At 70.1% G+C, this 57,671-nt stretch carries 8 protein-coding genes and 1 pseudogene (1 of these 9 running past the window's edge); 8 read left to right on the forward strand and 1 reads right to left on the reverse strand.

Features of this window, described 5'->3' with window-relative positions; genetic code table 11:
• The first annotated feature begins 327 nt into the window (after positions 1 to 327).
• From ACFWUP_RS14110 to ACFWUP_RS14140, 7 genes and pseudogenes are all read left to right on the forward strand, one after another.
• Positions 328 to 9,666, forward strand: a complete 9,339-nt coding sequence (locus ACFWUP_RS14110; protein ID WP_379234161.1) for an amino acid adenylation domain-containing protein — start codon at positions 328 to 330, stop codon at positions 9,664 to 9,666.
• Positions 9,667 to 9,852: 186 nt separating this feature from the next.
• Positions 9,853 to 15,651: an amino acid adenylation domain-containing protein gene (locus ACFWUP_RS14115; protein WP_379234163.1), complete on the forward strand. Its 5,799-nt coding sequence runs from the start codon at positions 9,853 to 9,855 to the stop codon at positions 15,649 to 15,651.
• 283 nt (positions 15,652 to 15,934) lie between these two features.
• A pseudogene (locus ACFWUP_RS14120) lies at positions 15,935 to 28,249 on the forward strand (amino acid adenylation domain-containing protein); the annotation flags it as partial.
• Positions 28,250 to 28,435: 186 nt separating this feature from the next.
• Complete coding sequence (locus ACFWUP_RS14125) at positions 28,436 to 35,926, forward strand: amino acid adenylation domain-containing protein (RefSeq protein WP_379234165.1); 7,491 nt, start codon at positions 28,436 to 28,438, stop codon at positions 35,924 to 35,926.
• Between the two features lie 3 nt (positions 35,927 to 35,929).
• Positions 35,930 to 53,089: an amino acid adenylation domain-containing protein gene (locus tag ACFWUP_RS14130; protein WP_379234167.1), complete on the forward strand. Its 17,160-nt coding sequence runs from the start codon at positions 35,930 to 35,932 to the stop codon at positions 53,087 to 53,089.
• 204 nt (positions 53,090 to 53,293) lie between these two features.
• On the forward strand, positions 53,294 to 54,316 hold the full coding sequence (locus ACFWUP_RS14135; protein WP_379234216.1) for an alpha/beta hydrolase: 1,023 nt from the start codon (positions 53,294 to 53,296) through the stop codon (positions 54,314 to 54,316).
• Between the two features lie 147 nt (positions 54,317 to 54,463).
• Positions 54,464 to 55,705 (forward strand): TetR/AcrR family transcriptional regulator, encoded by a 1,242-nt coding sequence (locus ACFWUP_RS14140; RefSeq protein WP_379234169.1) that lies wholly within the window; start codon positions 54,464 to 54,466, stop codon positions 55,703 to 55,705.
• Positions 55,706 to 55,793: 88 nt separating this feature from the next.
• Here ACFWUP_RS14140 and ACFWUP_RS14145 read toward each other — a convergent pair whose 3' ends face one another.
• Positions 55,794 to 57,299 (reverse strand): aldehyde dehydrogenase family protein, encoded by a 1,506-nt coding sequence (locus tag ACFWUP_RS14145; protein WP_379234171.1) that lies wholly within the window; start codon positions 57,297 to 57,299, stop codon positions 55,794 to 55,796.
• Between the two features lie 320 nt (positions 57,300 to 57,619).
• Here ACFWUP_RS14145 and ACFWUP_RS14150 point away from each other — a divergent pair, with 320 nt between their 5' ends.
• Positions 57,620 to 57,671, forward strand: partial view of an ATP-binding cassette domain-containing protein gene (locus tag ACFWUP_RS14150; RefSeq protein ID WP_379234173.1) — the beginning only. It continues 950 nt past the right edge of the window; only the first 52 of its 1,002 coding nucleotides appear in the window; its start codon is at positions 57,620 to 57,622; its stop codon lies off the right edge, out of view.

Raw genomic sequence — 57,671 nt, forward strand, 5'->3', positions numbered from 1 at the left:
GCGGTGGGTGGGCCCGCCCCGGCCCCCCCCCCCGCCCCCGGGCGCCGGGGGGCGGGCCGCCACCCGCCGCTGCGCGGCGCCGCTCCCCAGGGGTCGGGGTTCGTGGTGTGCTCATGGCAGGTAGCTAGTGACGGTGGTTCTTATGAGCCCCGTCACTTTGCTGTTTGTGGGGGCAACACGTTCTACGGCGGTGTCGATACTCCTGTGGGCCCTGGTTCCGGGGGCACGCTCGCTCGGACGCCGCGTCGCCGGTCTATATGATGGCTCGATCTGCAACGGTGCGGGATCGCCGCGCGTTCAGGCTCGATGAGAGGTGAATGATCCCGAATGGAAACTGCCCGTCGTTCTGCCCGCGGTCCCCGTCGTCGCCGGTCGAGCAGTCCGACATTCGGGCAGTTGCTGACGGGAGCCGTCGAGTCGGCGGCCGATCGGGTCGCGGTCCGGTTCAACCCGACCGGTGAGCCCGCCGACCAGCGTCAGCTCACCTATTCCGAGTTCGATCAGCAGTCCTCGCAGCTGGCCCGCGCGCTCATCGCCCGTGGCATCGGCCCCGGTGACGTTGTCGCCATCGGTATCGCCCGCTCGATCGAGTCCGTGCTCGCGGTGTGGGCCATCGCCAAGACCGGCGCCGCGTACGTGCCGGTCGACCCGAAGTACCCGGCCGACCGCATCGCCCACATCGTGTCCGATTCCGGCGCGGTGCTCGGGCTCACCACCGCCGCCCACCGCGAGCAGCTCGGCTCCGACCTGAGCTGGCTCGAGCTCGACGACGCCGCGACGGCCGCCGATATCGCCGCGCGACCCGCGCACCCGATCTCCTACACCGACCGCATCCGCACGCTCGACGAGCGGCACCCGGCCTACGTCATCTACACCTCCGGCTCCACGGGCAAGCCCAAGGGCGTCGTGGTGACCCATACCGGTCTGGCCGGGCTGGTCGCCGCCGAGCGCGCGCACTACCGCGTCGACGCCGATTCGCGCGTGCTGCACGTGTGTTCGCCGAACTTCGACGTGTCGGTGCTCGAACTGCTGCTCACCTTCTCGGCGGGCGCCACCCTGGTGATCTCCCCGCCCGCGGTGTTCGGCGGCATCGAGCTCGCGGATCTGCTGCGCCGCGAACAGGTTTCGCACATGCTCATCACCCCGGGCGCGCTCGAATCGGTCGATGCGACCGACCTCGACGACCTGCGGGTCGTGGTCGTCGCCGGTGACAAGTTCGGGCCGGAACTGGTGGGCCGCTGGGCCGTCGGCGAGCGCGAGTTCTACAACGGTTACGGCCCCACCGAGGCCACCATCCTTGCCACCAGCACCGCGCCGATGGATCCGGCCGCGCCGGTGACGATCGGTGCCGCGATCGCGGGAATCGGTGCGTTCGTGCTGGATTCGCGGTTGCGCCCGGTGCCGGCCGGGGTGATCGGTGAGCTGTATCTGTCGGGCCCCGCGCTCGCGCAGGGTTATCTGAACCGTCCCGCGCTCACCGCGGAGCGCTTCGTCGCCAGCCCCTTCGGTGCCGAGGCCGGTGACCCGACCGCGCGCCTGTACCGCACCGGAGACCTGGTGCGGCGCAGCGAATCCGGTGACGGCGTCATCGAGTACATGGGCCGTTCGGACTTCCAGGTGAAGATCCGTGGCTTCCGGATCGAGCTCGGTGAGATCGACAACGCGCTCACCACGCACCCCACCGTCGACTACGCGGCCACCCTCGGCAAGACGCTGCCGTCGGGCGCGACCGCCCTCGTGTCGTATGTGCTGGCGAGCCCCGGCTCGACGATCGATACCGCGGCGCTCGGCGATCATCTGCGGGAGGTGTTGCCCGCCTACATGGTTCCCGCCTCGATCATGGTGCTGGACAAGATCCCGCTGACCCCGGTCGGCAAGCTGGACCGAAACGCGTTGCCGGAACCGGTCTTCGATTCGAGCACCTCCCGCGCGCCGGAGGGTCCGGTGGAGACCGCTCTCGCCGCATTGTTCGCCGCGCTGCTCGGGCTCACCGAGGTCGGCGCCGACGACTCGTTCTTCGCCATCGGCGGCGACAGCATCCTGTCCATGCAGCTGGTGGCCAGGGCACGGGCCGCCGGTATCGCCTTCACCCCGCAGGATGTGTTCGAGCATCGCACTGTCGCCGCGCTGGCCAAGGTGGCCGCGGTCGGTGACGACACCGAGGTCGTGCGCCTGGACGAGCTGCCGGGCGGCGGCGTCGGCACCGCCCCCGCGACGCCGGTGCTCACCCAGTACCTCGATGAGGGCGTCTTCGGCCGCTTCTCGCAGAACATGACCCTCGCCCTCCCCGACGGCATCGACCGCGCCGGACTGGTGCGCACCTTGACCGCCGTGCTCGCCCATCACGACGTGCTGCGCGCCCGGGTGGTCGACCAGGACGGTGCCTGGCGGCTCGACATACCACCGGCCGACGGCTACGACGTCGAGGCGCTGCTCGCCGAGGTCGACGTCCCGGCAGGCGTCACCGCCGACGAGCTGACCGAAATCGGCAGCACCGCACTGGATTCCGCGCTCGACCGGCTCGACCCGGCCGCCGGACGGATGCTCGCCTTCACCTGGCTGCGCCGCCCCGACGCCACCGATGTGCTGATCGTGGCCGCGCACCACCTGGTCGTCGACGGTGTCTCCTGGCGCATCATCATCCCCGACCTCGTCACCGCCTGGGCCCAGCTGTCCGCCGGACAGCGCCCGCGCCTTGACCCGGTGGGCACCTCCTTCCGCCGCTGGGCGCACGCACTGGTCGACGCGGCCGCCGACAGCACAAGGGCCGACGAAATCGGTTACTGGCGTGAGGTTCTCGCCGCCGCCGACCCCCTGCTCGGCACGCGCGCACTCGACCCGGCCGCCGACACCTACGCGACCGTGCGGCGGTTCAGCGTCGAGGTGCCTGCCGAGGTCACCGAGGCGCTGCTCACCGAGGTTCCGGCGCTGTACCGCACCGGTGTGAACGATGGCCTGCTCGCCGCGCTCGCGCTGGCCGTGCGGCAGTGGCGAACCGACCGCGGCATCGCCGCACCGGTGACCCGGATCCGGATGGAGGGGCACGGTCGCGAGGAAGCGGTGGTGCCCGGTGTCGACCTCACCCGCACCGTCGGCTGGTTCACCAGCGTCTACCCGATCGCACTCGACCTGTCCGAGATCGACACCGCCGCCGCCCTCGACGGTGGCGCCGAAACCGCTGCCGCGCTGCGCTCAGTCAAGGAGCAACTGCTCGCGGTGCCCGACCGTGGTGTCGGCTTCGGTCTGCTGCGTCATCTGAACCCGGCCACCGCCGGAGAATTCACCGGTCCGATCGCTCAGATCGGCTTCAACTACCTGGGACGGGTCGGAAACGATTCGGCCGCAGCCGATTTCGTCGGCGCGGGCTTCCTGCCCACCGACGCGCTCGGTGAGATCAGTGCCGAACAGGATCCCGCGATGCCCGCGGGCATGGTGGTCGACATCAACGCGATCGTCACCGACAGCGAGGCCGGACCGCGCATGTCGGTCTCGTTCCAGTACGCCTCGGGCGTGGTCGACGAGTCCGATGTCCGTGAGCTGGCGCAGGGTTGGGTCGCGGCGCTGACCGCGGTGGCCCGCCACACCACCGATCCCGCGGCCGGTGGTCTCACCCCGGCCGACGTCGCGCTGGTGCGGGTGTCGCAGTCGGAGCTGGATCGCTGGCGCCTCGACTACCCGGGCGTGAGCGATGTGCTGCCGCTGTCGCCGCTGCAGGAAGGTCTCCTGTTCCACTCCCAGCTCACCGCCGGGGACGCCGACGACTACGTCATCCAGTTCGCCCTCGAACTGGGCGGCGACGTCGACCTCGAACGACTGCGCCGGGCCGCTCAGGCGGTGCTCGACCGCAATTCGAGCATTCGCTCGGCGTTCGTCACCGCCGCCGACGGCACCCCCACCCAGGTCGTGGTGGACGGTCTCGAGGTGCCGTGGCAGGTGATCGACGATGTCGCCGACGCGGACCTGCCCGCGCTGCTGGAACAGGATCAGCGCACGCGTTTCGACCCCGCACAGGCGCCGATGGTGCGATTCACGGTGTACCGCACCGTATCCGGGCAGATTCAGCTCGTGCTCACCTCGCACCACCTGCTCTTCGACGGTTGGTCGCTGCCGCTGCTGATGAAGGACCTGCTGGTCCTCTACGCCACCCATGGCGACGCGACCATGCTGCCCCGGGTGCGCCCGTACCGCGACTACCTGGCCTGGCTGGCCGCGCAGGACCGCGACGCGACGTTGCAGCGCTGGCAGTCGGCGCTCTCCGGCGCCCGCCCGACGGCCGTGGCCGAGGTGCTCGCACCGCCCGCGAAGCCCGAAATCGGTGTCGGGGAAATCGTTTTCGAGCTTTCCGCGGAGCAGTCGGCGGCGCTCGGTGCGTTCGCGAAGAAGTCCGAGGTCACCGTGAACACGGTGATGCAGGCGATCTGGGGCCTGATCGTGGCCGCGCTGACCGACCGCGACGACGTGGTGTTCGGCGCGGTGGTCGCGGGCCGTCCGCCGCAGCTCGACGGTGTCGACGACATCATCGGCCTGTTCGTCAACACGCTGCCCGTGCGGGTCCGCCTCGATCACGCGAGCTCGGTGCGCGATCTGCTGCGCACCCTGCAGGCCGAGCAGGCCGCCCTGATGGACCACCACTACCTCGGCCTCGCCGAGATCCAGAGTGCGGTGGGCACCGGTGGGCTGTTCGACTCGCTGGTGGCCTACGAGTCCTATCCGATCGACGAGGAGGGCCTGAAGAAGGCCGGTTCCTCGATCGACGGGCTGCAGGTGGCCGGAATCCAGTCGGTGACCTTCACCCACTATCCGATCGCGGTTGTGGTGGAATCCGGTGCGCGCCTGAAGGTTCGGGTCTGGAATCGCCGCGACACCGTCTCCGACGCCGGTGCTCGCGCGGTCGCCGATATCGTGCGCCTGCTGATCGACCGGTTCACCGGTCACGACGGCGCGGAAGCGCCACTGTCGCAGCAGGATTGGTGGCGGGTGCCCGCCGCGACGATCGATCACCTGGAACTGCCGGTCGATCGACCGCGTACGGCCGAGACGAAGTCCACTGTCGCCGAGGTGCGCACGGGCATCCCCGCGTCCGTACACACGGCACTGAATGATCTTGCGGCCCAACGCGGTATCTCCTTGTTCGCGGTGCTGCACGCCGCCTACGCCACCCTGCTGGCCAAGCTGGCCGACGAGCGGTCCGTCGCGATCGGCGCCTACCCGCCCGAGGGTATGGTGACCGAGCCGGTCGTCGTGACCACCGAGGTCACCCCTGGCGACACCTTCGCCGGACTGCTCGAGCAGCTGCGCCGCGCCGATGCGGCGGCATTCGTCCAGGCCGACACCGGTTCCCAGCCGCTGTCCCATGTGCGTGATCTGATCCGGGTGAGCGCGGGCATGCCGCCGTTCCGGGCCGCGCTGACCCTGGGCGACGACGCCGTCGGTACCGCACCGGTCGACCTGACCCTGCACGCGGCCGAGCAGCTCGACGGTGTCGGCGAACCGGTCGGCATGACGCTCGTCTTCACCTACGCCACCGAGCTTTTCGACGCCGACACCGTGGCCGGTTTCGCCGCGCGGTTCGGCCGGATCCTCGAGGCGGCCGCCGCCGACGCGGACGTCGTGCTCGGCGACATCGATGTGCTGGCCCCCGGCGAACGCGCATCCCTGCTCGAAGCCTGGACCACCCCCGGCGTGGCCGCCGACCCGGTCACCCTGGCCGACCTGGTCACCGACCGCGCCCTGCGCACTCCGGACGCACCCGCTGTCCGGTTCAACGCCACCACCCTGACCTACGGCGAGCTGCTGCGCCGCGCGAGTGCCGTCGCCCGCACGCTGATCGCGTCCGGCGCCGGTCCGGAATCGCTGGTGGCGGTCGCCGTCGCGCGCGACGAGCGCCTGCCGGTCGCACTGCTCGGCGTCCTGCTCTCCGGCGCGGCCTACCTGCCGATCGACACCGCCTACCCGACGCAGCGACTCGAGTTCATGCTCGCCGACGCGGCACCGGTCTGCGTATTGACCACCGCCGAGGAGTTGGCGGCAGTCCCCGCCGGGCAGACGCCGGTGCTGCTGCTCGACGAGATCGCCACCGGTGACGACGCCCCGGTCACCGACGCCGACCGCCGATCCCCGCTGCGCCCCGACCATCTCGCCTACGTCATCTACACGTCCGGCTCCACCGGCGTGCCGAAGGGCGTCGGCGTCGCACACCGCAACGTGGCCGAACTGTTCGCCAACAGCCAGGGCAAGTTCGAGTTCGACGAATCCGATGTGTGGACGATGTTCCACTCCTTCGCCTTCGACTTCTCGGTCTGGGAACTGTGGGGCGCACTCGCGAGCGGCGGCTCGGTCGTGGTGGTCGACCACCTCACCTCGCGTTCACCGGAGTTGTTCCGCGAGTTGCTGATTCGCGACGGCGTGACCGTGCTCAACCAGACCCCGTCGGCGTTCTATCAGCTCGCCGAAGCCGACCGGACCGCACCGGCGGGCAAGCTGGCGCTGCGGCACGTGATCTTCGGTGGTGAGGCACTGGACCTGCGTCAGCTGACGCGCTGGTACGAGCGCCACCCGGCCGACGCGCCGCGCTTGGTGAACATGTACGGCATCACCGAGACCACGGTGCACGTGTCGTACCTCGCGGTGGACCCGCAGCTCGCCCAGCGCCCGGCCAGTGTCATCGGCCGCGCACTGTCCGGCCTGTCCGCGCGAGTGCTCGACGAGCGCCTTCGCCCGGTCCCGATCGGGGTGCGCGGGGAGATCTACGTCGACGGCGATCAGCTCGCCCGCGGCTACCTCGGTCGCCAGGCCCTGACCGCCACCCGGTTCGTCGCCAACCCCTACGGCGCACCCGGTGCACGCATGTACCGCACCGGCGACGTCGGTCGCTGGGCCGAGGTGGACGGCGTCGTCGACCTCGAATACGCGGGCCGCAGCGATCAGCAGGTGCAGTTGCGCGGTTTCCGCATCGAACTCGGCGAGATCGAGTCCGCACTGCTGCGCTGCGAAGGCGTGAGCCAGGCGGTGGTGCTCGTCCGCACCGACGACGAAGTCGATCGCCTGCTCGGATACGTTGTGCCCGAGGCGGATTCGGTGCTCGACCCGGTCGCCCTGCGCGCCGAGGTCGGCGAATTCCTCACCGGCTACATGGTTCCCGACGCGCTGATGGTGCTCGACGCGTTGCCGCTCACCCCGAACGGCAAGCTCGACCGCAAGGCGCTGCCCGCCCCGACGATCGTCGGCGCGGGGGAGTACCGCGCCCCGGTCACCGAGGCCGAGCGGGCGGTCGCGGAGGTCTTCGCCGGGTTGCTCGGTGTGGAGCAGGTCGGCCTCGACGACGACTTCTTCACCCTCGGCGGCAACTCACTGCTGGCCACCAGGGCGGTGTCGCGGATCAACGAGGCCCTCGGCGCCGATGTGACCGTGCGCGATCTGTTCGAGCGACCCTCGGTGGTGGCACTGGCCGCTGTCGTCGTCGCAGGCGCGGCCGACCGGCGTCCGGCGCTGGTGTCCGCCGAGCGGCCGGACCGGGTGCCGCTGTCGCTGGCACAGCAGCGCATGTGGGTGCTCAACCAGTTCGACCCCGAATCGCCGTCGTACAACATCCCGCTCGCCCTGCGGCTGGCCGGTGCGCTCGACGTCACCGCCCTGCGCCAGGCCGTCGACGACGTGCTCGAACGGCACGAGGCGCTGCGCACCAGCTTCCCCGTCGACGGCCCCGGTGGCCTGCCGTTCCAGCGCATCGTGTCGGCGGCCGAGGCGCTGCCGGGCGGTCTGAACGTGCGTCCGCTGGCCGACGCCGCCGATCAGGCCGCGCAACTACTGGCGACCGGATTCGACGCCGCCAACGAGGTTCCCGTGCGGGCGACGCTGTTCACCGACAACACCGATGAGCACTATCTGGTGGTCGTCGTGCACCACATCTCCGCCGACGGAGTGTCGCTCGCACCGCTGGCGCGTGACCTGATCACCGCGTATGCCGCACGCTGCCAAGGTGTTGCGCCGCAGTGGACGCCGCTGGCGGTGCAGTACGCCGACTTCGCGCTCTGGCAGCGTTCGGTGCTCGGCGAGGTCACCGATCCCGAGTCCGCCGCCTCGCGTCAGCTCGCTTTCTGGCGCGAACGCCTGCACGGCGCGGGAACCGCGGTGCTGCCGCTGGATCGGTCGCGTCCGGCTGAGCGGAGCGGTGTCGGTGCCGAAACCGGGCTCGTCGTGCCCGCCGACGTACACGCAGGCCTGCTCCGTATCGCCAAGGCGCACAACGCATCCCTGTTCATGGTGGTGCACGCGGGCCTCGCGGCGCTGCTGAGCCGGATGACCGGAAGCGACGACGTGACGGTGGGCACCGCGATCGCCGGGCGCGGTGAGCGGGTGCTCGACGATCTCGTCGGCATGTTCGTCAACACCCTGGCACTGCGCACCCAGGTCGACAAGACCGCCAGCTTCGATGTGCTCGTCGATCGGGCGCGCGATACCGACCTGGCCGCGTTCGGCAACGCCGACATCCCGTTCGAGCAGGTGGCCGAGGCCGCAGGCGCGGGCGTCGACACCTTGCTGCCGGTGGTGCTGTCGTTCCAGAACACCGAACGGCCCTCGCTGGAACTGCCGGGTCTCACCGTCTCCGGGATGGAGAACGGGCTGGTCACCGCCAAGTTCGACCTGCAGGTGACGGTCGATCCGCGCGAAGGCGACGACGGCGCACCGGCGGGCCTCGGTGTCGCGCTGACCTACGCCACCGATGTCTTCGACGAGGCCACGGTGGCCGCGTTCGGTCGCAGGTTGCAGCGCGTGCTCGCGGCAGTGGCGGCCGATCCGCTCGTCGCCGTCGGCTCGGTCGACATCCTCGACGACGCCGAACGCGCGCAGGCGGTCGCGTCGGCGAGTGCGTCCTCGGCGCTGCGCGGCATCGCGCTGCCGCAGCTGCTGACCGCCGTGGTCGACGAGGATCCTGACGGCCCGGCGCTGGTGTGGGGCGAGGAGGCGCTGTCCTACGCCGACCTCGACGCACGCTCGTCGCGGCTGGCCCGGGTGCTGATCGATCGTGGGTGCGGACCGGGTGTCGGTGTCGCCGTGGGTGCGGAACGCGGTGTCGATGCCGCGGTCGCGACGTGGGCGGTACTCAAGGCGGGTGCCGCGGTCGTTGCGCCCGATGGGTCCGGTGTCCTGCCCGCCGGGATCACGGTCGAGGTCGGTGTGGGTGCGGGTGAACAGGGCCTGGACTGGCTGGTGCTCGACGACACGGCGGTAGCTGCGAAGTCGCCGGGACCGGTCACCTACGCGCACCGCGTGCGCGCGCTGGCCGGTGACGCCCCCGCGTTCGTCGGCGAGACCGTGCTGAGCTACGACGAACTCGCGGCTCTGGTGAGCACGGTCGGTGCTGCCGCGGATGTGACTTTCGAGTCACGTACGTTGTCCGACAACACAAGTCGGCCCAGCTCAGCGCTGATCGAGCTGCTTGTCGCCGGTGCGGCGGGTGCGTCGGTGGTGCTGGCGGACGGTACGCTGGCGCTGCATGACCAGTTGGTGGAGGAATGGGTCACTCACCTGTTCAGCGCCGGAGATCGGGTAGCCGAGCTCGGAGCGCAGCCGCTGGAGGATTTGCAGGCGGTCATTGTGGACCGCTCGGTTTCATCTGTGCCGGAGTGGGTACAGAACGTGGTGAGGCTCGACGATGTGAGATGACTGTGACGCGGGGGTGTCGCAGTGGCGTGCACCCCCGGCGATCCGGGTGTGGCCATCTCTATCGATATCGATGGTGAGATCCGGCGTACCACCGTGCACGCCGATGTGATGCGAAGGGTGCGATGGGGACGTGTTGTGGGTTGCTGAAAAACGGCAGGTTAGAGCACGTATCTCGGGAGCGGGGGCATGACCCGGCCGGTGCGCGAGCGGCCCGCCCGGCAGCGGCCGACCCGAACACGTCAATCGAGGGTGGTCACCCTGCCGCAGCTGCTGGCCGCGGCGGTGGAAGCCAATCCCGCCGGTACCGCCCTCACTGTCACTGACGGGTCAGGTGCGGTCTCGACCCTCGGCTACGCCGAGCTGGACGCGCGATCGACCCAGTTGGCCAGACTCCTGATCGACCTGGGCATCGGCCCGGAGAACCTGGTCGCGATCGGCGCACCCCGTTCGATCGAATCGGTCGTCGCGGTGTGGGCGGTCGCCAAAACCGGCGCGGGTTTCGTGCCGGTGGACCCCGAATACCCCGCCGACCGGGTCGCGCACATGGTGTCGGACTCCGGCGTGGTGCTCGGGCTGACCACGACCACCGTGCGCGCCGACCTGCCCGACGACGTCGACTGGCTGGCCCTCGACGACGCGGGTTTCGCGGCCAAACTCGACGCCTACCCCACCGATCCGGTCACCGGCGCCGACCGAACCCGGCGGATGGACCCGGCGCACCCGGCCTACGTGATCTACACCTCCGGCACCACCGGCCTGCCCAAGGGTGTGGTGATCTCGCACGGAGCGGTCGCGGCCTACGTGCCGGTGATGGCGACCCGCTACCGCGCCGCCGTCGACGCGCGCGTGCTGCACGTGGCGTCGCCGTCGTTCGACATCGCGGTGGCCGAACTGCTGCTGACCGTCGCGGCCGGCTCGACCATGGTCATCGCACCGGCTGGGGTGTTCGGCGGCGAGGAACTCGGTGAGCTGCTGCGCGCCGAGCGGGTGACCCACGTGATCATCACGCCGTCGGCGCTGGCCACCGTCGCCCCCGAAGTCCTCGACGCGCTGCGCGTGGTCGTCGTGGGCGGCGAGGCGTGCCCGCCGGAACTGGTCGCGCGCTGGACCGGCGCCGTCCCCGACCTGACCTTCCGCAACGCGTACGGCCCCACCGAGACGACCATCGTCACCACCATCAGCGAACCGCTGCGCGCCGGGGTGCCGGTCACCCTCGGCCCGCCGGTCGAGGGCGCGACGGCCCTGGTGCTCGATGATCGATTGCGCCCGGTACCCGATGGCGTCGTCGGCGAGCTCTACCTCGCCGGGCCGCAGCTGGCGCGCGGTTACCACCGTCGTCCCGCGCTGACCTCGGGCCGGTTCGTCACCAACCCCTTCGGTGCGGCAGGCGAGCGCATGTACCGCACCGGCGACACCGTCCGCTGGGTGCGTCGCGACGGTGTCTCGAACCTGGAATACCTGGGGCGCAACGACTTCCAGGTGAAGGTGCGCGGAGTGCGGATCGAGCTCGGCGAGATCGACGCCGTCCTCGCCGCGCACGACACCATCGATTTCGCGGTCACGATCGGCCACCAGCTCGACACCGGCGCGACCATCCTGGCCGCCTACGTCCACGCCGCCACCGGCGCGCAGATCGACGTGGCGGCCGTGACCGCCTTCGTCGAGCAGCGTTTGCCCACGCACATGGTGCCCTCCTCGATCACGGTGCTGCCGGCGATTCCGCTGACCCCCACGGGCAAACTCGACCGTGCCGCCCTGCCGAAACCGCAGCTGCGGGTCGCGGAATTCCGGGCGCCGACCGGCCGATTCGAGGAACTGGTCGCCGAGGTCTTCACCGAACTGCTCGCGCCTGGGGCCCCGATCGGTGCCGACGACAACTTCTTCGAACTCGGCGGCAACTCGCTGATCGCCACCAGGGTCGCCGCGCGCCTCGGCGCCGAGGTGGGGGCCAGGCTGCCCGCCCGGGCCCTGTTCAGCGCCGCCACGGTCGCCGACCTGGCGCGGGAGCTCGCCGCGATGGCGGGGCGCGAAACCGCGCAACCGGCACTGCGGCCGATGCCGCGTCCGCCGCACGTGCCGATGTCGCCCGCGCAGCAGCGCATGTGGTTCCTTTCCCAGTTCGACGCCACCTCGCCCGCCAACAACATCCCGTTCGCGCTGCGCCTGCGTGGTCCGCTCGACCCCGCTGTGCTGCGTGCGGCCGTCGCCGACCTCGTCGAACGCCACGAAACCCTGCGCACGGTCTACCCGGCGATCGACGGCACCGGCTACCAGGTGATCCTGCCCGCCGACCAGGCCGTACCCGAGCTGCGCCCGCAGTCGTTGCGCGAGGACGAGCTCACCGGCTGGCTGGCCCGGTCGGCCTCGGCGGGGTTCGACGTCGCCGCCGCCGTCCCGCTGCGGGTGGAGCTGGCCGAACTCGGCCCTGACGATCACGTGCTGGCCGTTGTCGTCCACCACATCGCCGCCGACGGTGCGTCCACGGCGCCGTTCGTGCGCGACCTACTCACCGCCTACCTGGCCCGCGCGGCCGGTAGCGCACCGCAATTCGCGCCGCTGGCCGTGCAGTACGCCGATTACGCGCTGTGGCAGCGGGAGCTGCTCGGCGACAGCGCCGATCCGGAATCGCTCGGCGCGCAACAGCACCGGTACTGGAGCGAGACCCTCGCCGGTATCCCTGACCGGCTCGACCTGCCCGCGGATCGTCAACGGCCGACCGAGGCGACAGGTCGTGGCGCGGTGTTGCTCTTCGACCTCGAGCAGAACCTGCACGAGCGCATCGAAACGCTCGGAAAGACAAGCGGTGCATCGCCTTTCATGGTAGTCCACGCGGCCTTCGCGATGTTGCTCGCGCACCTGTCCGGCACCGAGGACATCGTGATCGGCACCCCGGTCGCCGGTCGTGGTGAGGCCGCGCTCGACGATCTGGTCGGCATGTTCGTCAACACCTTGGTGCTGCGCACCCAGATCGACCAGGCGCGCTCGTTCGCCGAGCTGCTCGCCGAGGTGAAAGAGACCGATCTGGCGGCCTTCTCGCATACCGAGTTGCCGTTCGAGCAACTGGTCGAACTGCTCGATCCGGTGCGCACGCAGGCGCACCATCCGCTGTTCCAGGTCGCGTTGTTCTTCAACAACTTCGACACTCCGGCGATCGAACTGCCCGGCCTCGCAGTGGAAGCCGTCGAACCCGTCGGTGCGGTCGCGAAGTTCGATCTGCAGCTGTCCGTCACCCCGAAGGCGACCGGCGGTCTGAGCGCGGCGTTCACCTACGCCACCGACCTGTTCGACGAGGCCACCATCGCCGACTTCGCGCGGCGCCTGGTCCGGCTGCTCGATGTCGTGACCGGCGAACCGACAGCGGCGATCGGGTCCGCCGACCTCCTCGCCGACAGCGAACGCGAACGAATCCTGCACGGCTGGAACGACACTCGCCACCCCCTGGCGCCGGAACTGCTGCTCGACTCGTACCGGCGAGCCGTCGCCGAGTACCCCGATGCCGTCGCGGTGCACTTCGAAGGCGCTGAGCTTTCCTATCGCGAGTTCGATCAGCGAGTGAACCGCCTTGCCCGCCTGCTCATCGAGCGCGGGGTCGGCGCAGAGTCACTGGTCGGCCTCGCCGTCCGGCGCTCGCTGGACCTGGTCGTCGGCATGTACGCCGTCATCACCGCAGGTGGCGCGTACGTGCCGCTCGATCCCGACCACCCGGCCGAGCGCATCGCGCACATTCTCGATACCGCCCAGCCGACGTGCGTGCTGACCACGACCGCCGACGCGGTGTCCACCACCGCCGACACGGTGTATCTCGACACCGTCGACCTGGCCGGATTCGACGACAGCCCGGTGCGCGCGACCGAACTTCGCCGCCCGGTGCGCCCCGAGAACCCCGCGTACGTCATCTTCACCTCCGGTTCGACCGGCCGTCCCAAGGGTGTCGCCGTCTCGCACGCGGCGATCCACAACCAGATCTCCTGGATGCTGGCCGAGTACCCCCTCGGCCCCGACGACGTGTACCTGCAGAAGACCGCGACCACCTTCGACGTGTCGCTGTGGGGCTATTTCATGCCGTTGCGCGCGGGCGCGAAGCTGGTGGTCGCCACCCACGACGGCCACCGCGATCCGGTCTACGTCGCCGAAGCCATTGCCCGCCACCGGATTACGGTCACCGATTTCGTGCCGTCGATGCTGACGGTGTTCGCCACGCACACCTCCGCCGAGCTGCTGGACAGCCTGCGGGAGGTGTTCGTGATCGGTGAGGCGTTGCCGCCGGAGACGGTGACCGCCTTCGCCGAGGTCTCCGATGCGCGGGTACACAACCTCTATGGCCCGACCGAGGCCGCCGTGTCGGTGACGTATTGGCAGGCCGGTATCGATCGGACGTCGGTGCCGATCGGCGTGCCGCAGTGGAATGTCGAAGTGTTCGTGCTGGATTCGCGGTTGCGGCCGGTGCCCGCGGGTGTGCCCGGCGAGTTGTATCTGGCCGGTGACCAGCTGGCCCGTGGCTATGTGCGCCGCACCGATCTGACCTCGGATCGTTTCGTGGCGAGCCCGTTCGCGGCGGGTGCGCGGATGTATCGCACCGGCGACCTGGTGCGGTGGCTGGCGGAGCCGACGCCGCGCCTGGACTACCTCGGTCGCACCGACTTCCAGGTGAAGTTCCGTGGCCAGCGGATCGAGCTGGGCGAGATCGAGACGGCTCTGCTCGGCCAGGCCTCGGTGAGTCAGTCCGTCGCGGTGGTGTCCGATGCGCCGACCGGTGAGCAGCTGGTGGCGTATGTGGTGCCGACGCCGGGGGCGCGGATCGATGCCGAGACGCTGCGCCGAGCGGTGACCGAGGTGCTCCCGGCGTACATGGTCCCGTCGACGGTGGTGGTCTTGGACGCGCTGCCGCTGAACGCGAGCGGCAAGCTCGACCGCAAGGCGCTGCCCGCCCCGGTGTTCAGCGCCGGGGAGTTCCGGGCGCCCTCGACTCCGACGGAGGAGATCGTCGCCGAGGTGTTCGGCGCGGTGCTCGGGATCGACCGGGTCGGCGCCGACGACGACTTCTTCGCCCTTGGTGGCAATTCGCTGATCGCCACCAAGGTCGTGCACCGCCTGCGCGAACGCACCGGCGCCGAGGTGAGCGTGGCCACGTTCTTCGCCCACCCGACCGTGGCGGATCTCGGGGCGCGGATCGACGACGCGAGCCCCGATACCGACGATCTGGCGGCCGCGCTCGGCGTGGTGCTGCCGATCAGTCCGGACGGCAACCGCACTCCGCTGTTGTGCCTGCACCCCGTGTCCGGTCTGGCGTGGGCCTACGCGAGCCTCGCGCCGTATCTGCCCGCCGACCAGCCGATCATCGGTATCCAGTCGCCCGGTCTCTCCGACCCGGACTTCCACCCCGACTCGGCCGACGAACTGGTCGACCGCTACCTCGCCGAGATCCGCGCGGTCCAGCCGCACGGCCCCTACCAACTGCTCGGCTGGTCCCTCGGCGGTGTGCTGGCCCAAGCCGTGGCCACCCGTTTGCAGGCGGCAGGCGAGCAGGTCACCTCGCTGGTCATGCTCGACGCCGTACCCGGTGCCGAGATGACCGGTTTCACCGCCGAGCTGCGGCAGTCGTTCATCGACCTCGGCATCCCGGGGGATCAGCTGCCCGAAGCAGACCGGATGACCGATCTGGGCGACGACGCCATCGGCAACCTCCACAAGGCGTTGACCGGCGAACTCGACATCCCCCGCGAGCAGTTCATCGGCATGTACCGGAGTGCGCTGCGCTCGATGGACCTGGTCACCGAGCTGACACCCGTCCCCTACGACGGCGACCTCACCTATCTCACCGCGGCGCGCACCAACGGTGGCAGCGCCTCGCAGTGGCGACCCTTCATCAGCGGCGTCATCACCGATCACCCGGTCGACGCGACACACCACGAAATGCTCGGCTCGACGCCATCGGCCACGGTCGGACCGGTGCTGGCCGCCGCACTGGGGGACTCGCCGGGGTAGCGCACCGACCTCCCGCATCAGGCGGAGTGCGTCTCATCAGGGCCCGGCGATACGCTGTGCTCAGTTGAGTCGATCGATGCGAGAGGGACTGGTCTGTGAACATTCCCCGCTGCTCCCGATGTAACGGTACGCGTCGACTCACCGGTTTACAGACGGTCGCCAGGTGCCGATTCGCGCACCTCGACCGTGTCATCGGCACTGCCGGCGTTATCGGGATTCTCGAGGGAACACAAGCATGACTCGTCCGGCCAGGCAGCGCCCGACTCGCACTCGGCGGGCCCACGTCGTGACCCTCCCGCAGCTCATGTCAGCCGCGGTCGAGGCCAACTCGGGCGGCACCGCGGTGGTGTTCGCCGACGGCACCGCCACCGTGGCGAGCCTCGGTTACGCCGAACTCGACGAGCGCTCGACGCGGCTGGCCCGGTATCTGATCGACCTGGGCGTCGGCCCGGAGAGCCTGGTCGCGGTCGGAATTCCGCGGTCGATCGAGTCGGTACTCGCTGTCTGGGCGGTGGCCAAGACCGGCGCGGGGTTCGTCCCCGTCGACCCGAACTACCCCGCCGACCGCGTCGCGCACATGGTCACCGACTCCGGTGCGGTGCTCGGCCTCACCGTCGAGGCGGTACACGCCGACCTCCCCCTGGCCGTGCAGTGGCTGGTGCTCGACAACCCGGAATTCGCGGCACAGCTCGCCGAGTACCCGATCGAGACCATCACCGGCGCCGAGCGGACCCGCCCGATCCGCGCCGAGCACCCGGCCTACGTCATCTACACCTCGGGATCCACCGGCACCCCGAAGGGTGTGGTGGTCACCCAGGCCGGGCTGGCCGGATTCTGCGAAGAACAGCGCGAGCGCTACATGCTCACCCCGCAGGCGCGGACCCTGCACTTCGCTTCGCCCTCGTTCGACGCCTCGGTGCTCGAATTGCTGCTCGCCCTCGGCGGCGGCGCGACCATGGTCGTCGTCTCGCCCGAGGTCCTCGGCGGCGACGAACTGGTAGCGCTGCTGCGCCGGGAACGGGTGACGCACGGCTTCATCACCCCCGCCGTGCTCGCCTCGATCGACCCGGCCGACCTCGACGATTTCCGGGTCGTGGTCGCGGGTGGCGAGGCCTGCCCACCGGAGTTGGTGCGGCGCTGGGCTATTGACGGCCGCGAGTTCTTCAACGGCTACGGGCCCACCGAGACCACGATCATGACCAACATCAGTGACCCGCTGGTCGCCGGTGAACGGGTCACCATCGGCGCGCCGACCCGCGGTATCACCGAATTCGTTCTCGACGAACGACTTTCGGCGGTGCCGGACGGTGTGATGGGCGAGCTCTACATCACTGGTGCCCAGCTGGCGCGCGGGTACCACGATCGGTCCGGCCTCACCGCTTCCCGCTTCGTGGCGAACCCGTTCGACAGCTCGGGTTCACGGCTGTACCGCACCGGCGACCTGGTTCGTCGGCTCGCGACCGGCGAGCTGGAATACCTGGGGCGCAACGACTTCCAGGTCAAGATCCGTGGTTTCCGGATCGAACTCGGCGAGATCGACGCGGTGCTCGCCGCGCATGAACCAGTCGACTTCGCGGTCACCGTCGGCCACACCCTCGACACCGGCGCGACCATGCTCGCGGCCTACGTGCACGCCGCCACCGGCGCGCAGATCGACGTCGACGAACTCACCGCGCACGCCGCGCGCAGCCTGCCCGCGCACATGGTGCCGCAGTCGATCACCGTCCTCGACCGGGTGCCGCTGACCCCCGTCGGCAAGCTGGATCGCGCGGCACTGCCCGCACCGCAGTTGCGGCTCAAGGAGTTTCGCGCGCCGGAGGGCCGATTCGAGAAGCTGGTCGCGACGGTCTACGCCGAACTGCTCGAACCCACCGACCCGATCGGCGCCGACGACGACTTCTTCGAACTCGGTGGCAACTCGCTGGTCGCCACCAGGGTCGCGGCACGTCTCGGTGCCGAGATCGCCGCGCGGGTGCCCGCCCGGCTGCTGTTCACCGCGACGACCGTGGCCGAACTCGCGGCCGCGCTCGCCCCGCTGGCCGACCAGGACACGCCTCGACTGCCGTTGGCGCCGATGCCGCGTCCCGACTACATCCCACTGTCGCTGGCTCAGCAGCGCATGTGGTTCCTCTCTCAGTTCGACGCCGCCTCGGCGGCCAACAACATCCCGTTCGCGCTGCGGCTGACGGGCCCCCTCGACGTGGCGGCCCTGCGCGCGGCGTTCGCCGACCTGGTCGAACGACACGAGTCGCTGCGCACCGTCTACCCGGTGTTCGATGCGGGCACCACCGTCGACGCCGACCACCCCGCCGACGGCAGTGGCTACCAGCTGATCCTGACCGCTGAACAGGCTGTGCCGCAACTGCATTCGCAGCCGATGACCGCCGACGAGGTCCCCGGATGGTTGGCCGGATTGGCCTCCACCGGGTTCGATGTGGCGGCGCAGGTTCCGCTGCGGGTGGGCCTGGCCGAGCTCGGTCCAGAAGAGCACGTCCTCGCAGTCGTGGCCCACCACATCACCGCCGACGGCGCCTCGATCGGGCCGTTCGTGCGTGACCTGCTCACCGCCTTCCTCGCCCGGCGCGTCGGCGCGACACCGGTTTTCGCTCCGCTGGCCGTGCAGTACGCCGACTACACGCTGTGGCAGCGCGCGATGCTCGGCACCGAGCACGATCCTCGATCCTTGGCCACGGCCCAGATCCGGTACTGGCGTGACGCTCTCGCCGGCGTACCGGATCGGCTCGATCTTCCCGCTGATCGGCCACGTCCGACCGTCGCCTCCGGGCGGGGCGCGGTGTTCTTCTTCGACCTCGATCCCGCGCTGCAGGCCCGGATCGACCAACTCGCCCACGCGGGTGGTGCGTCACCGTTCATGGTGGTACACAGCGCATTCGCCGCACTGCTCGCCCGGCTGGCAGGCCAGGACGACATCGTCATCGGTTCACCGGTCGCTGGTCGCGGCGAGGCGGCACTCGACGATCTGGTCGGCATGTTCGTCAACACCCTGGTGCTGCGGACCAGGATCGATCCGGCGGCCTCGTTCACCGAACTCCTCGAACAGGTGAAAGAGACCGACCTGGCGGCGTTCTCGCACGCCGAGCTGCCGTTCGAGCGGCTCGTCGAGGTGCTCGACCCGGTGCGCACGCAGGCGCATCACCCGCTGTTCCAGGTCGCGCTGTTCTTCAACAACTTCGACACACCCCAGGTCGAACTGCCGGGACTGACCGCAGAGGCGGTCGAACTCGACGGTGCGGTAGCGAAATTCGATCTGCAGCTGTCGATCACGCCGAAGGGTGCGGGCAACGACGGCCTGACCGCCACCTTCACCTACGCCACCGAGCTGTTCGACGAAGCCACCGTCGCCGTGTTCGCCGAACGGCTGGTGCGGTTGCTGGAATCGGTGACCACCGCCCCCGATGCGGCCATCGGTACCGTCGAACTGCTCGGCGAGCCTGAGCGGGAACGAATCCTGCACGGCTGGAACGACACTCGTCGGATGCTGGCGCCGGAACTGCTTCTCGACGGCTACCGCCGCGCAGTCCTCGCCCATCCCGACGCGATCGCGGTGCACTACGAAGGCGCCGAGCTCGCCCACCCGTCGCCCGACCACCGCCCCTCATCGACTCGCTCCGCGAGCCTGACTTATCGCGAGTTCGATCAGCGGGTCAACCGCCTGGCGCGCTTGCTCATCGAGCGCGGGGTCGGCGCGGAATCCCTTGTCGGCCTGGCGGTTCGGCGCTCACTCGACCTGGTCGTCGGCATGTACGCCATCATCACCGCGGGTGGCGCCTACGTGCCGCTCGATCCCGATCATCCGGCCGAACGCATCGCCCACATCCTCGACACCGCCCAGCCCACCTGCGTGCTCTCCACCAGCACGGACGCGGTGACCATGCCCGCGGGAACCGAACTGGTGCTGCTGGATTCGGTCGAGCTGAGCGGATACGCCGACACCGAAGTCCGCCCGGCCGAACTGCGGCGCCCGGTGCGACCGGAGAACCCCGCGTACGTCATCTTCACCTCCGGCTCCACCGGCCGCCCCAAGGGTGTGGCCGTCTCACACGCCGCCATCCACAACCAGACCGCGTGGATGCTGGCCGAATACCCACTCGGCCCCGACGACGTGTACCTGCAGAAGACCGCCACCACCTTCGACGTGTCGCTGTGGGGCTATTTCATGCCGCTGCGCACCGGCGCGAAGCTGGTGGTCGCCACCCACGACGGGCACCGTGATCCGGCCTATGTCGCCGACATGGTTGCCCGGCACGGGGTTACGGTCACCGACTTCGTGCCCTCGATGCTCACCGTCTTCGCCACCCACACCGCACCCGGCCTGCTCGACAGCCTGCGCGAGGTGTTCGTCATCGGTGAGGCATTGCCGCCGGAGACCGTCGCCGCGTTCGCCGAGGTGTCGGCCGCGCGGGTGCACAACCTCTACGGGCCCACCGAGGCCGCGGTCTCGGTGACCTACTGGCAGGCCCGTGGCGACGAGCGCGGCTCGGTGCCGATCGGTCTGCCGGAGTGGAATGTCGAGGTCTATGTGCTGGACGGGCGGTTGCGTCCGGTTCCCGCCGGGGTGCCCGGTGAGCTGTATCTGGCAGGCGACCAGTTGGCCCGGGGCTATGTGCGCCGCCCCGATCTGACCTCGGATCGGTTCGTGGCCAGCCCGTTCGGCGACGGTGCGCGGATGTATCGCACCGGCGACCTCGTGCTGTGGCGGGCGGGCGTCGGCGAGCTGCCCGCGCGGCTCGACTACATCGGCCGCACCGACTTCCAGGTGAAGTTCCGTGGCCAGCGCATCGAACTCGGCGAGATCGAAACCGCGCTACTGGCACAGCCTTCCGTGAGTCAGGTCGTCGCGTTGGTGATGGGTTCGGCGCTGGGTGATCAGCTGGTGGCCTACGCCGTACCCACTCCGGGCCACGAGATCGAGCCCGACGTGTTGCGGGCTGCGATCACCGAAGTGCTTCCGGCATACATGATTCCGTCGGTCATCGTGGCACTGGAAGCGTTCCCGCTGAACCCCAGCGGCAAGCTCGACCGAAAAGCCTTGCCGGAACCGGTGTTCGGGGCGGGTGAGTTCCGTGCGCCGTCCACGCCGGTCGAGGAGATCGTGGCCAGTGTGTTCGCCGAGGTGCTCGGGATCGAGCGGGTCGGCGCCGACGACGACTTCTTCGCCCTCGGCGGCAACTCCCTGGTGGCCACCCAGGTGGTGGCCCGCCTCGGCGCCGCCCTCGGCGACCGGGTGCCGGTGCGCGCACTGTTCGAGACACCCACCGTCACCGCGCTGGCCGCGGCGATCGGGACCGGACGACGCGACGGTCCGGTCGTGAAGCTGGGCAGTATCGAACGCCCGCAACAACTTCCGCTGTCGCTGGCGCAGCAGCGCATGTGGTTCCTCAACCGCTTCGAAGACGGTGGCGACGGCGCGGTGAGCTCGGGCTCGGCGGCTTACAACCTGCCGTTCGCGCTGCGGCTCACCGGCGACCTCGACATCGCGGCGCTCAGCGCTGCCTTCGACGATGTGGTGGCCAGGCACGAAGTACTGCGCACCGTGTACCCCGAAACTGCGGCGGGGCCCAGCCAGGTGGTGCTGCCGGTCGGCCCGCCGACCGGGCTGACGGCCACTCCGGTGGCGGCCGACCAGGTCGCCGCCGAGGTGTACGCGCTGGCGATGATGCCGTTCGACGTCACCCACGATGTGCCGATCCGCGTTCGGCTGTTCGCGGTCGAAGAAGGCGCCGATGAGTTCGTGCTGGCCGTGGTGGCCCACCACATCGCCGCCGACGGCTCCTCGATGGGCCCCCTCGTACGCGACATCATGACCGCCTACGCCGCCCGCGCCACCGGCGGCGAACCCGGCTGGGCGCCCCTGTCCGTGCAGTACGCCGACTACGCGCTGTGGCAGCGCGCGGTACTCGGCGACGAGAACACCGCCGACTCGGTCGCCGCCCGCCAGCTCGACTACTGGCGCACCGAACTCGCCGACCTGCCCGACCTGCTCGAACTGCCCGCCGACCGCCCGCGCCCGGCCGTGGCCTCGCTGGTCGGTGCCCGCCGCACCGTCGACATCAGCCCGGCGGTCCACGCCGGGTTGGTGAAGCTGGCCCGCGAACACAACGCGACCCTGTTCATGGTGGTGCACACCGCCTTCGCCGTGCTCATGGCCCGGCTGTCGGGCTCGACCGACATCGCCATCGGCACCCCGGTGGCCGGGCGCGGTGAGCGCGAACTCGACGACCTGATCGGCATGTTCGTCAACACGGTCGTCTTCCGCACCCGCCTGCACGGCGGCGAGACCTTCACCGACCTCCTCGCTGCCCAGCGCGAAACCGACCTGGCCGCCTTCTCCCACGCCGACATCCCGTTCGAGCGGCTTGTCGAGGCACTGAGTCCGCCGCGCACCACCGCCCACCACCCGCTGTTCCAGGTGGGCCTGTCCTTCCAGAACATGGCGCGCAGCGCACTGGAGCTGCCGGGCCTGACGGTGGCGCCGGTGAACGCGGAAACCGATGTCTCCCAGTTCGATCTGCACCTGATCGTCTCCGACAGCTACGACGAAACCGGCGCGCCCACGGGCATCGGCGGTTTCCTCACCTACGCCACCGAGCTGTTCGACGAAGCGACCGTGGTCGATTTCCTCGCCCGGCTCGACCGCCTGCTCACCGCGGTCGTCGCCGACGCCTCTGCGGTGGTCGGCGATATCGAACTCCTCGCACCGGCCGAACGCACCCAGATCCTCGACACCCGCAACGCCACCACCAGCCCGGTGGACATCGAGGCCACTCTGGTCTCGCTGCTCGACGCGACCGTGGCCGCCAACCCGACGGCGACCGCGCTGGTCGCTGACGATGGCGCCCAGCTTGCTCTCCCCACATCGACCAGCTCCGCGAACCTCGTCCCTCTGTCGGCCGACCACCAGCCCTCATCGACGGCCCTGACCTACGGCGAACTCGATGCGAAAGTGAATCGCCTTGCGCGGCACCTCCTCTCGCTCGGTGTGGGCCCGGAGTCGCGGGTCGCGTTGGCGATGCGTCGCTCGGTGGATCTGGTTGTCGCGATGTACGCGGTCGCCAAGTCCGGTGGTGCGTATGTGCCGGTCGATCCCGATCAGGCGGCGGAGCGCACCGACTACATCCTCGAGACGGCGGCACCGGTCTGCGTGCTGACCAATGCCGAGTTCACCACCGATGTCGCCCCTGTGGTGCGCATCGACGCACTCGAACTCGAAGCTTTCAGTGCCGCACCGGTTTACGACATCGAGCGTACGAAGCCGCTGCGTTCGGAGAACACCGCGTACGTGATCTTCACGTCCGGCTCCACCGGTCGTCCGAAGGGTGTGGCGGTTCCGCACGCCGCCGTGGTCAACCAGTTGCTGTGGAAGACAGCGGAATTCGGCCTCGGCCCCGACGACGCGGTCCTGCTCAAGACCGCCGCCACCTTCGACCTCTCGGTCTGGGAATTCTGGTCGGCCGCAGTCTCGGGTGGACGACTCGTCATCGCGGACCCGGACGGCCATCGCGACCCCGCCTACCTCGACGCCCTCATGGCCCGCGAGCATGTCACCACCCTGCACGCCGTCCCCTCCATGCTCGACGCCCTGCTCACCACCGACGCCGCCGGACTCGCCGGCCTGCGCCGGGTACTCGCCATCGGCGAAGCACTACCCGCCGCCGTGGCACAACGCCTGCGCACACGCTGCCCCGAGGTGGCGCTGTACAACCTCTACGGTCCCACCGAAGCCGCGGTATCGATCACCTCGCACCTGGTCACCGCCGCCGACCAGGGCTCGGTCTCCATCGGCACCCCCGAGTGGAACAGCCGCGTCTACGTGCTGGATTCGCGCCTGAACCCCGTCCCCGACGGCGTCTCCGGCGAGCTGTACCTGTCCGGCGCCCAACTGGCCAGGGGCTACCACGCCCTCCCCGCCATGACCGCCGACCGCTTCGTCGCCGACCCCTTCGGCCCCGCAGGCGCACGGATGTACCGCACCGGCGACCTCGTCGCCTGGCAGGACGGCGAACTCGACTACCGAGGCCGCACCGATTTCCAGGTGAAGATCCGCGGCTTCCGCATCGAACTCGGCGAGATCGAAGCCGCCCTGCTCGCCCTGCCCGAAATCGCCCAGGCCGTGGTGCTCGCGAAGTCCGACCCGCTGACCGGTGACCGCCTGGTCGCTTACTTGGTCGGTGCGAACATCGATGTGGCACAGGTCAAGTCGACACTGTCGGCTGGTCTGCCGTCCTACATGGTGCCCGCCGCGTTCGTCGTCATGGACGCACTGCCGTTGAACGTCAACGGCAAGCTCGATCGAAAGGCATTGCCGGAGCCGGAATTCGAGACCACGGCCTTCCGCGCCCCGTCGACCCCGATCGAGGAGATCGTCGCCGGTGTCTTCGCCGACGTCCTCGGTGCCGAGCGCGTCGGCATCGACGACGATTTCTTCGGACTCGGCGGCAACTCCCTCCTGGCCACCCAGGTCGCGGCCCGCCTCGGCGCCGCCTTCGACGCCAGGGTGCCGGTGCGCGCGCTGTTCGAGGCGAGTACGGTCGGCGCGCTCGCGGTGAAGGTCGAGCAGTACGCGGGTGCGGGCGGTCGGGTCGCGCTCACCCCGCGAGCACGACCGCAGCAGATTCCGCTCTCGCCCGCGCAGCAGCGGATGTGGCTGGTCAACCAGTTCGACACCTCCCTTTCCGCGTACAACATCCCGGTCGCCGTGCGGCTGTCCGGCGACCTCGACGTGGCGGCCTTGGCGCTGGCACTGCGCGATGTGATCGAACGGCACGAGGTGCTCCGCACGGTGTACCCGGCGGTGTCGGGCGCCGCGGCGCAGGTGATCGTGTCCGCGGACCAGGCGGCGCCGGACCTGGCTCCCGAGCCGGTGACCTTCGCCGAACTGCCCGACCGGATCGGCGAGATCGTCGGCGCGGGCTTCGACGTCACCACCGCGGTGCCGGTGCGCGCGGCGCTGCTGCGCGTCGTCGACAGCGAGACCACCGACCACGTCCTGGTTTTCGTCGCCCACCACATCGCCGCCGACGGCTGGTCGATGGGCCCGCTGACCAGGGACGTCATGGTGGCCTATGCCGCCCGCGCCGCCGGTGTGGCGCCCGGCTGGGCGCCGCTGCCGGTGCAGTACGCCGACTTCAGCCTCTGGCAACGCGAAGTCCTCGGCACCGAGAACGACGCCGACAGCCTGCTCGCCGCGCAGGCCGGATACTGGCAGCGCACGCTGGCCGGGCTCCCCGACGAGCTGAACCTGCCCGCCGATCGACCGCGGCCCGCCGTCCAGTCGTTCCGCGGCGGCAAGGTGGTGTTCGAGGTCGACGCCGAACTCACCGCCGGACTGCGTGGGCTCGCCCGACGCGAGAACTCGACGCTGTTCATGGTGATGCACACCGCGCTGGCGGTGCTGTTGGCCCGACTGTCGGGCACCACCGATATCGCCGTCGGTACGCCGATCGCGGGTCGTGGTGAGGCCGAACTCGACGATCTGGTCGGCATGTTCGTCAACACGTTGGTGCTGCGCACCGAGGTGGACCGGGCCGCGACGTTCACCGACCTGCTCGCCCGCGTCAAGCAGACCGATCTGCAGGCGTTCGCGCACGCGGACCTGCCGTTCGAACGACTCGTCGAAATGGTCGCGCCCGCCCGCTCGACCGCGCGCAACCCGCTGTTCCAGGTGGCGCTGGCCTTGCAGAACCTGCCCGAGAGCAGCTTCGAAATGCCCGGCCTGCGGGTGTCCGGTGTCGAATTCGATGTCGAGACAGCCAAATTCGATCTGTCGCTGACCATGCGTGAACTCGGCGACGACGGCATGTACGCCGAATTCGGTTTCGCCCGTGACCTTTTCGACGACGCGACGGTCGAGGTATTCGCCCGGCGTTTCGTGCGACTGCTGCGCGCGTTCGTTGCCGCGCCCGGTACGGCGGTGGCGGATCTGGAACTGCTCTCGCCGCGCGAGTACGACGTCCTCACCCAGATCCGTGGCGACGCAGTGTCATCGGGTGGCCTGCTCCCCGAACTGCTCACCGCCGGTACCCGCTTCGGCCGGAAACGGGTGGCGGTGCGCTATCGCGGCCGGTCGATCAGCTACGGCGAACTCGACGATCGCTCCAACCAGCTCGCCCGGCTGCTCATCGCCCACGGTGTCGGCCCGGAACAGCTGGTGGCACTGGCCTTCCCGCGCTCCTACGACATGGTGCTGGCCGCGCTCGCGGTGAGCAAAGCCGGCGGTGCGCACGTGCCGGTCGACCCGTCCTATCCCGCCGACCGGGTGCGCCACATGCTCACCGATTCGGCTGCGGTACTCGGCGTCACCAGCAGCGAGCACGCGGGTCGAGTGCCCGGCGACGCGCACTGGCTGGCACTGGACAACCCGGCGACCCAGGCCGACATCGACACCTACAGCGCCGACCCGATCACCGACCTCGACCGGGTATCCCCGTTGCGCATGCACCACCCGGCCTACGTCATCTACACCTCGGGCTCGACCGGTCTGCCCAAGGGCGTCACTGTGACGCATCAGGGCGTGGCCATGCTCGCCGACTGCGCCGCGGATCAGCATCAACTCCGTACGGATCACCGCTTCGCCCATATCTGCTCGCCCAGCTTCGACCCCTCGGTGCTGGAATGGGTCAGCGCCCTGTATACCGGTGCGACGCTGGTGATCCCGCCCGCCGAGATCATCGGTGGCGAAGACATGGCCCAGCTGCTGCGGTCCGAGCAGGTCACCCACGCGATCTTCACACCTGCTGTGCTCGGCACCCTCGATCCGCGCGGGCTCGACCACCTCGAAGCCGTGATGGTCGGCGGCGACATCACCGGGCCGGAACTGGTGGCGAAATGGGGGCAGGGGCGCCGCTACATCAATGCGTACGGCCCCACCGAGGCGACCGTCATCAGCTCCGCGGCCCACCTGCTGCCCGGTCGGCAGATCACCATCGGCACCCCGGTCAACGGCTCGTCGCTGCTGGTGCTCGACGAGCGGCTGCGGCCGGTGCCGCCTGGTGTGGCCGGTGAGCTGTACCTGGCCGGTGCCGGGCTCGCGCGCGGTTACCGCAACCGTCCCGGTTTGTCGGCGGAACGGTTCGTGGCCAATCCGTTCGGCGCACCGGGCTCGCGGCTCTACCGCACCGGCGACATCGTGCGCTGGTTCGCCGCACCGGATCAGCGGGCGGGCAACGATGCGGGGGAAGCGACCGCGCACTGGGCAGTGGAGTACGTGGGCCGCAGCGACTTCCAGGTGAAGATCCGTGGCTTCCGCATCGAACTCGGCGAGATCGACGCGGTACTCGGCACGCACCCCGCGGTGGAGTTCGTGACCACCCTCGGTGTCGAAACTACCCCCGGGACAACAGCATTGGTGTCCTACGTGCGGGCGGTGACGGGGCAGATCATCATCCCCGCCGACCTCACGGCGTTCGCGGCGCGCACCCTGCCCGCGCACATGGTGCCCGCGGCGGTGGTGGTCCTCGACGAGGTGCCGCTGACCCCGGTCGGCAAGCTCGACCGAAAGGCGTTGCCCGCACCGGTGTTCGAACAGGCGGCGTTCCGTCCCGCGCGCACCCCGAACGAGATCGCCGTCGCGCAGGCGTTCGCCACCGTGCTCGGACTCGACGAGGTCGGTCTCGACGACGACTTCTTCGCACTCGGCGGAAACTCGCTGCTGGCCACCCAGGTCGTCGCCCGGCTGCGGGAGACGGCGGGGGCCGACCTCACCGTCGCCTCGTTCTTCAGTTCCTCCACGGTCGCCCAGCTGGCCGAGCGGCTGACGGCCGGCGGTACCGGCAAGTCCGACCTCGCGTCCGCCCTCGGCGTGCTGCTGCCCATCCGCCAGGAGGGGACACTGCCGCCGCTGATCTGCCTGCACCCGATGTCCGGGCTGGCCTGGGTGTATTCGGTTCTGGCCGAACATCTTCCGGCAGGCCGACCGATTCTGGGTATCCAGTCGCCGGCGCTGACCGAGCCGGATTTCCGGCCCGCCACCGCACGCGAACTGGTCGAGCGGTACGTGGCCGAGGTTCGCGCCGCGCAGCCGCACGGGCCGTACCACCTGCTCGGCTGGTCGCTCGGCGGCACTCTCGCCCAGGCGATCGCCATCGAGCTGCGGGCCGCGGGCGAGGACGTGAACCTGGTGGCGATGCTGGACAGCGTGCCCGACGCGGACCCGAACGAATTCCGTGCCGAACTGCGCCAGGCCTTCGTCGACATGGGTATCCCCGACGAACAGCTGCCGTCGGCCGATCGTCTGCACGAACTCGACGACGCGGCGATGGGCGCGCTGTCGGCCCTGCTGGCCGGGGATTCGCCGCTGACCGCCGAGCAGTTCGCCGGGATATACCGTGGTGCGCTGCACCTGGTGGAGGTGTCGGCCACGCTGGAACCGGCCGTGTGGGAGGGCGATCTCACCTACTTCACCGCGATGGTCGACACCGAGGGCGTTCGCCCGCACGGCGGAGCCTCGCTGTGGCGGCGCCGGGTCGCCGGCGCGATCACCGATCATCCGGTGGCCGTGACGCATCAGGGCATGACTTCACCCGAGGCGGTGGCGACGATCGCGCCGATCCTCACGGGTCTGCTGGACGCTTCGGGATAGCTGTGCGGTGGCGCCGCGGACAGGCATTGCGATACCTGTCCGTAATGCGCTCCATGGGCACTACGATTCCGAATCGATAGAGTGGGTGTGTCATGGCGCACACCCCGGCGACGGTCGGCAGTGGCAGTGTAGGTGTGGCTATGCTGTGTCCGACTCGGCTGCCGGACGCGAGAGGTGTATTTGTCTGTGGAAACCCCCCGCCGTACGGACCGTGCCGGTCGCCGACGGGCGGTCGGCGCACCGTTGTTCGGTCAGCTGCTCACGGCCGCCGTGGAATCCGCAGCCGATTCGATCGCGCTTCGCTATAATCCGACGGGGGAGCCGGGCGCGCAACGGCAGCTCAGCTATCGCGAGCTCGACGAGCAATCCTCGCGCCTGGCACGGGAACTCATCGACCGTGGCATGGGCGCGGGCGATGTCGTCGCGATCGCGATCGCGCGTTCGATCGAATCCGTGCTCGCGGTCTGGGCCGTCGCCAAGGCGGGCGCCGCGTTCGTGCCGGTGGACCCGGCCTACCCGGCCGACCGGATCGCCCACATCGTCGCCGATTCCGGCGCGAGCATCGGCCTGACCACCGCCGCGCACCGCGCCCGCCTCGGCACCACCGCGTACTGGATCGAACTCGACGATCCCGTTGTCGCCGAGCGCATCGCCGTGCGACCGGGGCATACGGTCAGCTACGCCGACCGGGTCCGCCCGATCGACGAGGACCACCCCGCCTACGTCATCTACACCTCCGGCTCCACCGGCAAGCCCAAGGGCGTCGTCGTGACGCACGCCGGGCTGGCAACGCTGGTCGCCGCCGAGCGCGAACACTTCGGTGTGGAACCGGATTCGCGGGTGCTGCATGTTTGCTCGCCGAACTTCGATGTGTCGGTGCTCGAGCTGCTGTTGCCGTTCGGGGTCGGTGCGACGCTGGTGATCTCGCCGCCTCGGGTGTTCGGCGGGCACGAACTGTCGGACCTGCTGCGCCGCGAGCGCGTGACCCATCTGCTGATCACCCCTGGCGCGCTCGAATCCGTCGACCCGGCCGAGCTGCCGGATCTGACGACCGTGGTCGTCGCGGGCGACCGGTTCGGTCCCGAGCTGGTCGGCCGCTGGGCCACCGACGGGCGGGCCTTCTACAACGGGTACGGGCCGACCGAGGCGACCATCCTCGCCACCAGTACCGCCGCGCTGGCGCCGCACGCGCCGATCACCATCGGCACCGCGGTTCCCGGCATGGGGCTGTACGTGCTCGACTCGCGGTTGCGGCCGGTGCCCGCCGGGGTCGTCGGTGAGCTGTACCTGTCCGGTCCCGCGCTCGCGCAGGGGTATCTGGGCAGGCCGGGGCTGACTTCGCAGCGTTTCGTCGCCTCGCCGTTCGGGCCGGGCAGGCTGTACCGCACCGGCGATCTGGTGCGCCGATACGACCCCGACGGCACGCTGGAATACCTGGGCCGCACCGACTTCCAGGTGAAGGTGCGCGGTTTCCGGATCGAGCTCGGCGAGATCGACAACGCGCTCACCGCGCATCCCGACCTCGACTACGCGGTGACCCTCGGCCGCGCGACGCCCTCGGGCGCGACCGCCCTCGTCGCCTATGTGCTGCCCCGCGTCGGCGCCACCGTCGACACCGGCGAGCTGGCGGAGTTCATCGCGCAATCCTTGCCCGCGTACATGATTCCGTCGGTGATCATGGTTCTCGACGAGCTCCCGCTGACTTCGGTCGGCAAGCTCGATCGGGCCGCGCTGCCGACGCCGGTGTTCGCCGTGCGCGGTTTCCGCGCGCCCGCCACCCCGGCCGAACAGGTGGTGGCCGATGTGTTCGCGGCGCTGTTGCTGCGCGACGGTGCCGGTCGGGTCGGCGCCGACGACGACTTCTTCGAGTTGGGTGGCGATTCGCTGCTCGCGGCCCAGGCCGTGGCCCGCATCGGTGCCGCGCTGGACGTGCGGGTGCCGGTGCAGACCGTCTTCGAGGCGCCGACCGTCGCCGCGCTGGCCAATCGCGCCGAACAGCAACGGCTTTCGGCGCACGCGCTGCCGCTCACGGCACGTCCTCGCCCCGAGCTGATCCCGCTGTCCTACGCCCAGCAGCGGATGTGGTTCCTCAACCGCTTCGATCCCACGTCGGCCGTGGACAACATCCCCGTCGCGGTGCGCCTGTCCGGTCGACTCGACCTGCCCGCCCTGCGCGGCGCGATCGCCGACCTGATCGCCCGCCACGAAGTGCTGCGCACGGTCTACCCGGCCGCCGGTGCCACCGAGGGCGCGGTGCTCGACGGTGCAGGGCACCAGGTGGTGCTGGCCGCGGGCGACCCCGCCGCGATGCCCGAGTTCGAGGTCGTGGAGGTGGCCGAGGACGAGGTGACCGAGGCGATCGGGGTCGCCGCGCTGACCGGCTTCGATGTCACCGCCGGGCCGCCGGTGCGGGTGCGGGTGCTCGCGGTCTCCGAGACCGAGCACGTCGTGGTCTGCGTGGTGCACCACATCGCCGCCGACGGTTTCTCCTTCGCGCCGCTGATCCGGGACCTGCTCACCGCCTACGCCGAGCGCCGCGGCGGTGGCGCGCCGCACTGGCCGCCGCTGCCGGTGCAGTACGTCGACTACACGCTGTGGCAGCGCGAACTGCTCGGCGAAGAGACCGACCCGGACTCGCTGCTGGCCGCGCAACTCGCCTTCTGGGAGGCGACTCTGTCCGGCCTGCCCGAACAGCTCGAACTGCCCACCGACCGGCCGCGCCCCGCCGTCTCGAGCCGGGCGGGCGGCACGCTGAGCATTCAGGTGCCCGCCTCGGTACACGCCGGTCTGTCCGCGCTGGCCCGGGTGCACAACGCCACCCTGTTCATGGTGGTGCACGCCGCGCTGGCCGTGCTGCTGGCCCGGCTCTCCGGCACCCGCGACATCGCGATCGGCACCCCGGTCGCCGGACGCGGCGAGCAGGCCCTCGACGACCTGATCGGCATGTTCGTCAACACCCTCGTCCTGCGCACCGAGGTGGATTCCGGGGTCGGCTTCACCGACCTGCTCACCGAGGTCCGCGCGCGCGACCTCGCGGCTTTCGGTCATGCGGATGTCCCGTTCGAACGACTCGTCGAACTGCTCGAGCCGGTTCGCTCGACCGCGCGGCACCCGCTGTTCCAGGTGATGTTGACCTTCCAGAACCTGGGCCGCGCCGATCTCGCGCTCCCCGGCCTGACCGTCTCCGACGCCGATTTCACGGTCCCGATGGCGAAGTTCGACCTGCAGGTGGAACTCGCCGAACACATCGGTGCCGACGGCGCACCGCAGGGCATGGTGGCCGATTTCGTCTATGCCACCGACCTTTTCGACCGTGGCACCGTCGCCGACTTCGCCGACCGCTGGACCAGGGTCCTCGCCGCGGTCGTCGCGAATCCGTCGCGGCCGGTCGGCGACATCGACCTGCTCGCCCCCGGCGAACGCGAATTCGTGCTGCGCGAAGGGACTTCGGCGGGTATTCCGGTGCCGGAGGTGACGCTCGCCGATCTGATCAGCGCCCAGGCCCAGCAGCGTCCCGATGCGATCGCGGTGCGGGCGGGGGAGCGGTCGGTGACCTTCGCCGACCTCATCGGCCGCGCCTCGGCACTGGCGCGTGCGCTCATCGCGCAGGGTGCGGGCCCGGAAACGCTGGTGGCCGTTGCCGTTCCGCGCACGGAGGAACTGCCGGTCGCTTTACTGGCCGTGCTGCTGTCGGGCGCGGGATATCTCCCGATCGATTCCGGATACCCCATGCAGCGCCTGGAATACGTGCTCTCCGACGCGAAACCCACTGTGCTGCTGTCCACCTCGGCCGAGCGCGACCTGCTCGGGGCGCCCGCCGCGGGCGATCCGCTGTCGACGGTGCCGTTGGGAACCTCGCTGGCGAACCTGCCGGTGGTCCTGCTCGACGACGAACTCGCCTTCACCACGGCGCCGCTGCGGTCCTCGGAACGCCGCGCCCCGTTGCGTCCCGATCACCTGGCCTACGTCATCTACACCTCGGGTTCCACCGGCCTGCCCAAGGGCGTCGGCGTGACCCATCGCAATGTGCTCGAACTGTTCGCCAACACCCAGCTGCTGTTCTCCTTCGACACCGACGACGTGTGGACGGTGTTCCACTCCTTCGCCTTCGACTTCTCCGTCTGGGAACTGTGGTGCGCGCTGGCAGGCGGGTCGTCGGTGGTCGTCGTCGACCACCTCACCTCCCGTTCGCCGCTGGAGTTCCGCGAACTGCTGGCCCGCGAACACGTGACCGTGCTGAGCCAGACCCCCACCGCCTTCGCCCAACTCGATGAAGCCGACCGTGCCGCCCAGGCGGCGGGCGCCGAAGCACTGCCGCTGCGCTACGTGATCTTCGGCGGCGAAGCCCTCGACCCGCGCAAGCTCGGCCGCTGGTACGACCGCTACGGGAACGGTGCAGGCGCACCGGAACTCATCAATATGTACGGCATCACCGAGACCACGGTGCACGTCTCGCATCAGCTGTTGACCTCGCGAGCGACCGACGAGGACAGTGACCAGACCGGCGAACTGCCCGGCAGCCTCATCGGGCGCGCGCTGCCCGGTCTGTCGGTGGTCGTGCTCGACGACCGGCTGCGGCCCGTTCCGTTCGGTGTCGCCGGTGAGCTCTACATCGCGGGCAATCAGGTCTCCCGTGGGTACCTGGGCAAGCCCGGTCTCACCGCTACCCGCTTCGTCGCCGACCCGTTCGGTGAGCCGGGTGCCCGCCGCTACCGGTCCGGCGATCTCGGCCGCTGGATCGGGTTGAGCGGCACCCCCACCCTCGAATACGGCGGCCGCGGCGACCAGCAGGTCCAGCTGCGCGGCTTCCGCGTCGAGCCGGGCGAGATCGAGGCCGCCCTGCTCCGGGTGCCCGGCGTCGGCCAGTCGGTGGTCATCGTGGCTGCCGACGAACACGCGGGCGACCGGCTGATCGCCTACGTCGTCCCGGCCACCGATAGTGCCGAGCCCGACACCGTGCCGAAACCCCCTGTCGGAGCACGCTTCGGACGTATCGACGCCGAAGACGCCCCGGACCCGCAGGCCGCCCCGACGCTCGACGCGGTGGCCGTGCGGGCCGCCGTCGGCGAATTCCTCACGGGCTACATGGTTCCCGACGCGGTGGTGGTGATCCCGGAGCTGCCGATGACCACCAACGGCAAGCTCGACCGGGCCCTGCTCCCGGCACCGGAGTTCACCGCCGCCACCACCTTCCGCGCACCGAGCACCCCCATCGAACTCAGTGTCGCCGAGGTCTTCGCGGCCCTGCTCGGTGTGCCCGAGATCGGCCTCGACGACAACTTCTTCGATCGTGGCGGCAATTCGCTGCTGGCCACCAGGGCCATCGCCCGCATCGATCAGGCGCTCAGCACCGACCTGGTGGTGCGTGACCTGTTCGAGGCGCCGACGGTCGGCTCGCTCGCCGCGCGCGTGCGACCCGGTTCGGTGGCCGCGCCGCGTCCGCCGCTCACCCCGGCGCAGGAGCGCGGCGTCATCCCGCTCTCGCCCGCGCAGCAGCGGATGTGGTTGCTCAACCGCATCGACCCCGACTCCCCGGCCTACAACATCCCGCTGGTGCTGCGGTTGCGCGGCACCCTCGACACCTCGGCGCTGCGCTACGCCGTCGCCGATGTGCTCGAACGCCACGAGGCGCTGCGCACCCGGTTCCCCGCCGACGGTCCGGAAGCTGTTCCCTACCAGGAGATCCTGCCCGTCAGTGCGGTGCTGCCGACCGGTCTGCCGGTCGAGGAGTGCGACGACCCGCGCGATCGGGTGATGCGGTTGCTCGCAGGCGGATTCGACGTCGCCGACCGAGTTCCCTTGCGCGCCGGGCTGTTCACAGTCCCCGGTGACGACCCGCTGGCGGAGGAAGAGTACGTGCTCGCCGTGGTGGTGCAGCACATCATCGCCGACGGCGCCTCCCTCGCCCCGCTGGCCCGCGACCTGGCGATCGCCTACCGGGCGCGGGTGGAAGGCCGCTCGCCCAGTTGGGCGCCACTGCCGGTGCAGTACGCCGACTACGCGCTGTGGCAGCGCGCGGTCCTCGGCTCCGAAGATGACGAGACCTCCACCGCCGCACGGCAATTGAACTACTGGCGCACGGCGCTGGCCGGACTGGCCGGCACCGTCGAACTGCCCTACGACCACCCCCGCCCACCGCACGCCTCGCTGCGCGGTGCGGAACTGCGCGCCACGCTGCCCGCCGAGATCCACGTCGGGCTGGCCGAGATCGCCCGCGCGCACAACGCGTCGCTGTTCATGGTCGTGCACGCGGTGCTGGCCGCGCTGCTCGCCCGGATCTCCGGCAGCACCGATATCGCGATCGGCACCCCGATCGCCGGGCGCGGCGAACCCGAACTCGACGATCTCGTCGGCATGTTCGTCAACACGCTCACCCTGCGCACCGCGGTCGACCCGCAGCGTGGCTTCGACGAATTGGTCGACACCGCGAGAGAAGTCGGCCTCGCCGCGTTCGCCAACGCCGACCTGCCGTTCGAGCGCATCGTCGAGGAGGTGGCACCCACCGGAACGACCTCGCACAACCCGCTGTTCCAGGTGGTGCTGTCGTTCCACAACACCGAGACACCCGCGCTGCGCCTGCCCGGCCTCACGATCGAGGCGATGGACCTCACCGCCCGCTCGGCCAAGGTAGACCTGCAGGTCAACGTGCAGCCGCAGCACACCGCGACCGGCGAACCCGATCAGCTCGGTGTCGTGATCACCTATGCCACCGACCTTTTCGAAGAACACACGATCGCGACGATCGTGCGCGGGCTCACCGAGATCGTCACCGCCGTGGCCGCCGACCCGGGAGTCCGCATCGGTGACATCGACCTGCGCGACGCCGACGAACGCGAACGGGCGCTGACCGCGGCCGCCTACGCGCCCGCACCGTCGGCCAACGGCGCCGCCCTCGCGCAGGAACTGGCCGCCGCCGTCGAGGAGGACCCCGACGCGCCCGCCATCGATCTGGGCGACGGCGACCTCACCTATCACCAGTTCGACGCCCGCTCTTCACAATTGGCGCGCTCGCTGATCGCGCGCGGTGCCGGGCCCGGCACCGGTGTCGCGGTGCGCCTCGACCGTGGCGTGCACGCGGCGATCGCCACCTGGGCCGTGCTCAAGGCGGGCGCCGCGGTGGTGCCGCTGATGTCGATGGACGGGTACGTGCCCGACCAGGTCGAGGTGAAACTGGGCCTGGCCTTCGACATCCTCGACCCGCCGGACGGCCTGGACTGGTACGACCTGTCCGACCCCGCGCTGGTGGCCGAGCTGGCCGCCGAATCGCCGCGCCCGATCGGCTACGCCCACCGCACCCGCGCCCTGCGTGGTGACGATGTGGCCTTCATCGGCGGCGGTCGTAGCCTCAGCTACGACGTCCTCGCCGGTGCGGCCGGGCGGGTGGTGCAGCAGGCCGGGCTCACCTACGAATCACGCACGAGAGCGGCCGGATGGCCGGATTCGGTGGCCGGTGTGCTGGAGATCGTCGCGGCGAGCATCGCGGGCGCGACGCTGGTGATGGCGCCCGACGACGGCACCGACGAGGTGAGCCATGTGTTCACCGAGTCGGCGGTGGCCGTCGCGGCGCCGGGTGCCGGTGCCGGCGCGACGATCGTCGCGCTCAGTGAGATGATCGGCAACGCCGGACAGTCGCAACAGCGTCACGCGGCAGTCGGGATGGACAGAACAGGTGGTTAGTGCATGACTGGGCAGCGAACAGTCCGGATGTCTCGGGCATCGCGTGCCGTGCAGCGTGGGAAATCACTGCCACAACTGGTGTCGATCGCGGTGGAGTCCAATCCGGACGGAATCGCGCTGTCCTGGTCGGACGGTGTTTCCGAGCCGGTGCGCCTGACCTACGCCGAGCTCGACCGCCGCGCCAACCAGCTGGCCCGCCTGCTGATCGCGCGCGGTGTGGGGCCAGAAGACATTGTCGCCATCGGTGTTCCGCGATCGCCGGAATCGGTGCTCGCCCTGTGGGCGGTCACCAAGACCGGTGCCGCGTTCCTGCCCGTCGACCCGAACTATCCGCAGGCCAGGCTGGCTCACATCCTCGGCGATGCCGACGTGGTCCACGGTGTCGCGGTCGATGCCGCGATGGACCGGCTCCCCGGCACCGTCGACTGGCTGCGCCTCGACGACCCCGCCGTGCGACGGGTCACCGAAGAGCTGTCGGGCGACCCGGTGACCCGCGACGATCGCGTTCGCCCGCTGCGGCAGTCGCACCCCGCCTACCTCGTCTACACCTCCGGCTCCACCGGGCTGCCCCGCGGCGTCGTCGTCACCCATGCCGGGCTGGCGAACGTCTACGAGTACCAGCGCGAGCACTACCAGCTCGGTCGGGATTCGCGGGTCCTGCAGTTCGCCTCGCCCTCGTTCGACGCCTCGGTGTTCGAGGTGTTGATGGCGCTGTGCGGCGCGGCGACCCTGGTGGTCGCCCCGCCGACCGTCTACGGCGGTGACGACCTGGCGCAGCTGCTGCGCCGCGAACGCGTCACCCACGGTTTCATCACCCCGTCGGCGCTCGCCTCGGTGGATCCGCACGGTCTCGACGACTTCCGGGTGGTCGTCGTCGGCGGCGAAGCGTGTCCGCCGGAGTTGGTGCGGCGCTGGGCGATTCCCCTTGCCGGTGGTGAGAACCGGGCGCTGTACAACGGTTACGGTCCCACCGAGGCCACCATGGGCACCAATTTCAGTGCGCCGCTGGTGGCAGGGCAGGCGGTGACGATCGGTCCGCCGATCCGCAATGTCACCGAGTACGTGCTCGACGAGCGGCTGGTGCCGGTGCCAGACGGCATCGTCGGCGAGCTCTACATCGCGGGCAACGCGCTGGCCCGCGCCTACCACCGGCAACCGGGGACCACCGCGGCCCGTTTCGTCGCAGACGGGGCAGGCGGGCGGATGTACCGCACCGGTGACCTCGTTCGCAGGCAGGTCGACGGTGCGCTCGAATACCACGGCCGCAACGACTTCCAGGTGAAGGTCCGTGGGTTCCGGATCGAGCTGGGTGAGATCGACGCGGTGCTCGCCGCGCACGACAGCGTCGACTTCGCCGTCACCCTCGGGCACGAACTCGACAACGGCACAACGATTCTCGCCGCCTACGTGCACGCCGCGCCCGGTGCGTGTATCGACACCGACGAGCTGTTCGCGCACGCGGAATCGGGTCTGCCAGCGCACATGGTGCCCACCGCGCTGACCGAGCTCGAGACGATTCCGTTGACGCCGGTCGGCAAGCTCGATCGCGCCGCGCTGCCCGCGCCGACACTGCGTGCCGCCCAGTTCCGCGCACCCGCCGGTGCGATGGAAGGGCTGGTGGCACAGATCTTCACCGAGCTGCTCGCCCCGACGGAACCGGTCGGCGCGGATGACGACTTCTTCTCCCTCGGCGGCAATTCGCTGCTCGCCACCCAGGCCGCGGCTCGACTCGGGTCCGCGCTGTCGACGCGGGTGCCCGCCGGTCACGTCTTCGAAAGTCCCACTGTCGCAGGGCTTGCCGCGGCACTCGAACCGCTGAAGGGCGCCGGGGGACTCGCGCCGCTCACCCGGCGCGGACGGCCCGAGCTGATCCCGCTCTCGCCCGCCCAGCAGCGGATGTGGTTCCTCAACCAGTTCGATCCGGGTTCCACCGCCGAGACGGTTCCGTTCGCGCTCCGGCTGTCCGGCCCCTTCGATCCGCGCGCACTGCACGCGGCACTGTCGGACCTGGTCGGACGGCACGAATCGCTGCGCACCTGGTACCCGGTGGTCGACGGGGTCGGCTACCAGGTGATCCTGCCGCTGGCCGAAGCGGTGCCCGACGTGCTGTTCGACTCGCTCACCGAGGACGAATTGCCGCTGTGGCTGGCTGAATTCGCCGCCACGGGCTTCGACGTCGCCGCCGGTGTGCCGTTGCGGGTGGCGTTGGCCGAACTGGGCCCCCAGGAGCACGTGCTCGCGCTCGCGCTGCACCACATCGCCGCCGACGGTGCCTCGGTGAAGCCGCTGCTGCGTGACCTGATCGGCGCCTACCTCGCGCGGCGCAATCGCTCGCGGCCCAGCTGGCAGCCACTGCCCGTGCAGTACGCCGACTACACGCTGTGGCACCGGGAACTTCTCGGCGCCGAGGACGATCCGAGTTCTGTTGCCGCCGAACAGATCACGCACTGGCGCGCGGCGCTGGCCGGGCTGCCCGACCGGCTCGACCTGCCCACCGATCGCCCACGTCCGCCGGTGTTCAGCGGGCGCGGCGCCGAATTCGACTTCCAGATCCCGGCGCGGGTACACACCGGGATCGCCGCCCTCGCCCAGCGCAGCGGCACCTCCGAATTCATGGTCGTGCACGCCGCGTTCGCGGTGCTGCTCGGTCGCCTCGCGCACACCGACGACGTCGCCATCGGCACCCCGGTGGCGGGGCGAGGGGCCCGCGAACTCGACGACCTGATCGGCATGTTCGTCAACACCCTCGTGCTGCGCTCGCACCTGGACCCGAACGCGAGCTTCCTCGAACTGCTGCACGCCACCAAGCGCGCCGACCTCGCTGCCTTCGCCAACGCGGACCTGCCGTTCGAGCGGCTGGTCGAGATCGTCGACCCGGTCCGCTCGCAGGCACACCACCCGCTGTTCCAGGTGGCGCTGTTCTTCCAGAATCTGGACCTACCGAATCTGCGACTACCCGGCCTCGCGGCCACCCCGATCCGATTCGGCGGTGCGGTGGCGCGTTTCGACCTGCAGCTCACCATCGTGCCCGGCACCGATCCGACCGCACCGATGGCCGCGTCGTTCAACTACGCCACCGATCTGTTCGATGCCGACACCGTCGAGATCCTGGCTGCCCGGTTCACCCGGCTGCTCGACACCGTCGCCACCGACGCCGACCTCGCGATCGCCGATATCGACCTGCTCACCGAAGTCGAGCGTGAACAGACCCTCGTGGCCTGGAACGACACCCGCCATCCGGTGCCGCCGGAACCGCTGCTCGACGCGTATCGCCGTGCGGTGCAGACACATCCGGATGCGACCGCGCTGGTCTACGCGGATACCGAGCTGACCTACCGGCGGTTCGACGAGCGAGTGAACGCTCTCGCCCGGACGCTGATCGCGGCCGGTGTCGGGCCCGAAATCCTTGTCGGACTGGCCGTTCGACGCTCGCCCGAGCTTGTCATCGGCATCTACGCGGTGCTCACTGCGGGCGGAGCCTATGTGCCGCTCGACCCCGACCACCCGGCCGAGCGCATCGCCTACATCCTCGACACCGCGCGCCCCGCCTGTGTGCTGAGCACCCGCGCCGACGCCGTCGCGGTCCCGTCAGGCACTACGTTGCTACTGCTGGACGAGCTGGATTCCGCTGACGTACAGCATGATCCGGTCCATCCGTCGGAGCTGCTGGCACCGCTGCACCCCGAGCACCCGGCCTATGTCATCTTCACCTCCGGTTCCACCGGCAAGCCCAAGGGCGTCGTGGTCTCGCACGCCGCCATCGGGAACCAGCTGGTGTGGATGCTGGCGAAATACCCACTGGCACTGGGTGATGTGTACCTGCAGAAGACCGCGACCACCTTCGACGTGTCGCTGTGGGGCTACTTCCTGCCGTTGCGGGTCGGCGCGAAACTGGTGCTCGCCGCACCGGACGGTCACCGCGATCCCGCGTACCTGAGCGCGGAGATCGCGCGGCACCGGGTCACCGTCACCGACTTCGTTCCGTCGATGCTGACGGTGTTCGCCGCACAGGCGGACGGGGGCCTGGAAACGCTGCGTGAGGTCTTCGTGATCGGTGAGGCGCTGCCCGCCGAGACCGTCGATGCGATGGCCGCGGTCAGTTCGGCCAGGTTGCACAACCTGTACGGACCCACCGAGGCGGCGGTCTCGGTGACCTACTGGCCCGCACGACCGGGTGAGCGTTCTGTGCCGATCGGGCTGCCGGAGTGGAACTCTCGGGTCTATGTCCTCGACGAGCGGCTGCGTCCGGTACCGCCGGGGGTGGCGGGGGAGCTGTATCTCGCGGGTGATCAGCTCGCCCGTGGGTACGTCGCGCGACCCGGTCTGACTGCCGATCGGTTCGTCGCCGACCCGTTCGGCACCGACGGTGCGCGCATGTACCGCACCGGGGACCTGGTGGTGTGGCGTCGGCCCAGCGCTGGCACGCCGCATCGACTGGACTATCTGGGGCGCATCGATTTTCAGGTGAAGTTCCGTGGTCAGCGGATCGAGCTCGGGGAGATCGAGGGGGCGCTGCTGGCGCACGAAACCGTCAGCCAGGCAGTGGCAGCGGTGGTGTCGACCGAGCTGGGTAAACAGCTGGTCGCCTACGTCGTACCCACCGCCGGCCACGCCGCCGAACCGGACCGCCTACAGGCGGCACTGTCGAAATTCCTTCCGGCCTATATGGTTCCGGCGTCTGTGACCGTGCTCGACGACCTGCCGCTCAACCCCAGCGGCAAGCTCGACCGCAGGGCACTGCCCGCACCGAGCTTCACCGCCAGGGCCTTCCGTGCGCCGAGCACCGCACCGGAGCGGCTCGTCGCCGGGCTGTTCGGGGAAGTGCTCGGCCGCAACGACATCGGCGCCGACGACGACTTCTTCGCCCTCGGCGGCAACTCCCTGATCGCCACCCGCCTTGTCGCCCGCCTCGGTGCCGCCACCGGTGATCGGGTCGCCGTGCGCACCCTCTTCGAAACGCCCACCGTCGCCGGACTCGCCGCTGTCCTCGACCCCGATGCGGTAGCCGAGCCGACTCCTGGACTGGCCATTCCGCCCCGCCCCGCCGAGCTACCCCTCTCGCCCGCTCAGCGCCGCATGTGGTTCCTCAACCGCTTCGGCCAGGGCGCCGACGATGCCGGCGCCTACAACCTGCCGTTCGCCCTGCGCCTGACCGGGACCCTCGACGTGGGCGCCCTCACCGCCGCCCTGCGCGACGTGCTGGCCCGCCACGAAGTCCTGCGCACGATCTACCCCGACACCCCCAACGGTCCGATCCAGCAGATCCTGTCGGTCGACGACGTCGATCTCGACCTTGCAGTGCGCCCGCTCGGCCTCGGTCGACCGGCCGGTGGAGTTCGGGCAGCGGTGCCCGTTGACGAAGGCAGCGAACGGCCGACCGCAGCGGTGGATGTCTCGGGCGTCGTCCGTCCCGGCGGTGCCGACGACCAGGTAGTTCCCTCAGCGACGGCGCCCGGGCTGATCGAACAGGTGCGTGCGCTCGCGGCGACCGGGTTCGACGTGACGACCGAGGTTCCGCTGCGGGTGCGGCTGTTCGACGTCACGGGCAGCGGGCCCGACGCGCCGACCGAGCACGTGCTCGCCGTGGTGGTGCACCACATCGCCGCCGATGCCTCCTCGATGGCGCCGCTCGTGCGCGACGTGACCGCCGCCTACCTCGCACGCGCCGCCGGCCGCGCCCCCGATCGGGCCGCACTGTCTGTGCAGTACGCCGACTACGCGCTGTGGCAGCTGGATCGGCTCGGTGCCGAGGACGACGCCGAGTCGATTGCCGCACAACAGCTCTCGTTCTGGCGGTCTGAACTTTCCGGGCTGCCGGATCTGTTGGAGCTGCCCGTCGACCGGCCCCGCCCCGCCGTTGCCTCGCTCGCAGGCGACCGGGTGCCCGTCCGCATCGACGCCGACACCCACGCCGCACTGACGCGGATCGCGCGCGAGCACGGTTCGACCGTGTTCATGGTGCTGCACACCGCTTTCGCGGTACTGCTGGCCCGGCTCTCCGGTACCGCCGACGTAGCGGTCGGCACGCCCGTCGCCGGGCGGGGTGAGCGCGAACTCGACGAGCTGATCGGCATGTTCGTCAACACCGTCGTCCTGCGCACCCGCTACAACGGTGGCGCCACGTTCGCCGAGCTGCTCGACGCCCAGCGCGCGAGTGATCTGGCCGCGTTCGCCGCCGCCGACATTCCGTTCGAGCGGCTGGTGGAGGTGCTCGATCCGCCGCGCTCGACCGCACGTCATCCGCTGTTCCAGGTGGGTTTCTCGTTCCACAACGTCGAGCGTGCCGAACTGGAACTACCCGGCCTGCGCATCACGCCGGTCGCCACCGAACTCGCGGTGTCGCAGTTCGACCTGAACCTGGTCGTCGGCGACAGCTACGACGCCGACGGGTCGCCCACCGGCATCGAGGGCTTCCTCACCTACGCCACCGACCTCTTCGACGCCGCGACCGTGACGGCCTTCGTCGACCGGTTGGCGCTGCTGCTCGCGGCGGTCGTTCGTGAACCCACCGTGGTCGTCGGCGATGTCGACCTGCGGACCGAGGAGGATCGGTCGACCGAGATCGTCAGTGGCGCCGCCGATCTCGCCGTTCCGGGCGGCACGTTGGCCGATCTGCCGCTGGTGGCCCGCCCCGAGGCCGTCGCGCTGATCGCCGATCTGCCGGAGGGTCGGCTCGAGCTGACCTACGCCGAGTTCGACTCGCGGGTGAACAGGCTTGCGCGCCATCTGATCTCGTTGGGCGTCGGCCCGGAGTCCCTGGTCGCGCTCGCGCTGCCGCGGTCTGTCGATCTCGTGGTCGCCATGTACGCGGTGAGCAGGTCCGGTGGTGCCTACGTGCCCATCGACCCCGACCAGCCCGCGGACCGCACCGACTACATCCTGCACACCGCGGCCCCGATCTGTGTGCTCAGCAACGGTTTCCGCACCGATGCCGCGCCCGTGGTGCGCGTCGACCACCCGGCGATCGCCGCCGCCGACCCCGCCCCCGTCACCGACGGGGACCGGAGGGCACCGCTGCGTCCGGAGAACACCGCCTACGTCCTGTTCACCTCTGGCTCCACCGGTCGCCCCAAGGGTGTTGCGGTGCCGCACGCGGCGGTGATCAACCAGTTGCAGTGGCTGCGTGGGGAATTCGGCACCGACGCCGGGGATGTCTTCCTGCTCGAGACGCCCGTCACCTTCGATGTGTCGGTGTGGGAGTTCTGGTCGGCCGCCGTCTGTGGTGGCCGCCTGGTGATCGCGGCCCCCGACGGCCACCGCGACCCCGCCTACCTCGACACTCTCATCGCCGAAACGGGCGTCACCACCCTGATCGCGGTGCCGTCACCGCTCGACGCACTGTGTGCCCACTGGGAATCGAGTCGCACCGGACTCTTCGGCGCACGCAACAGCAGTCCGCTCACCCGGATCCTCGCGATCGGCGAGGCCATGCCCGCGGGCCTGGCCCAGCGCCTGCTGAAAGCATTGCCCGACACCAGGATCGACAACCTGTACGGCCCCACCGAGGCCGCCGTGTCGATCACCGATCACCGCGTGACCAGCGCCGACGTGCTGACCGTCCCGATCGGCACCCCCGAATGGAACAGTCGCGTCTACGTCCTCGACGAGCGCCTGCGCCCCGTCGCGCCCGGCATCACGGGTGAGCTGTACCTCGGTGGCATTCAGCTCGCGCGCGGCTACCTGCGCAAGGCCGCCCTCACCGCCGAACGTTTCGTCGCCGACCCCTTCGAGCCCGGCGCGCGCATGTACCGGACCGGCGACCTCGTCGCCCGCGCCCGGGGCGGTGAGCTCGTTTACCTGGGCCGCAGCGACTTCCAGGTCAAGGTTCGTGGGTTCCGGGTAGAGCCGGGCGAGATCGAGGCCGCTTTGCTCGCGGTACCCGGTGTGACCAAGGCCGTCGTGCTCGCGCGCACCGACGCGCACTTCGGTGACCGGCTGGTCGGCTATCTGGTCGGCGCCGATCTCGATGTCGCACAGGTGCAATCGGCGCTGGCGGGCAAGCTACCGACCTATCTCGTGCCGGATGTCTTCGTCGTACTCGACGACCTGCCCTACACCGCCAACGGCAAACTGGATCGAAAAGCGTTGCCCGCGCCCGTTTTCAAGTCCGCTACGTCGCGCACACCCGCGACTCCCGCCGAGCAGGTGATCGCCGATGTCTATGCCGAGGTCCTCGGCGTCGGCTCCGTCGGTGCCGAGGACGACTTCTTCGCTCTCGGCGGCAACTCGCTCCTCGCCACCAGGGCCGCGGCCCGGATCGGGGCGGCACTCGATCGCACGGTCGGTGTCCGGTTGCTGTTCGAGGCCCCGACGGTGGCCGATCTCGCGCTGCGCGTGCACCGGTCCGACGAGGCGACCGCCGCGCCGATGCTCGCGGCCGCGCGCCCGCAGCGGGTGCCGCTCTCGCTCGCCCAGCAGCGGATGTGGCTGCTCAATCGCCTCGACCCCGAGGCGACCGTCTACAACATCCCGGCCGCGATCCGCCTCACCGGCGCCCTCGACGTGCCCGCTCTCGGCCTCGCGGTCGCCGACCTGTTCGCCCGCCACGAGGTGCTGCGCACCCGCTACCCGGTGTCCAGCGGCGCCGCGCCTGCCCGGCTACACCCTGGACCTGCGGGTTCAGTCGCTCCTGGTGTCTCTACCGTCGACCGTGCCGCCACCGACCGTGCCGCCACCGACCGTGCCGCCACCGACCGTGCCGCCACCGACCGTGCCGCCACCGACCGTGCCGCCGCCGGCCGTGCGTCTGCGGCCGACGGTGCGTCTGCGGCCCAGGGTGTTTCCGCTGTTCCCGCCAGCAGTACAGGTTCCGCCCGTCCCGACAGTCGTGCAGCGCGTGTCGATGTGCCGTTCCAGGAGGTGCTCGCGCCCGATGCGATGCGGGTCGACCTGACCCCGGTCCCGGTCACTGCCGATGATCTCGCCGACGAGGTGCGACGGACGGTCGCCACCGGATTCGACGTCACCGCGCAACCACCGGTCCGGGTGCGACTGCTGCGCCTCGGCGCCGACGACCACGTCCTGGTGTTCGTCGCCCACCACATCAGCGCCGACGGTTTCTCCATGGGACCGCTCGTCCGCGACCTCGTTCTCGCCTACACCGCGCGCACCGCGGGCGCGCCGCCCGCCTGGTCGCCACTGCCGCTGCAGTACGCCGATTACGCGGTGTGGCAACGGGATTCACTCGGCGACGAAGCCGACTCCGGATCCGTGGCCGCCACCCAGCTTGCCTACTGGCACGACGAGCTCGCCGGGCTGCCGGAGGAAATCGCGCTTCCCGCCGACCGGCCCCGTCCGGCGGTGCAGTCGTTCGCCGGTGCCACCAGCACCTTCGAGGTCGACGCCGCGCTGCACGCCGAACTCGCCGGACTTGCCCGCACGCAGGGCGTCACCGTGTTCATGGTCGTGCAGGCCGCGCTCGCGGTGCTGCTCGCCCGGCTCAGCGGCACCGACGACATCGCCATCGGCACCCCGATCGCGGGCCGTGGCGCCCGTGAGCTCGACGATCTGGTCGGCATGTTCGTCAACACCCTGGTCCTGCGCAGTCGCGTCACCGAGAGCGAACCGTTCACCGCGCTGCTGGCCGGAACCCGCGACACCGACCTGCGCGCCTTCGCCAACGCCGACATCCCGTTCGAGCGGGTGGTCGAGGCGATCGGGCCGCAGCGGTCGGCGGGCAGGCATCCGTTGTTCCAGGTGGCGCTGTCGTTCGAGAACCTCGCGCCGGTCGCCTTCGAGCTCCCCGGAATCACGGTGGGCGCCGTGGACGCGCGCACCGCCGAGGCCAAGTTCGACCTGTTGCTCACCGTGCGCGAGCAGCCGCACAGCGGCGGCATGCACGCCGAATTCACCTACGCGACAGACCTGTTCGACGCGAAGACGGTGCACAGCTTCGGTGAGCGGTTCACTCGCGTGCTCGCCGCGGTGACCGCCGACCCCGACCGCGCCGTCGGCGATATCGCCCTGCTCGACCCCGCCGAATTCACCGCGCACACCACCTTCGCTGGTCCAGCGGCCGAACCGGCGCGCACCCTCGCCCAGCTGATGGACGACGCGGTTCGCGCCAACCCGACCGGCATCGCCCTGCGCGGCGACGGTCGCGGCTTCACCTACACCGAACTCGACGCAGCGGCCAACCAGCTGGCACGCGGTCTCATCGCCCGTGGCGCGCGCCCGGAAACCGCTGTCGCCGTGGCGATCCGGCGCTCGGTCGAATCGGTGCTCGCGGTCTGGGCCATCGCCCGCACCGGCGCGATGATCGTGCCGATCGACCCGGCCCACCCCGCCGAGCGGATCAGCCACATGGTCACCGACTCGGGCGCGGTCTTCGGCATCACCCTCGCCGCCGAGCTCGCCGGTCTGCCCGAACTGCCCGGCGATCGACGCTGGTTCGCGCTCGACGACCGGACGTTCACCGCCGAGGTCGCCGTCTGCGCGACGGTGAGCCTGCGCGAAATCGAACTCCTCGCACCGCCGAACACCGACAACGCCGCCTACATGATCTACACGTCCGGTTCGACCGGGCTGCCCAAGGGTGTCGTCGTCACCCACGCCGGACTCGCCAACTTCTGCGCCGAGCAGAAACAGCGCTACCGCCTCGACTCCGACACGCGCGCACTGGCTTTCGCGTCACCGTCGTTCGACGCGTCCGTGCTGGAACTGCTGCTCGCCATCGGTGGCGCGGGCACCCTGGTGATGGCGCCCGCCGGCTTCGTCGGCGGCACCGAACTGGCCGAACTGATCCGCACGGAGGGCGTCACCCACACCTTCCTCACCCCGACGGTCCTGGCCACCCTCGACCCCGACGGCATCCCCGGCCTTCGCACCCTGATCGTCGGCGGCGAACACGTCCCCGCCGACCTGGCCGCACGCTGGAACACGCTGCCCCAGCGCCACTTCCACAATGGTTACGGTCCCACCGAAACCACCGTCATGACCGCCATCAGCGACGCGCTGCACCCCGGCGACCCCGTCCACATGGGCGGCCCGATCCGCGGCACCCGCGCCCTGATCCTCGACGAACGCCTGCGCCCCGTCCCCGAAGGTGTCACCGGCGAGCTCTACCTCGGCGGCATCCACCTCGCCCGCGGCTACCACCGCCGCCCAGCCCTCACCGCATCCCGCTTCGTCGCCGACCCCTTCGCCGCCGACGCTGCCCGCCTGTACCGCACCGGCGACCTCGTGCGCCGACGCGGCGATGTGCTGGAGTTCGCCGGCCGCAACGATTTCCAGGTCAAGATCCGTGGCCTTCGCATCGAACTCGGTGAGATCGACGCCGTGCTCGCCGCCGCACCCGGCGTCTCCTGGGTCACCACGATCGGCCGCGACAACGGCACCGGATCGACCACGCTGGTCTCCTACGTGCAGGGCACCCGCGTCGACACCGCCGAACTCACCGCCCTCGCCGCGCGGGTCCTGCCCGGGTACATGGTGCCCGCCGCGATCGTCGTCCTCGACGAGATCCCGCTGACCCCCGTCGGTAAACTCGACCGCCGCGCGCTGCCGGACCCGATCGCCGTCCGCGCCGAACACCGCCCGCCGCGCACCGCCGCCGAGAAGACCATCGCCCGGGTGATCGGCGAAGTCCTCGACCGCGAGCGGGTCGGTCTCGACGACGACTTCTTCGCCCTCGGCGGCGACAGCATCACCGCCATCCAGGTGGTGTCGCGGGCAGGCTCGGCCGGTGTGGTGCTTCGACCGCGCGAGGTGTTCGACGCGCGCACCGTCGCCGCGCTCGCCGAACGCGCCCGCGTGACCGTCGAACCCGGCGCCTCGTCCACCTGCCTGCCGCTCACCGCGACCGCCGCCCAGCTCATCGAAGCGGGAGAGACTGCGGTCGAACCACGCGCGGTGCTCCTCGACGTGCCCGCCGACTGCCCGGACGAATCCGTCGCCGCCGCCGCGACCGCGGTGATGAACCAGCACCCGATGTTGTGGGCCCTGCTCGACCGCACCGGCGACACCCCGGTGCTGCGCATCCCCCCGCCCGAGGAACGCATCGGCGGCGCCTTCCGCAGGCTCGACACCGACGACGGTGAAGCCTCGCTGCCCGTCGACGATGTCGTCGCCGCGGCCGCCGCGGCACTCGACCCGGACGAGGGTCGCAACATCCACTTCATCCTCACCGGCGACGCCGACAACACCTCGACCCTGATCGTCGTCGCGAATGCCCTTGTCCTGGACGAGAGTTCGTGGCGCGCGGTGGTCGACCAGCTGAGCGCCGCGTGGAGTCGCGGCCGTCACGCCGCCCCCGCCGCCCCCGACGCCGGGCTCGGCGACCTGGTGCGCACGCTCGCCGACTACCCGGCCACCACCGCCGCGCGCGCCGAACGCGAGTACTGGCATCGCGCGATCCGTTCCAGGGCAGGCGAATCCGCCGACCTGCGCCAGCGCAACCGGGTCTCGCTGAGCATCACCGGTGAGGGCACCACCGCCGTCGGCACCGTCGCCGAGGCCTACCGCGCGACCGTCGACGAGGTGCTGCTCACCGCCGCCGCGCTGGCCCTGCACACCGCGGCCGACACCGCCGCGGCCCGGGTGATCGGCACCGTGGTCCGCCTGCGTGCCGACGAACGACTACTCGGCCGCGCCGACGCCGAGAACGTGGTCGGCGGCTTCACCGCCGACTACCCGCTGGCCCTTCGCCTGGACGGGATCGACGTCGCCGACGCGCTCGTCGGCGGCCCCGCGGCGGGCACGGCCCTGGCCCAGATCAAGGAACTGCGCCGCGCGGTCCCCGCCCACGGCGCCGGTTTCGGCCTGCTGCGCTACCTCGACACCGACACCTCCGACAGCGTCCGCACCCTGGACCGCGGCCGCTTCGCCGTGCGCGTACGTGACCTGCGCCCGGCCCGCGTCCACACCGACGTCGCCGCCGACGACCTGGCACTGGTGCTCACCGTCGACGCCACCGACGACGGCATGGTCGCCCGATTCGACTACGCCACCGCCGTACTCACCGCCGACGCGGTCAAAACCTTTGCCGAACACTGGATCCGCGCCCTCGGTGGACTCGCCGAACACGGATTACAGCCCGGCGCAGGCGGATTCACGCCGTCGGACTTCCCCCTCGTCAAGCTGGGCCAGACCGAACTGACCCGACTGGTCCGCCGCTACCCGCTGGTCAGCGATGTGTGGCCGGTGACCCCGTTGCAGTCGGGCATGCTGTTCCACGCCCTGCTCGCGGAGAATTCGGTCGACCCCTACATCACCCAGTTCGTCCTGGACCTCGACCCCTCGGTGGACGACGAGCGACTCCACGACGCGGCCCAGGCCGTGCTCGACCGGCACGACAACCTGCGCGTCGCCTTCGCCACCGACGCCGCGGGCACCCCGCTCCAGGTAGTACTCGACGACCTCGACGTCCCGTGGCGCGTCATCAATGCAGTGCTCGATGGCGCCCCTCCCGAGGGCCCTGCGTGGTCACGCTCCGCTACCGCCTCCGGGCCCGCCGGTCGGGGCGCGGACGACCTCGCCTACCAGCGCATTCGCGCCGCCGACCTGGCCGCCCACTTCGACATGGCCGCCGCCCCGCTGCTGCGGTTCACCCTGGTGCGCACGGCCGACACCGCGCACCTGCTCGTCACCAGCCACCACATCCTGATCGACGGCTGGTCGATGCCGCTGCTGCTGCAGGAACTGCTCAGCGCCTACGTAGTCGGCTCGCGCAGCAGGCGCCTTGCCAAGGTCGCGCCCTACCGCGACTACCTGGCCTGGCTGGTCGATCAGGATCTCGAAGCCGCGCGGACCGCGTGGCGCGCCGCCCTCACCGGCCTCGCCGAGCCGACGCCGCTCGCCCCCGTCGATCAGGGTCGCGAGATCGCCACGGGCACCGGCGAAACCGGTTTCGCTCTCTCACCGGCCGACACCGCCGCGCTGAGCGAACTCGCCGCGAGCCTCGGCGTCACGGTGAACACCGTCGTCCAGGCGGCATGGGGACTGCTCATCGCCCGGCTCGTCGATCGCGACGACGTGGTGTTCGGTGCCACCGTCTCCGGTCGGCCCGCCGAGCTCGCCGGGGTGGAGCGCATGGTCGGGCTCTTCCTCAACGCCATTCCCGTTCGAGTGCGGTTGCGTCCCGGCGATACCGTCGCCGAGCTGCTGCGCACCCTGCAGGACGAGCAGGCCGCGCTGTTCGATCACCACTACCTCGGCCTCGGGGAGATCCAGGACATCGCGGGGATCGACGCGCTGTTCGATTCGCTGGTCGTGTTCGAGTCGTTCCCGGTCGACCGCGCGGCGCTGGCGCAGGCCGCGACCGGGTCGGCCGCCGTCACCGGGATGGACTCCGCCAACGGCACCCACTACCCGCTCACCGTGCAGGTGGTCGCCGACGAGCAGCTGCGCGTGTCGGTGAAGTACCTGCGCGATGTGTTCGGTGCCGACACCGCGAACGCACTGGCGCACCGCTTTTCGATGCTGCTCGCGCGATTCGCCGCGGCCCCGCAGGCCAGGATCGCCGAGATCGACGTGCTGCTCGCGGAGGAACGCGCGAAGCTGGCGGCGATCAATGCCACCGACGCCCCCGAACTGCTCGACGAGGCGACACTGCTGTCGTTGTTCGACGACCAGGTCAAACGCACACCGCACGCCACCGCCCTCGTCGACGGCGAAACTACCTACACCTACACGGAATTCGACGAACGCGTGCGCAAGCTGGCCGGTGCCCTTCGTGCACAGGGCGCAGGGCCCGAGAAGCTGGTCGCGGTCGCGATGCGGCGCGGCATCGACCTGGTGACCGCGATCTACGCGGTGCTGCGGACCGGGGCCGCCTACGTGCCGGTCGACCCGGACCATCCGGCCGAACGGACCGAGCGGGTGCTGAAAGCGGCCGCACCGATCTGTGTGCTCGCCGGCGCCGAATTCACGACGGCCACCGATATTCCGGTCCTTGAAATATCCACGCTCAGTGGGGAAGTCACGGACCAGGAACTACCGAAGGCCGACAATCTCGCCTACGTCATCCACACCTCCGGCTCCACCGGAACGCCCAAGGGCGTCATGCTCACCCACCGGCAACTGGTCAACCAGTTCCGCTGGGCACAGCGCACCTACCCGCACGGCCCCGGCGACGTGGTCCTGCACAAGACACCGGTCACCTTCGACATCTCCGCGTGGGAGTTGTTGTGGCCGTTGCACACCGGCGCCACCGTGGTGATCGCCACCCCCGACGGTCACCGTGACCCGGCCTATCTGGCCGAGGTGATCGCCGAACGTGCCGTCACCACTGTGCATTTCGTGCCGTCGATGCTGGACGCCTTCCTCGCCGAGGACGCGGCGGCCGAATTGCCCGCACTGCGACGGGTGTTCGCCGCGGGCGAGGCGCTGTCATCGGCCACCGCCCGCCGGTTCGCCCAGCGGCTGCCCGCGGCGACGCTGATCAACTGGTACGGGCCCGCCGAAGCCGCGGTGGTCACCGCCGAGGTCGCCGAAGCCGGTGCCGCCGTTGGTATCCCGATCGGCACGCCGGTCGCCAACACGCGCGTCCACGTGCTCGACCGCCACCTGCGACCCGTCCCGCCCGGCACCGTGGGGGAGCTGTATCTGGAAGGGGTGCAGCTGGCCCGCGGATACCTCGGCGCCGCCACCCTCACGGCCGAACGTTTCGTCGCCCATTCCGGCGGCGGCAGGCTCTACCGCACCGGCGACGTCGTGCGTTCGACCCCCGATGGGCGCCTGGAATACCTGGGCCGCAGCGACTTCCAGGTGAAACTGCGCGGCCAGCGCATCGAACTCGGTGAGATCGAAGCCGTCCTGCGCGAGCACCACAGCGTCCGCCACGCCGCCGTCGCGCTCGTCCACGGACCGACGGGTGATCGCCTTGTCGGCTACGTGGTGCCCGCCGAAACCCGGACCGAGCCGGCTCGACCGGCTTCCCGGCCGGAGGGCTATTCGATCGAAAGCGGCACAGCCACCGCCGGTTTCGACACCGCGGCCCTGCGCGCCCACGCCAAGTCGGCGCTCCCGTCGTACATGGTTCCGGCGACCGTGGTGACGCTGACGTCCCTGCCGCTCAACGCCAGCGGCAAACTCGACCGCAACGCCCTGCCCGTCCCCGCGTTCACCACCCGCGCCTACCGGCCGCCGACCACACCGCTGCAGCGCGCCGTCGCCGAGGTCTACGCGGAGGTGCTCGGCGCGGGCAAGGTCGGCCTCGACGACGACTTCTTCGAACTCGGCGGCAACTCCCTCATCGCCACCAAGGCGATCAGCCGCCTGCGCACCAGAGTCGGCGCCGAGGTGCGGGTGCAGTGGTTCTTCACCGATGCAGGCGTCGCCGCGCTGGCCGAGCGCATCGACGCCTCCCAGACCGCCGCAGGCGACCACGACCTCGCCTCCGACCTCGAATCCGACGACGCCCTCGGCGTGCTGCTGACCATCCGCAACCGGGTACCGCACGGCACCGAGGCGGGCGGCACGCTGTTCTGCATCCACCCGATGTACGGGCTGTCCTGGTGCTATGCCGGTCTGGCGCAATACATTCCGGCACGACGGCCGATCTTCGGACTGCAGTCGCCCGCGCTGACCGAGGCGGCCTACCTGCCGGGCACCCTCGCGGAGATGGCGCGTCGCTATGTCGCCGAGATCGCGACCGTGCAACCGCACGGCCCGTACCGGCTGCTCGGCTGGTCGCTCGGCGGCGTGCTCGCCCACGCCGTCGCCACCGAGCTGCAGGCGGCGGGGGAGCAGGTGTCGCTGCTGGCGATGCTGGACTCGCACCCCGATATCGACGTGCCCGATTTCCACACCGCGGTCCGCGACGGGCTCGCCGAACTCGGCGTCGACGTCAGCGCCGCGCTGCCCGCCGCAGGCGTACGCGAACTCAGCGACGAGGCGCTGGCCGCCCTGCACGCGATCGTCCCCGCCAACATGGCCGTGCTCACCCCGGCCCGGTTGCGCCGCATCTATCGCAGCGCGGTGCGCTCGGCCGAGCTGATCGCCGAGCACCAGCCCGCGGTGTTCCGCGGCACGCTCGAATACTTCAGCGCGCTCGGACACGAGGCGGCCGCGGCGAATTGGGCACCGTATGTCGACGGCAAGGTCCACGATCGACCGATCGCGGTGGTGCATGATCAGATGACCTCGCCGCAGGCACTGGCCGAAGTCGGGCCACGGCTGGCGGAGCTGCTCGACGCCGGTGACCGAGCGGCCGGGGCGCGGTGACTTCAGTGATGCCAGTGAGGCATGATGTGACCGCGCTGTTGTAACGATTACCCCTGTTGTAACCACCGGATAACCCGTAGGGTTTCGCGTGTTGCAACTTCGTGCCCTGTTGGGGAGCACGGACCGAGTCGGAATTCGAGACGAAGCGAAGGTGCGAAATTGATGCGTCGGCCCATCCGGCGTCGTGGCCTCAGGGCCGCGGCGATGATCGCGGCAACGGCAGTGGCGGCGGGACTGATGTCGGGCATCGGCACCAGCCCGGCATCCGCTGACCCGATCATCGACTCCAAGAGCCTGCTCGCCAACCCGGTCTCCGACAACGGGTCCAAGATCGTCAAGGCCGAAGTGAAGGACGCGCGCAGTCTGCGACTGCACGTGTACTCCGCGTCCATGGACTCCAACATCATCGTCGACGTGCAGCGCCCCGCCGACGCCTCGGTTCCACGCCCCACCCTGTACCTGCTCAATGGTGCGGGCGGCGGCGAGGATTCGGCGTCGTGGGTGGCCAAGACCGACGCGCTCGCCTTCCTCGGCGACAAGAACGTCAACGTCATCCAGCCGATCGGTGGCGCCTGGAGCTACTACACCGACTGGATCGCCGACGACCCGGTCGTCGGGCGCAACAAGTGGAAGACCTTCTTCACCGAGGAACTGCCCCCGCTCGTCGACGGCGCCCTCGGCACGAACGGCGTGAACGCCATCGCGGGCCTTTCCACCTCCGGCACCACCGTGCTCGCGCTGCCGATCGCCAAGCCCGGCCTGTACAAGGCGGCCGCGGCCTACAGCGGTTGCGCGCAGACCTCCGACCCGGTCGGTTCGGAATTCGTCAAGCTCACGGTCGAGACCTGGGGCGGCGGCAACACCATGAACATGTGGGGTCCGCAGGGCTCGGCGGAATGGGTCAAGAACGACCCGTACGTGAACGCCGAGGGTTTGCGCGGCATGGATCTCTACGTCTCCACCGGCAACGGCCTGCCCGGCCCCTACGACACCCTCGACGGCCCCTACGCGCTGCCCGGCGCCTACGGCCTCGCCAACCAGATCGTCATCGGCGGCGTGATCGAGGCGGGCACCAACTACTGCACGCACAACCTGGCCAACCGGCTCAACGAGCTCGGCATCCCGGCCACCTTCAACTTCCGGCCGAGCGGCACCCACTCGTGGGGCTACTGGAAGGACGAGCTGAAGCTGTCGTGGCCGACACTGGCCCGCGGGCTCGGCCTGTAGAACTCCGGTTTTCGTCCGAACCGCCCCGGTAGCGAGCACGTCGCTGCCGGGGCGGTCGCATTTGTTCGACCTGCCCTCGACGTTTGCGAATTGTGGTTAACTTAGGTTGACTGGACCAACCCGGTTCGCGCAACGGAAAGTGAGTGCATGGTCGCCGATCGCAGTGAGGCCGAACAGGCCGGCGAGCCGACGACCGCACCTGCCCGCGTCGTGCGTCGCAGGCCCAAGGACCGCAAGATGCAGATCATGCGGGCCGCCGCCCGTGCGTTCAGCGCGCGCGGCTACTATCCCGTCGGCGTGGACGAGATCGCCGCCGAAGTTGGCATCTCCGGGCCCGCGCTCTACCGTCATTTCGCCAACAAATACGCACTGCTCGTGGCCGCCGCCGAGGAGGGTGCTCGGGGTTTGCGCGATGTCGCCGCTGCGGCCGACGACCCGGCGCTGAGCCCCGAAGCCAGGCTGAACGCGGTGCTCACCGCCGTCGCCGAACGCAATATCGACATCCGCCGCGAAGCCGGGCTCTACCGCTGGGAACGCCGCTACCTCGAGCGCGAGGACCGGGTGCGCATCCGCGCGTTCTACCGCGAACTCGAGGCGAACGTGGCCGCGCGGATCGCCGAACTGCGGCCGGAAGCGAGCGCCGACGACGTCATCCTGCTCGCGGTCGGCGCGCTGAGTTCGCTGGCCAGCATCGCTGCGCACCGCACCACCCTCTCGCACCCCCGCTTGCTCGCCGTGCAGCTCGAGATGGCATGGGCGATCGTGCGCGCCGAGCTGCCGCCGGCGCCCACCGCGGCCGAGCCCGACAAGCAGACCCGTGGCCTGCCGGTCACCTCGAAACGCGAACAGCTGCTCACCGAGGCGATCCGGATCTTCGGCCGCAACGGCTATCACGAATCGGGCATCGAGGAGATCGGCGCCGCCGTGGGCATCAACGCCTCCAGCGTGTACCGCCACTTCGACAGCAAGGCCGACCTGCTCGCCGCCGCCTTCCACCGCACCGCCGACCGCCTCTCGGTCGCGATCGGCGAAGCGCTGGCCGAGGGCACCGATCGCGCCGACGCCGCCCGCCGCATCGCCGACCAGCACGCGCGCCTGACCTTCGCGACGCCCGAGATCATGCCGGTCTACTACGCCGAGTTCAGCAACCTCCCACAGGCCGAACAGCACCGCCTGCGCGCGATCCAGCGCCAGAACATTCTCGAATGGGCCAACCTGCTCGACGTGGACCCGATCGAAGCCCGCTTCCGGGTGCACGCCGCCGTCGGCCAGATCATCGACGTCGGTCGTCTGCTGCGGTTCGACTCACGTCCCGAACAGCTCGCCCGCCTCGCCGCGCTGACCGACGCGGTACTGCTCGGCAGCGGCTCGGCCGACGAAAACCCCTGAGGCCCGTCGGCAATTCAGGAGGCCGTGGGGCTGAGAACTCGCGTCGCGGACCACCGCGCGCTTCGCCGAGTCGCTCGGGCTCAGCGGGTCAGCCGCGGCGTAAGCGGAACAGGGCTTTCGCCGTCTGTAGATGCCCTGGCCGACGGTCGAAGGTCGACAGCCGGACCGGCGCACGGTAGCGCCTGCGGGCGATCGACATCGTCCGGCTGAACTCGCGCAGACCCTGCTGGCCGTGACTGTGTCCCTGGCCGTACTCGCCGACACCGCCGAACGGCAGCGCCGGAATGCCGGTGAACGCGGTCGACGAATTCACCGTCACCACACCGACTTTCAACTGTTCGGCGACGAACTCCGCGCTGGGGATGTCGAGGGTGAAGATCGTGACGGCGATGCCGTTGCCCGCCGCGTTGACCCGGGTGACCGCGTCGGCCAGATCGGCGACCCGATTCACCACGAGCACCGGGCCGATTCCCTCGCCGGTGATGGCGATGCTGTCCTCCGGCACCTCGGCCAGCACGATCGGTTCCACGTACGGGTCGCGGAAGGAATCGAGCCCGCCGAGCACCGCGTGGCCGCCCTGAGCGAGCGCGTCGCGGACCTGCTTGCGCACCACGTCGACCTGGGCGGCATTGATCATCGGGCCGTAGGAAGCCCGGTTGTCGGCGCCGGGACGCAGCTTGGCCGCCCGCTCGGCCACTTTCGCCAGGAAATCGTCGAACACCGAATCGGCGACATAACAGCGCTGGATCCCCGAGGCGTTCTGCCCCGCGTTGGCCATCGCGCCGAACACCGCAGCCTCCGCGGCCGCGTCGAGCACCGCGTCGACGTGCACGATCATCGAGCCCTTGCCGCTGTTCTCCACCACCACCGGTGTCAGCGTCTGCGCGCACAGCCCGATCACCTCGCGTCCACCTGCCTCGGGCCCGGCGTAGGCGATCTTGTCCACCTCGGCTTTACACAGAGCGGTCGCGGTCCGCGAATTCCCGGTAACCGCTTGCAGCACAGGCTGATCGGGTGAGACCGCGGCCCAGCTGTCGGCCAGCCAGAGGCCCACACCGGTGCTGAGTTCGTGCGGATTGAACACCACCGCGTTACCGGCGGCCATGGCGTAGGCAATCGAACCCATCGGGGTGAACACCGGGTTGTTCCAGGCGCCGAGCACGCCGATCACACCCAGCGGCAGATAGCCGACGGAGGCGTGCTGATTGCGGGTGAACCAGCCGGTGGGCAGGCGCTTTCGGCCAAGGGTGCGCTCGGCGTTGCGGGCGGCCCAGTCCAGATTCTCCACCGCCAGCATCACTTCGAGGGTGGCGTCGGCCTCCGGCTTGCCGGTCTCGCTACGCAGGAGCTCCACCAATTCGCCTGCGTTGCGGGCGATCTGGCGTCGCCAGTCGAGTAACAGGTGCTTGCGCTCACCGAAATCCAGTTCGCCCCACCAGTTCTGGGAGGCGCGCGCGGTGCGTACCGCGCGGGTGACCTCGGCGCTGCCCTGCACCGGATACTGCCCGAGCAGTTCGCCGGTGCGCGGGTCATAGGACGTGAGCACATCGGACCGACCCGTCGGTACAGCGGCGGCGGCAGCTGACTCGACCATGGTCACCTCCCCACAAGTTCGAACTCACCCGCGTGCGGGCCGGTTGACGAGTGTTTCCCCGAAGGTCAGCGTATGGGTGCGCAGCCGTGCCGACAAGGGCGATGCACTGCCCCCGCACTGCCCACGTGAGCAACGCAACACCGCAGTCTTCGCACGCGACGACCGGCAAACCGGGCGCATCCACGCCAGACCGGGCCGGGAAAACCGGCAGACCGGTAACATCGCGCCGAACGGTATGGATCACTTACCGGGAAGTATTTGTTCCGCGTGCGCTCGTCTCTGATTCCAGCCGTGCGCACCCGGCCGATGGTGGAGAGTTGATGCCGAGTTCGATCTCAGTGGATTCGCCTGCAGGTGGCGTCGCGTCGAGCG

It is taken from the genome of Nocardia sp. NPDC058658 (assembly GCF_042716665.1).
Taxonomy (GTDB): Bacteria; Actinomycetota; Actinomycetes; order Mycobacteriales; family Mycobacteriaceae; genus Nocardia.

Excerpts from the sequence above, each read along its gene's own strand:
- ACFWUP_RS14115 (WP_379234163.1), top strand. The coding sequence starts at position 9,853 with ATGACCCGGCCGGTGCGCGAGCGGCCCGCCCGGCAGCGGCCGACCCGA.
- ACFWUP_RS14145 (WP_379234171.1), bottom strand. The coding sequence starts at position 57,299 with ATGGTCGAGTCAGCTGCCGCCGCCGCTGTACCGACGGGTCGGTCCGAT.
- ACFWUP_RS14140 (WP_379234169.1), top strand. The coding sequence starts at position 54,464 with ATGGTCGCCGATCGCAGTGAGGCCGAACAGGCCGGCGAGCCGACGACC.
- ACFWUP_RS14130 (WP_379234167.1), top strand. The coding sequence starts at position 35,930 with ATGACTGGGCAGCGAACAGTCCGGATGTCTCGGGCATCGCGTGCCGTG.
- ACFWUP_RS14110 (WP_379234161.1), top strand. The coding sequence starts at position 328 with ATGGAAACTGCCCGTCGTTCTGCCCGCGGTCCCCGTCGTCGCCGGTCG.
- ACFWUP_RS14135 (WP_379234216.1), top strand. The coding sequence starts at position 53,294 with ATGATCGCGGCAACGGCAGTGGCGGCGGGACTGATGTCGGGCATCGGC.